At 67.8% G+C, this 54465-nt stretch carries 58 protein-coding genes, 2 tRNA genes and 2 pseudogenes (2 of these 62 running past the window's edge); 36 read left to right on the top strand and 26 right to left on the bottom strand.

Features of this window, described 5'->3' with window-relative positions; all coding sequences use genetic code 11:
* From IGS68_RS21520 to IGS68_RS21480, 9 genes are all read left to right on the top strand, one after another.
* On the top strand, positions 1-369 hold the 3' portion of the coding sequence (locus tag IGS68_RS21520) for a phage connector family protein (RefSeq protein ID WP_201073674.1). The gene continues 204 nt to the left of window position 1, outside the view; only the last 369 of its 573 coding nucleotides appear in the window; its start codon lies beyond the left edge, outside the window; it ends in the stop codon at positions 367-369.
* A complete protein-coding gene (locus tag IGS68_RS21515; protein ID WP_201073672.1) occupies positions 366-2279 on the top strand; it encodes a phage tail protein in 1914 nt (637 codons plus the stop codon). Before IGS68_RS21520 ends, IGS68_RS21515 begins: the two co-directional genes overlap by 4 nt.
* Positions 2279-2887: a hypothetical protein gene (locus IGS68_RS21510; protein ID WP_201073664.1), complete on the top strand. Its 609-nt coding sequence runs from the start codon at positions 2279-2281 to the stop codon at positions 2885-2887. The genes IGS68_RS21515 and IGS68_RS21510 overlap by 1 nt, the downstream gene beginning before the upstream one ends.
* Positions 2888-3015: 128 nt before the next feature.
* Positions 3016-5046, top strand: coding sequence for a glycosyl hydrolase family 28-related protein (locus IGS68_RS21505; protein WP_201073662.1), 2031 nt, complete (start codon positions 3016-3018; stop codon positions 5044-5046).
* A 16-nt stretch (positions 5047-5062) separates the two neighbouring features.
* The gene (locus IGS68_RS21500) at positions 5063-5404 is read left to right on the top strand and encodes a hypothetical protein (protein WP_201073660.1); all 342 of its coding nucleotides are present in this window, start codon (positions 5063-5065) and stop codon (positions 5402-5404) included.
* 6 nt (positions 5405-5410) lie between these two features.
* Positions 5411-6916 (top strand): phage terminase large subunit, encoded by a 1506-nt coding sequence (gene terL, locus IGS68_RS21495; RefSeq protein WP_201073658.1) that lies wholly within the window; start codon positions 5411-5413, stop codon positions 6914-6916.
* 74 nt (positions 6917-6990) lie between these two features.
* Complete coding sequence (locus tag IGS68_RS21490) at positions 6991-7314, top strand: hypothetical protein (protein WP_158046924.1); 324 nt, start codon at positions 6991-6993, stop codon at positions 7312-7314.
* Positions 7311-7811, top strand: a complete 501-nt coding sequence (locus tag IGS68_RS21485; protein WP_201073656.1) for a cell wall hydrolase — start codon at positions 7311-7313, stop codon at positions 7809-7811. The genes IGS68_RS21490 and IGS68_RS21485 overlap by 4 nt, the downstream gene beginning before the upstream one ends.
* The gene (locus IGS68_RS21480; protein WP_201073653.1) at positions 7808-8362 is read left to right on the top strand and encodes a 3TM-type holin; all 555 of its coding nucleotides are present in this window, start codon (positions 7808-7810) and stop codon (positions 8360-8362) included. The genes IGS68_RS21485 and IGS68_RS21480 overlap by 4 nt, the downstream gene beginning before the upstream one ends.
* 70 nt (positions 8363-8432) lie before the next feature.
* Here IGS68_RS21480 and IGS68_RS21475 read toward each other — a convergent pair whose 3' ends face one another.
* On the bottom strand, positions 8433-8651 hold the full coding sequence (locus IGS68_RS21475; RefSeq protein ID WP_201073652.1) for a hypothetical protein: 219 nt from the start codon (positions 8649-8651) through the stop codon (positions 8433-8435).
* 302 nt (positions 8652-8953) lie between these two features.
* Here IGS68_RS21475 and IGS68_RS21470 point away from each other — a divergent pair, with 302 nt between their 5' ends.
* From IGS68_RS21470 to IGS68_RS21460, 3 genes are read left to right on the top strand one after another with little or no spacing between them, the layout of a single operon-like run.
* Positions 8954-9334 carry a DUF952 domain-containing protein gene (locus IGS68_RS21470; protein ID WP_247881013.1) on the top strand — a complete coding sequence of 127 codons (381 nt, stop codon included), beginning with the start codon at positions 8954-8956 and terminating at the stop codon, positions 9332-9334.
* On the top strand, positions 9331-10422 hold the full coding sequence (locus tag IGS68_RS21465; RefSeq protein WP_201073649.1) for a quinone-dependent dihydroorotate dehydrogenase: 1092 nt from the start codon (positions 9331-9333) through the stop codon (positions 10420-10422). The genes IGS68_RS21470 and IGS68_RS21465 overlap by 4 nt, the downstream gene beginning before the upstream one ends.
* 8 nt (positions 10423-10430) lie before the next feature.
* Complete coding sequence (locus IGS68_RS21460) at positions 10431-11324, top strand: TIGR01459 family HAD-type hydrolase (RefSeq protein WP_201073647.1); 894 nt, start codon at positions 10431-10433, stop codon at positions 11322-11324.
* A gap of 85 nt (positions 11325-11409) precedes the next feature.
* On the opposite strand, the gene IGS68_RS21455 is transcribed toward IGS68_RS21460, so the two are convergent.
* Together IGS68_RS21455 and IGS68_RS21450 are read right to left on the bottom strand one after the other, a co-directional pair.
* Positions 11410-11712: a ribbon-helix-helix domain-containing protein gene (locus tag IGS68_RS21455; protein WP_247881012.1), complete on the bottom strand. Its 303-nt coding sequence runs from the start codon at positions 11710-11712 to the stop codon at positions 11410-11412.
* A 235-nt stretch (positions 11713-11947) separates the two neighbouring features.
* On the bottom strand, positions 11948-12451 hold the full coding sequence (locus tag IGS68_RS21450) for a CHAP domain-containing protein (protein ID WP_201073643.1): 504 nt from the start codon (positions 12449-12451) through the stop codon (positions 11948-11950).
* Between the two features lie 403 nt (positions 12452-12854).
* Between IGS68_RS21450 and IGS68_RS21445 the strand changes: the two genes are divergently transcribed.
* The 3 genes from IGS68_RS21445 to IGS68_RS21435 all read left to right on the top strand — a co-directional run bounded on the left by IGS68_RS21445 (position 12855) and on the right by IGS68_RS21435 (position 15700).
* Positions 12855-13268 (top strand): phasin family protein, encoded by a 414-nt coding sequence (locus IGS68_RS21445; RefSeq protein WP_201073641.1) that lies wholly within the window; start codon positions 12855-12857, stop codon positions 13266-13268.
* 194 nt (positions 13269-13462) lie between these two features.
* Positions 13463-14341, top strand: coding sequence for a transglutaminase family protein (locus IGS68_RS21440; RefSeq protein WP_201073639.1), 879 nt, complete (start codon positions 13463-13465; stop codon positions 14339-14341).
* A 111-nt stretch (positions 14342-14452) separates the two neighbouring features.
* A complete protein-coding gene (locus tag IGS68_RS21435) occupies positions 14453-15700 on the top strand; it encodes a sensor histidine kinase (RefSeq protein WP_201073637.1) in 1248 nt (415 codons plus the stop codon).
* On the opposite strand, the gene IGS68_RS21430 is transcribed toward IGS68_RS21435, so the two are convergent.
* The 14 genes from IGS68_RS21430 to rplU form a co-directional block, all read right to left on the bottom strand.
* Positions 15681-16163 (bottom strand): RNA pyrophosphohydrolase, encoded by a 483-nt coding sequence (locus IGS68_RS21430; protein WP_201073634.1) that lies wholly within the window; start codon positions 16161-16163, stop codon positions 15681-15683. The two genes, IGS68_RS21435 and IGS68_RS21430, sit on opposite strands and share 20 nt — an antisense overlap.
* A gap of 24 nt (positions 16164-16187) precedes the next feature.
* The gene (locus tag IGS68_RS21425; protein ID WP_201073632.1) at positions 16188-17474 is read right to left on the bottom strand and encodes a divergent polysaccharide deacetylase family protein; all 1287 of its coding nucleotides are present in this window, start codon (positions 17472-17474) and stop codon (positions 16188-16190) included.
* Positions 17475-17490: 16 nt separating this feature from the next.
* Positions 17491-18879: a S41 family peptidase gene (locus IGS68_RS21420; protein ID WP_201073630.1), complete on the bottom strand. Its 1389-nt coding sequence runs from the start codon at positions 18877-18879 to the stop codon at positions 17491-17493.
* Positions 18880-20199 carry a murein hydrolase activator EnvC family protein gene (locus IGS68_RS21415; RefSeq protein ID WP_247881011.1) on the bottom strand — a complete coding sequence of 440 codons (1320 nt, stop codon included), beginning with the start codon at positions 20197-20199 and terminating at the stop codon, positions 18880-18882. It abuts the gene before it with no gap.
* Between the two features lie 19 nt (positions 20200-20218).
* Complete coding sequence (gene gpmI / locus IGS68_RS21410; protein WP_201073627.1) at positions 20219-21781, bottom strand: 2,3-bisphosphoglycerate-independent phosphoglycerate mutase; 1563 nt, start codon at positions 21779-21781, stop codon at positions 20219-20221.
* Between the two features lie 77 nt (positions 21782-21858).
* Positions 21859-22317, bottom strand: coding sequence for a 23S rRNA (pseudouridine(1915)-N(3))-methyltransferase RlmH (gene rlmH, locus IGS68_RS21405; RefSeq protein ID WP_201073624.1), 459 nt, complete (start codon positions 22315-22317; stop codon positions 21859-21861).
* Between the two features lie 50 nt (positions 22318-22367).
* On the bottom strand, positions 22368-22727 hold the full coding sequence (gene rsfS, locus IGS68_RS21400) for a ribosome silencing factor (protein ID WP_158046908.1): 360 nt from the start codon (positions 22725-22727) through the stop codon (positions 22368-22370).
* 86 nt (positions 22728-22813) lie between these two features.
* Positions 22814-23458 carry a nicotinate-nucleotide adenylyltransferase gene (locus IGS68_RS21395; protein WP_201073615.1) on the bottom strand — a complete coding sequence of 215 codons (645 nt, stop codon included), beginning with the start codon at positions 23456-23458 and terminating at the stop codon, positions 22814-22816.
* Positions 23459-23504: 46 nt separating this feature from the next.
* The gene (locus IGS68_RS21390) at positions 23505-24743 is read right to left on the bottom strand and encodes a glutamate-5-semialdehyde dehydrogenase (RefSeq protein ID WP_201081568.1); all 1239 of its coding nucleotides are present in this window, start codon (positions 24741-24743) and stop codon (positions 23505-23507) included.
* A gap of 82 nt (positions 24744-24825) precedes the next feature.
* A complete protein-coding gene (locus IGS68_RS21385) occupies positions 24826-25476 on the bottom strand; it encodes an HAD family hydrolase (protein ID WP_201073612.1) in 651 nt (216 codons plus the stop codon).
* Positions 25477-25508: 32 nt separating this feature from the next.
* Positions 25509-26702 carry a glutamate 5-kinase gene (gene proB / locus IGS68_RS21380; protein ID WP_201073610.1) on the bottom strand — a complete coding sequence of 398 codons (1194 nt, stop codon included), beginning with the start codon at positions 26700-26702 and terminating at the stop codon, positions 25509-25511.
* A complete protein-coding gene (gene obgE, locus IGS68_RS21375) occupies positions 26692-27837 on the bottom strand; it encodes a GTPase ObgE (protein WP_201073608.1) in 1146 nt (381 codons plus the stop codon). The genes proB and obgE overlap by 11 nt, the downstream gene beginning before the upstream one ends.
* Positions 27838-27992: 155 nt before the next feature.
* Positions 27993-28280 carry a 50S ribosomal protein L27 gene (gene rpmA, locus IGS68_RS21370; RefSeq protein ID WP_201073606.1) on the bottom strand — a complete coding sequence of 96 codons (288 nt, stop codon included), beginning with the start codon at positions 28278-28280 and terminating at the stop codon, positions 27993-27995.
* A 55-nt stretch (positions 28281-28335) separates the two neighbouring features.
* Positions 28336-28647, bottom strand: a complete 312-nt coding sequence (gene rplU, locus IGS68_RS21365; RefSeq protein WP_201073604.1) for a 50S ribosomal protein L21 — start codon at positions 28645-28647, stop codon at positions 28336-28338.
* Positions 28648-28904: 257 nt separating this feature from the next.
* On the opposite strand from rplU, the gene IGS68_RS21360 reads away from it, so the two are divergent.
* On the top strand, positions 28905-29273 hold the full coding sequence (locus tag IGS68_RS21360; RefSeq protein WP_201073602.1) for a hypothetical protein: 369 nt from the start codon (positions 28905-28907) through the stop codon (positions 29271-29273).
* A gap of 103 nt (positions 29274-29376) precedes the next feature.
* A tRNA-Ser gene (locus IGS68_RS21355) sits at positions 29377-29466 on the top strand.
* Position 29467: 1 nt separating this feature from the next.
* Here IGS68_RS21355 and IGS68_RS21350 read toward each other — a convergent pair.
* Positions 29468-29755, bottom strand: a complete 288-nt coding sequence (locus IGS68_RS21350) for a hypothetical protein (protein ID WP_201073600.1) — start codon at positions 29753-29755, stop codon at positions 29468-29470.
* A gap of 436 nt (positions 29756-30191) precedes the next feature.
* Between IGS68_RS21350 and IGS68_RS21345 the strand changes: the two genes are divergently transcribed.
* Entirely contained in the window at positions 30192-31577 is a 1386-nt protein-coding gene (locus tag IGS68_RS21345; protein WP_201073598.1) for a phosphotransferase, read from the top strand.
* Between the two features lie 21 nt (positions 31578-31598).
* Here IGS68_RS21345 and IGS68_RS21340 read toward each other — a convergent pair whose 3' ends face one another.
* Together IGS68_RS21340 and IGS68_RS21335 are read right to left on the bottom strand one after the other, a co-directional pair.
* The gene (locus IGS68_RS21340) at positions 31599-32399 is read right to left on the bottom strand and encodes a DNA-methyltransferase (RefSeq protein WP_247881010.1); all 801 of its coding nucleotides are present in this window, start codon (positions 32397-32399) and stop codon (positions 31599-31601) included.
* Positions 32400-32554: 155 nt separating this feature from the next.
* On the bottom strand, positions 32555-33553 hold the full coding sequence (locus IGS68_RS21335) for an IS1595 family transposase (RefSeq protein WP_201073594.1): 999 nt from the start codon (positions 33551-33553) through the stop codon (positions 32555-32557).
* Between the two features lie 719 nt (positions 33554-34272).
* On the opposite strand from IGS68_RS21335, the gene IGS68_RS21330 reads away from it, so the two are divergent.
* Complete coding sequence (locus IGS68_RS21330; protein WP_201073589.1) at positions 34273-34977, top strand: vWA domain-containing protein; 705 nt, start codon at positions 34273-34275, stop codon at positions 34975-34977.
* The gene (locus tag IGS68_RS21325) at positions 34943-35734 is read left to right on the top strand and encodes a PP2C family serine/threonine-protein phosphatase (protein WP_201073581.1); all 792 of its coding nucleotides are present in this window, start codon (positions 34943-34945) and stop codon (positions 35732-35734) included. The genes IGS68_RS21330 and IGS68_RS21325 overlap by 35 nt, the downstream gene beginning before the upstream one ends.
* Here IGS68_RS21325 and IGS68_RS21320 read toward each other — a convergent pair.
* Positions 35731-35871 (bottom strand): annotated as a pseudogene (locus tag IGS68_RS21320) (IS5/IS1182 family transposase); the annotation flags it as partial. The gene IGS68_RS21325 and the pseudogene IGS68_RS21320 sit on opposite strands and share 4 nt — an antisense overlap.
* Before the next feature lie 260 nt (positions 35872-36131).
* Positions 36132-37234, bottom strand: a pseudogene (locus tag IGS68_RS21315) (IS3 family transposase); the annotation flags it as partial.
* 109 nt (positions 37235-37343) lie between these two features.
* Here IGS68_RS21315 and IGS68_RS21310 point away from each other — a divergent pair.
* Genes IGS68_RS21310 through IGS68_RS21300 form a run of 3 tightly spaced genes read left to right on the top strand, consistent with a single transcriptional unit; the run spans position 37344 to position 39082 of the window.
* The gene (locus tag IGS68_RS21310; RefSeq protein WP_201073579.1) at positions 37344-38081 is read left to right on the top strand and encodes a hypothetical protein; all 738 of its coding nucleotides are present in this window, start codon (positions 37344-37346) and stop codon (positions 38079-38081) included.
* Positions 37991-38665: a hypothetical protein gene (locus tag IGS68_RS21305; RefSeq protein WP_201073577.1), complete on the top strand. Its 675-nt coding sequence runs from the start codon at positions 37991-37993 to the stop codon at positions 38663-38665. The genes IGS68_RS21310 and IGS68_RS21305 overlap by 91 nt, the downstream gene beginning before the upstream one ends.
* Positions 38666-39082, top strand: a complete 417-nt coding sequence (locus IGS68_RS21300; RefSeq protein WP_201073575.1) for a HipA domain-containing protein — start codon at positions 38666-38668, stop codon at positions 39080-39082.
* 186 nt (positions 39083-39268) lie between these two features.
* Here the strand turns inward: IGS68_RS21300 and IGS68_RS21295 are convergent.
* A tRNA-Thr gene (locus IGS68_RS21295) sits at positions 39269-39343 on the bottom strand.
* Between the two features lie 163 nt (positions 39344-39506).
* On the opposite strand from IGS68_RS21295, the gene dapB reads away from it, so the two are divergent.
* From dapB to IGS68_RS21250, 9 genes are all read left to right on the top strand, one after another.
* A complete protein-coding gene (dapB, locus tag IGS68_RS21290) occupies positions 39507-40307 on the top strand; it encodes a 4-hydroxy-tetrahydrodipicolinate reductase (RefSeq protein WP_201081567.1) in 801 nt (266 codons plus the stop codon).
* Positions 40308-40660: 353 nt separating this feature from the next.
* A complete protein-coding gene (locus tag IGS68_RS21285; protein ID WP_201073573.1) occupies positions 40661-41605 on the top strand; it encodes a lytic transglycosylase domain-containing protein in 945 nt (314 codons plus the stop codon).
* A gap of 27 nt (positions 41606-41632) precedes the next feature.
* Entirely contained in the window at positions 41633-41821 is a 189-nt protein-coding gene (locus IGS68_RS21280) for a hypothetical protein (RefSeq protein ID WP_201073572.1), read from the top strand.
* A gap of 211 nt (positions 41822-42032) precedes the next feature.
* On the top strand, positions 42033-43322 hold the full coding sequence (murA, locus tag IGS68_RS21275) for a UDP-N-acetylglucosamine 1-carboxyvinyltransferase (protein WP_201073570.1): 1290 nt from the start codon (positions 42033-42035) through the stop codon (positions 43320-43322).
* 54 nt (positions 43323-43376) lie between these two features.
* The gene (locus tag IGS68_RS21270) at positions 43377-43865 is read left to right on the top strand and encodes a DUF2948 family protein (RefSeq protein ID WP_201073567.1); all 489 of its coding nucleotides are present in this window, start codon (positions 43377-43379) and stop codon (positions 43863-43865) included.
* A gap of 272 nt (positions 43866-44137) precedes the next feature.
* Entirely contained in the window at positions 44138-45211 is a 1074-nt protein-coding gene (gene wecB / locus IGS68_RS21265; RefSeq protein WP_371821843.1) for a non-hydrolyzing UDP-N-acetylglucosamine 2-epimerase, read from the top strand.
* A complete protein-coding gene (wecC, locus tag IGS68_RS21260; RefSeq protein ID WP_201073563.1) occupies positions 45201-46496 on the top strand; it encodes a UDP-N-acetyl-D-mannosamine dehydrogenase in 1296 nt (431 codons plus the stop codon). The genes wecB and wecC overlap by 11 nt, the downstream gene beginning before the upstream one ends.
* A gap of 170 nt (positions 46497-46666) precedes the next feature.
* A complete protein-coding gene (locus IGS68_RS21255) occupies positions 46667-47785 on the top strand; it encodes an NADH:flavin oxidoreductase/NADH oxidase (protein WP_201073561.1) in 1119 nt (372 codons plus the stop codon).
* A gap of 23 nt (positions 47786-47808) precedes the next feature.
* Positions 47809-48828, top strand: coding sequence for an LLM class flavin-dependent oxidoreductase (locus IGS68_RS21250; RefSeq protein WP_412766129.1), 1020 nt, complete (start codon positions 47809-47811; stop codon positions 48826-48828).
* Between the two features lie 477 nt (positions 48829-49305).
* On the opposite strand, the gene IGS68_RS21245 is transcribed toward IGS68_RS21250, so the two are convergent.
* From IGS68_RS21245 to IGS68_RS21235, 3 genes are all read right to left on the bottom strand, one after another.
* The gene (locus tag IGS68_RS21245) at positions 49306-49536 is read right to left on the bottom strand and encodes a FitA-like ribbon-helix-helix domain-containing protein (RefSeq protein WP_201073558.1); all 231 of its coding nucleotides are present in this window, start codon (positions 49534-49536) and stop codon (positions 49306-49308) included.
* 198 nt (positions 49537-49734) lie between these two features.
* The gene (locus tag IGS68_RS21240; protein ID WP_158044092.1) at positions 49735-49953 is read right to left on the bottom strand and encodes a DUF1150 family protein; all 219 of its coding nucleotides are present in this window, start codon (positions 49951-49953) and stop codon (positions 49735-49737) included.
* Between the two features lie 149 nt (positions 49954-50102).
* Complete coding sequence (locus IGS68_RS21235; protein ID WP_201073556.1) at positions 50103-50579, bottom strand: Hsp20 family protein; 477 nt, start codon at positions 50577-50579, stop codon at positions 50103-50105.
* 311 nt (positions 50580-50890) lie between these two features.
* Between IGS68_RS21235 and trpB the strand changes: the two genes are divergently transcribed.
* The 4 genes from trpB to IGS68_RS21215 form a co-directional block, all read left to right on the top strand.
* Positions 50891-52102, top strand: a complete 1212-nt coding sequence (gene trpB / locus IGS68_RS21230) for a tryptophan synthase subunit beta (RefSeq protein WP_201081565.1) — start codon at positions 50891-50893, stop codon at positions 52100-52102.
* The gene (gene trpA, locus IGS68_RS21225) at positions 52099-53022 is read left to right on the top strand and encodes a tryptophan synthase subunit alpha (protein WP_247881009.1); all 924 of its coding nucleotides are present in this window, start codon (positions 52099-52101) and stop codon (positions 53020-53022) included. The genes trpB and trpA overlap by 4 nt, the downstream gene beginning before the upstream one ends.
* A gap of 128 nt (positions 53023-53150) precedes the next feature.
* Complete coding sequence (accD, locus tag IGS68_RS21220) at positions 53151-54212, top strand: acetyl-CoA carboxylase, carboxyltransferase subunit beta (RefSeq protein ID WP_201073554.1); 1062 nt, start codon at positions 53151-53153, stop codon at positions 54210-54212.
* Positions 54151-54465 carry the 5' portion of a bifunctional folylpolyglutamate synthase/dihydrofolate synthase gene (locus IGS68_RS21215; RefSeq protein ID WP_371821840.1) on the top strand. The gene runs 1041 nt beyond the window's last position, so 315 of the gene's 1356 nt are visible here — the first part of the coding sequence; it begins with the start codon at positions 54151-54153; its stop codon lies off the right edge, out of view. Before accD ends, IGS68_RS21215 begins: the two co-directional genes overlap by 62 nt.

Genomic DNA, 54465 nt, shown 5'->3' with positions numbered 1-54465 from the left:
GGCGACCACGGCTTCGCCCATGCCCTGCCGGTCGACTTCCTGCGGGCGCTGTCCGCCGGAGTGCCCGGCCGGGGCCGGGGCATCGGCTACCGGATCGTCGGCACCACGCTCCAGTCCGATGCCGACCAGGTCACCCTGACCTATGTCAGCCGCCCGGCGGAGGCGGCGTTCCCGCCCTTCTTCGACCAGGCGCTGATCGCCCGGCTGGCGGCGGAGTTCTGCCTGCCGCTGACCGAGAACACCAGCCGGGCGGAGGCGCTGGCCCGGCTGGCCGAGGCTGAGTTCCGGCGCGCCCGGCTGATCGACGTGCAGCAGGACAGCCAGCCGGGCTTCGAGGACTTCACCCTGGTCGAGGCGCGCGGCCGATGACCCGGGTCCGGATCCTGAAGACCAACTTCACCGGCGGCGAGATCTCCCGCCTGCTGCTGGGGCGCGGCGACCTCCGGGCCTACGACAACGGGGCGCTGACCCTGCGCAACCTGCTGATCCACCCGACCGGCGGGATCACCCGGCGGCCGGGCATGGCCTTCTCGGCCGCGGCGCGGGGGCCGGGGCGGCTGGTCGCGTTCGAGTTCAGCACCGAGCAGACATACCTGCTGGCCTTCTCGGAATACCGCATCGACGTCCATCACGGCGACGCCGTCGTCGCGACCGTCGATGCGCCCTGGACGGCGCCGCAGCTGGGCCAGATCACCTGGACCCAGAGCGGCGACACCCTGCTGGTCTGCCATCCCGACGTCGCCCCGCGCAAGCTGAAGCGCACGGGGGAGTCCGCCTGGTCGCTGGAGGAGTGGCAATTCCTGGCGGAAGGGAACGCGATCTGCCAGCCCTGGTACCGCTTCGCGCCGGCCGGCGTGACCCTGACGGCGGACGGGACCACCGGGACGGTCGTCCTGACCGCCTCGGCCGCCGTTTTCCAGCCGGGGCACGCCGGCGTCAGGCTGCGGGTGGCGGGCCGCCAGGTCACCGTCCTGGACGTCCTGTCGGGGACGCAGGTGCGGGTCCTGGCGGCCGAGGCGCTGACCGGGACCGCGGCCACGGCGGTCTGGGACGAGCAGGCCTTCTCGCCCTTGCGGGGCTATCCGGTCTCGGCCGCGTTCCACCAGGACCGGCTGGTGATCGGCGGCTCGCGCGAGCTGCCGAACCGGCTGTGGCTGTCCCGCTCCGCCGACATCTGGAACTTCGACCTAGGCACCGGGCAGGATGACGAGGCGATCGAGTTCGGCATCCTGTCCGACCAGATCAACGCGATCCGGGCGGTGTTCTCGGGCCGGCACCTCCAGGTCTTCACCTCGGGGGCGGAATGGATGGTCACGGGAGAGCCGCTGACGCCCCAGGCCATCCAGCTCAATCGCCAGACCCGCATCGGCTCGCCGACCGACCGGTCGGTGGCGCCGCGCGACGTGGACGGGGCGACCCTGTTCGTGTCGCGCAACGGCCGGGAGATCCGGGAGTTCCTGTTCGCCGACAGCGAGCAGGCCTACCAGGCGACCGACCTGGCGCTGCTGGCCCGGCACCTCGTGGTCCGCCCGGTGGACCAGGACTACGACCAGGGCCGCCGGCTGATGCTGATCGTCATGGCCGACGGCACGCTGGGCGCGCTGACCCTGTTCCGCGCCGAGCAGGTCACCGCCTGGACCCGGATCGACACCGGCGGGACGATCCATTCGGTCGCGGTGGTCGGCGACGACGTCCATCTGCTGGTCCAGCGGCCGGAAGGCTTCTCGACCCGCTGGAACATCGAGCGGCTGGACGACGCGCTCCACCTGGATGCCGGCCTGTACGGCGAGAGCGACGAACCGGCCGCCGTGTGGTCGGGGCTCGACCACCTGGAGGGACGGGCCGTCGCGGTGGTGGCCGACGGCGTGCTGCGGCCGGACGCGACGGTGTCCGGCGGCGCCATAACCCTGGATCCGCCGGCCCGCACGGTGGAGGCGGGGCTTCCCTTCACCCATGTGGTCGAGCCGCTGCCGCCCAGTCCGCTGTCCACGGGCGGCGGCCGCGGGCCGGCGCTGCGGCTGATCGAGGTGGTCTTCCAGCTGGAGGACACCGCGGCGCTGCGGGCCGACGTGGGCGCCGGCCTGACCGATTTCCCGCTGCGCCGCCTGGGCGACCGGGCGCTGGGCGACACGGCCCCGCAGCGGGTCAGCGGCGACCGCCGGCTGCGCTCCCTCGGGTGGGCGCGGGACCAGACCAGACCGCTGTGGCGGATCGAGCAGGACGCTCCCCTGCCTTTCACGCTGCTCTCCGTAACCATGGAATTGAAGGTGAACGACTGATGGGTGGCATTGCCAACGTGGCCTTGCAGGCCCTGCCCGTGATCTCCAGCGCGCAGCGGGTGGTCAGCGGCTTCTCCAGCGCGTCGGACGCCCGCAAGGCGGCGGAGGCCGAGGCCCGGCGGAGAGCCGAGGAACTGGAGTTCGAGAAGCAGAAGGAGGCGAACCGCCAGCGGGAGCTGGCCGACCGGAAGCGCCACGCGGACGAGGTGCTGCGCGAGACCCACGCCCTCCAGACCCGGAAGCTCCTCCAGGACCAGGAGGCGGCGGCCGAGGCGCAGCGGGCGGACATCGAGACCCGCCGCGCCCAGATCCAGGCCAGTGCCGCCGCCGACGAGGCCGCCCGCCGCGAGGCCCTCCGCCGGGCGGTCGGGCGCACCCGGACAAGCCTGGGGACGCGGGGCGGCGGCACCTCCGACGGGTCGGGCGAGGCGGTGCTGCTCGGGCTGGTCAGCCGGACCGACGCGGACAGCCGGAGCGCCCAGGCGATCGAGCGGCTGCGCGGGCAGGCGCTGTCCCGGGAGGCCGAAGACACCCGCCGGCGCAACCTGCTGGACCAGTCGCAGCTGGCCGAGCGCCAGCGGCTCGAACTGTTCGGCAACGCCTATTAGAGCCGTACCCGATCAGGTCGATCCGCCCGAGACAGCTGATCCGATGCGTTGCGCCAGGGGCGCAACCTACGATCGTCGGCCCGCATCACCTCCGCCCTGCATCGAGCTGCACGGGGAATGGACATGTCATGACAGGACACATCAAGATCGGCGCGGTCCCCCCGCGCCGGCACTATATCGCCGACGGGACCCAGCGGGCCTTCGCCTATCCGTTCCCGATCTTCGCGTCGGAGGACCTGGAGGTCCATCTCGACGCCGCCCTCCAGACCGGCGGCTTCACGGTGACCGGAAGCGGCGCCACGTCGGGCGGCACCGTCACCTTCGACGCGCCGCCGGCCGAGGGCGTCCAGGTCACGCTGCTGCGCCGGCTGCCCTACGAGCGGGTGACCGACTTCCTGGAGAGCGGCGCGCTGCCGGCCCGGTCGCTCAACGACGAGTTCGACTACCTGACGGCCTGCGTCCAGCAGCTCGCCGACGACGCGCTGCTGACGCTGCGCTATGCCGCGACCGACCTGCCGGCCTCGTCGCTGCTGCCCGGACGGGCGGCGCGGGCGAACCGGCTGCTGGCGTTCGACGGCGGCGGCAACCCGACGGTGACGCCGGCGGTGGACGCCGACGCGCTGAGCAGCTACGTGGCGCCGGGAGCCGGCGCGGTGCGGCGCTCGATCCGCGACAAGCTGGCCGACGTGGCGTCGGTGCGCGACTTCGGCGCCGTGGGCGACGGCATCGCCGACGACACCCTGGCGATCCAGGCCGCGCTGACCGCGGCCACGTCCGTCTTCGTGCCGCCGGGCATCTACCGGGTGACCGGGACGCTGCCGGTGGGATACGGGCAGACGCTGCACGGGTCGGGCGCCGGCTCGATCCTGCGCGCCGGCGGAGAGGGCTTTCCGGTCGTGCTGCTGCCCGACAGCTACGCCGCGCTCCACCATCTGCGGATCGAGCAGGGCAGCGTCGGCATCAAGCTGACGGGGCGCGACGGGCCGTGCGTCCAGAACGCGGTGCATGACGTGACGGTATGGGATACGCAGACCGGCATCGTGCTGGACGGCGGCGACAGCCCGGACCGGCCCTGCTACTGGAACAATTTCGCGCGGGTGCTGGTGGTCCGCCATCTCCTGCACGGCGTCCACCTTGTCCGCACGGGGGAGGGCGACACGCCGAACGCCAACAAGTTCCACTGCGTCCGCGTCTATTCGCTGGCGGTGCCCAGCACCGGGTCGGGCTTCTATGTCCAGCACGGCCGCTACAACAACGCCTTCGTCGATTGCGAGGCGAACCTGTCGACCACGGCCCATTCCTGCTTCCGGATCGGGCCGGACACCGACAAGAACCTGCTGGTCAACCTCTATACCGAGTCGGTCGGCGGCGTCCCCAACGTGTACCTGGAGGCGGGCTCGAAGGAGACCTCGATCACCAACCTGTTCTCGGCGAGCGGCGGGCCGGCGATCTGGGACCAGTCGGGCGGCGAGTTCACGGCCTACAACGCGGGATATCCCGCCAAGAACCGGTTCAAGAAGAGCCAGGTCACCGACCTGACGGTGGAGGCCATGCGGTACGAGACCCGCTTCGTCGACCCGGCCGCGGGCGGGCTGGTGCTGCCCGACATGACGCGCTCGGTCCACCTGGTCAGCGCCTTCAACGGCGCCGTCGAGTTCCGCCTGCCGGCGCCCCTGGATGCCGAGGGACGGTCGCTGACGGTCAAGAAGATGGACGTGAGCGGCAATGCCGTGACGGTCACCGACGCCACCGGATCGGGGCCGGACGGCAGGCCGTTCCCGCTCGGCAGCCGGTACGACTTCGTCACCGTCGTCTCCAACGGAGCGGCCTGGTGGATCACGGCGGCCCACGCGGTGCCGGGCAACGCCGGCTTCTTCGAGGGCGGCAGCCTGTTCGAGCCGGACCTGGCGCGCAGCTTCTACCTGGTCAGCGCCTTTGGCGGTCCGACCGAGGTCCGGCTGCCGGCCCCGTCCTCCACCCTGGCGGTGGGGCGCACCGTGACGATCAAGAAATCCGACGTCGGCGGCCATGCCGTGACGGTCACCCAGGCCGGCGGCGGCGGACCCGACGGCGAGGCCATCGTCCTCGTCGAGAGGGGACATGCGGTGACCGCGATGTCCAACGGCGCCGCCTGGCACATCCTGGCGCGCAACCCATGAAAGGACCTGGAAACCGATGCTCGATGAAGGACAGGATATGCGGACCGCCCTGCTGGCGGTGGTCCTGCCGCCGGCGGTGAAGCGGGCCGTCGCAGCCTACGGGAAGATCTGCGAAGTCCCGCCGCCCGACGATCCGAAGGAGTTCACCGCCCTCCAGGGCGCCTGCAAGGCCGCGGTCGGCCACCTGGCGGCCCTGTTCCAGCTCCACCGGCTGGTCACGGCGACGCTGCCGAAGTCGGGGCCGGACGGCGCCGCCCCGGACGATAGGGCCCCGGGCGATCCGTTCGCCGAGGTCTATGCCCGGGCGGCGCGCACGATCGCCGAGCTGGACGGGACGGACGCCCCGGACGGGGACTGAACGGCGGTGGAGAGGTTCGAGAGTTTCAGGGATTTCCTGATCGTGTGGAACACGTTCCAGGACCTGCCGTCGCCCGACCACCACATGCGCATCGCCGAATGGCTGACCACGGGCTGGTACGGGGGGGACCGCCGGCTCCTGCTGATGGCGTTCCGCAACAGCGGGAAATCCACGGTGGTCGGGCTGTTCGCGGCCTGGCTGCTGAAGACCGATCCTTCCCTGAGGATCATGGTGCTGGCGGCCGACCTGGCGCTGGCCAAGAAGATGGTCCGCACCGTCAAGCGGATCGTCGAGCGCCACCCCCAGACCCAGGGCCTCAAGCCCGACCGGGCCGACCAGTGGGCCAGCGACCAGTTCACCGTCCGGCGGCCGATGGAACTGCGCGATCCCAGCATGCTGGCCCGCGGGATCGGGGCGAACCTGACCGGCAGCCGGGCCGACGTCGTGATCTGCGACGACGTGGAGGTCCCGCGCACCTGCGACACCGCGCCGAAACGGGAGGACCTGCGCGAGCGGCTGAGCGAGATCGACTATATCCTGGTGCCCGGCGGCATGCAGCTCTATGTCGGCACGCCGCACAGCTACTACACCATCTATGCCGACGAGCCGCGCGCCGAGATCGGCGAGGCCGTTCCCTTCCTCGACGGGTTCCAGCGGCTGCTGATCCCGATCCGGGACGCCGAGGGCAGGAGCGCCTGGCCGACGCGCTTCCCGGACGCGGCGATCGAGCGCATCCGCCGGGCGACCGGGCCGAACAAGTTCGAGAGCCAGATGATGCTGAAGCCGGTCAGCATCGCCGACGGGCGGCTCGACCCGGACCGCCTGCTGCCCTACGAGGCCGAGCTGGACTACCGCGAGGCCCGCGGCGTCCCGGTGCTGATGCTGGGCGACCGGCGGATGGTTTCCGCCAGCTGCTGGTGGGACCCGGCCTACGGGGCGCCGGAGGGCGCCGCGCGGGAGGGCAGGGCGGGGGACGGCAGCGTCCTGGCCGCCGTCTTCTCCGACGTCGACGGCGGCTACTGGCTGCATCGGATCCGCTACCTGACGGCCGTGCCGGACGGCGACGACCACGAGGCGGCGCAGCAGTGCCGGCAGGTGGCGGAGTTCCTGCGCGACCTCCACCTGCCGTCGGTCATGCTGGAGACCAACGGCGTGGGCAAGTTCCTGCCCGGCATCCTTCGGCGGGAGCTGGCCCGGTGCGGGGTCGGGGCCTCGGTCGTGGAGAAGACCTCCAGCGTGCCGAAGGACCGCCGCATCCTGGAGGCGTTCGACGCCGTGCTGGCCGCCGGCGCGCTGCATGCCCACCGCAGCGTCTGGGACACGCCCTTCGTGCGGGAAATGCGCGAGTGGCGCCCCGGCGGCCGGCACAAGGGCCATGACGACGGCCTGGACGCCGTCGCCGGCTGCCTGTCGAACGAGCCGGTCCGTTTCGGCTCGGTCGGCAGGCCCGGCCGGAGCGCCGACTGGCGCGGCGGCCCGCCGGGCCGGGCCGTGACCGACTTCAAAGTGTGACCTTCCCGCCAGCGGGAATGACCGGGCCGCCCATTCGGGGCGGCCTTTTTCCGTCCTGATCAGGAGAAAAGCAAATGCCTGAAGCTTCCGGGATCAATCTCTCCTGGTGGATCACCGTCGTCGAGCTGCCGATGCTGGCCGCCTTGTTCTGGCTGATCTGGCATGTCCGCCAGGAGTCGGAGGAGGCGCTCGACCGTGTCCACCGCCTGTCCGAGACGGCGCTGTCCCAGATGCGGGAGAGCCTGTCGGCCTACAAGCTGGAGGTCGCCAAGACCTACGTGTCCGTCGGCTACCTGAAGGACGTCGAGCGCCGGCTGACCGACCATCTGCTGCGCATCGACGCGAAGCTGGACGGGGCCGCCCTGATCCAGGCCGAGCGGTCGGGAGAGCGGCGATGACCCGGCGGAGGCTGGTGCCGGTCCCGGCGCCCGCCGCCGCTTCCGTGCGGCCCGCCGCGGGCGGGCCGGACGACGGCACCGTCGACACCTTCGCCCGCACCCTGTGGGGAGAGGCGCGGACCGAGACGCTGCGGGGCATCGAGGCGGTGGCCGCGGTCGTGATGAACCGGGCGGCCCTGGAGCCCGGCGCCGCCATCTCGGACATCTGCCGGCGGTTTCCCTGCTGGAGCGCCGACAATCCGGCCCGGTTCCGGCTTTCGGCCGTCCAGCCATCCGGTCCGGCGGGGAGCGGCCGGGCGTCGTCGGACGCCCTGCTGTTCGCGACCTGCCTGCGGATCGCCCGGCGGGCGGCGGCCGGCCTGCTGGACGACCCGACCGGGGGCGCCACCCTGTACCACGATGGCGGCGTCCTGCCGGACTGGGCGGCTCGGCTGGCGCCGACCGCGGAGATCGGCGACCGCCTGTTCTACGCGGCCGGCCCCGGGGTGCCGTCATGATCCCGCTGGCGCTGGCCCAGCTCGGGCTTCCGCTGCTCCTGAAGGCGGTCGGGGCCGGGCTGGAGAAGATCGACGGTCCCGTGGCGGCCCAGGCCGCGCAGGCGGTCCGGGCGGTGGACGCCGCGGTGGGCGACGGCAGCATCCCGGCCGCGTCGGTCGCCGAGGCGAACCGCCACGTGGAGCGGATGGCCGAGCTGGAATCGGGCGACCGGCGTGTCGCGCTGACCGAGGTGAACCGGAGCCTGCGGGCGGAAGTCGCGTCGGAGGACGCCTATGTCCGCCGGATGCGACCGACCTTCGGCTACATCATGGCGCTGACCTGGCTCGCCCAGATGCTCGCCATCGCCTGGGTGATCGTGACCGACCCGGGACAGGCGAACATGGTCATCACGGCGATGACCTCGCTCGGCACGATCTGGACCGTCGGCCTCAGCGTCCTGGGCATCTATGTCTACAAGAGGTCCGACGACAAGCGGGTCGCGGCGGGCGACGGGCCGGAGTCCGGGCCGTTCGCTTTCCTGGCGCGCCGGGTCGGAAAGGGGACGTCCTGAAGCGCGGCGGCCGCGGCGGCATCATGCCGCCGCGCCGTCGGGTTCCGGGGCGTCCGGCCCGCGCGGGCCGTCAGCCTTCCTCGTTGATCATCGCCTGGTAGATCTTCCAGGCGGTCTCGACGCTGACATGGCCCGAGCGCGCGCCGGCGGTCAGCATCGCGGTGGTCGGCTTGATCGGGACGCTGACCAGGCCGGTGTCGCCCATGGTCTCGACCACGTTCAGCGCATAGTTCATCGCGTTGCTGGAAGGCCGCTTCTCGTCGATTTGATAATGCAGTCGCGTATCCATGTTTTCCTCCTGGTGGTGGACCTGTAAAGGCAAGATCGGTGCCAATCACCAGGGAGTCCGATCCTTGCCTCGGGTACGAAACAAAAGGCATGGCGGAACATGGGCTTAGCGCACAGGATGAGCTCGGGGGCGGTGGAATCCATCCTTCCGCCATGGTTAGCGACAGATTAGCAACCGGTCCGGCTTTGCAAATTGCCGAAGGGGCCGCGCGTCGCGTCTCGCATTCTGCAAAATGAATGGGGTTATTCCGCGAAAGCCGCCCGGCCTTTGCACCGCGGCGCGTTTGGGCTAGTGTCCCGGCCATGACCAGCGACACCGTCATCTACCACATGTGCCGGGCAGAGGAATGGTCGGCAGCCGAGCGCGCCGGAAGCTATCCCGGCTCGTCCCAGGACGCCGCCGACGGCTTCATCCATTTCTCCACCGCCGCCCAGATCGTCGAGAGCGCCGCGAAGCACCGGAAGGGGCAGGCCGGCCTTGTCCTGCTGACCGTGCGCGCCGACCGGCTGGGACCCGCCCTGAAATGGGAGCCGTCGCGCGGCGGGCAACTCTTCCCCCATCTCTACGGCGCCCTGCCGGTCGGGGCGGTCGTCGCGGTCGACCCCCTGCCGCTGGGTCCCGACGGTCGGCACCGGTTTCCGCAGACCGTCGCCGACGATACCCGGAGTAATGACGGAAATTGATCGACCTCTTTCCCGTAGCGGGGCCGCTGCTCCGCCGGCTCGATCCGGAAACCGCCCACGGCCTCACGGTCTCGGCCCTGAAGACCGGCTTGGTGCCGGCCAGCCGCGCCGCCGCCGATCCGGCCCTGGCCTGCCGCGTGTGGGGGCTGGATTTCGCCAATCCGGTCGGCCTCGCCGCCGGGTTCGACAAGAACGCGGAAGTCCCGGACGCCATGCTGGCCCAGGGTTTCGGCTACGTCGAGGTGGGCAGCGTGACGCCCCGCCCGCAGCCCGGCAACCCGCGTCCGCGCGTGTTCCGCCTGCCGGAGCAGCGGGCGATGATCAACCGCTACGGCTTCAACAATGACGGGCTGGATGTCGTCGCGGCCCGCCTGGAGGGCCGGTCGGGCCGGCCGGGGCTGGTCGGGGCCAATGTCGGCAAGAACAAGGAGACGGCGGACGCCGCGGCCGACTACGCCATCGGCATCCGCCGGCTGGCCCGGCTCGCCGATTACCTGGTGATCAACGTCTCGTCGCCCAACACGCCCGGCCTCCGCATGCTCCAGGGCCGCGGACCTCTGGCCGAACTGCTCGACCGGTCGCTGGCCGCCCGTGCCGAGTCGGCCGCCGCCGGCAAGGTGCCGCCGCTGCTGCTGAAGATCGCGCCGGACCTGACCGACGAGGACAAGGGCGACATCGCGGAGGTGGCGCTGGCCAGCGGCATCGACGGGCTGATCGTCTCCAACACGACGGTTTCCCGCCCACCCGGGCTGCCTCCGGCGATCGCGGCGGAGACCGGCGGGCTGAGCGGGGCTCCCCTGATGGCGGCATCCACCGCCGTGCTGGCCGACATGTACCGCCTGACCGGAGGCAGGCTTCCGCTGGTGGGATGCGGCGGCATCGAATCCGGCCGCGACGCCTATGCCAAGATCCGCGCCGGCGCCTCGCTGGTCCAGCTCTACACCGCCCTGGTCTACCGGGGGCCGCGTCTCGTGGGCGAGATCAACCGCGACCTTGCTGCCCTTTCGCGCGCCGACGGGTTTCCTTCCCTGAAGGACGCCGTCGGGGCCGACCACCGGCGGGCTTCACCCGTTTCTCCCGCAGCTTGAAGGGCGACATGCATTCCGAAGACACTCCCGCGGCGGTCCCGCTCCATTCCGGGATCGCCGCGCTCGCGGACCGCTATGACGGCTACATCCTCGATCTCTGGGGAGTCCTGCACAACGGGGTCGAGGCCTATCCGGGCGTGATCGACTGCCTGGACCGGCTGAGGACCCGGGGCAAGCGGGTCTGCCTGCTGTCCAACGCGCCGCGCCGCTGCGCCGGCGTCGCGGAGAAGCTGGCCGGCATGGGCATCACGCCGGACCATTACGACCACCTGATGACCTCGGGGGAGGCCACGCACGACGCCCTGGCCGATCCGCCGGACGAGTGGCACGCGGCGCTCGGGAGCCGCTGTCTCCATATCGGACCCCCGCGCGACGCCGACGTGTTCGAGGGACTCCCGATCGAGATGGTCGACGATCCGGCGCGGGCGGATTTCGTCGTCAATACCGGCATCGACAGCTTCGACGAGACGATCGCCGACTACGAGGCGATCCTGAAATCCTGCGCCGCGCACGCACTGCCGATGGTTTGCGCCAATCCCGACCTCGTCGTGGTGGTCGGCACCAAGATGGCGATCTGCGCCGGCATGTTGGCCCAGCGCTACGAGGAGCTGGGCGGTTCCGTGCGCTATCACGGGAAGCCGCACGCCCCGGTCTACCGGCGCTGCTTCGATCTGCTCGGCATCCAGGACCGGGCAAGGATCGCGGCGGTCGGCGACAGCTTCCGGACCGACGTGGCGGGGGCCAATGCCGCCGGGATCGACGCCCTTCTGGTGACCAGCGGCATCCACCTGGAGGAACTGGCCACCGCCTGGGGCGAGCACCCCGATCCGGCCAGGCTGGCCGCCGCCGCCGCCGCGAGCGGCCATACTCCCCAGGGCGCCATCCCGCGGTTCCACTGGTGACAGGAGCGCAGGACGTCGATCCGGATGGCAGGCCGGCCCCCGCCCGCGCGGCGGTTGCCGGCCTGCGGGGTATCGATCCCGACGGTCAGTTGCCGTCGCTTGCCGCCGCACGCCGGGCGCCGACGACATCGAGCGCCGCGTTCACCAGGGCGCCGCACCGGAGTTCCTCGTCCGGCGCGGGATCCGCGTTCACGTCGAAGTCCGACTCCTCCGCCATGCCGGAGAAGCGCATGTTCTGGAAGGCCGAGGCATCCCGGAAGTAGCAGATCAGGAAAACCCGGATCGCGGCCGTGAGATTGGTGTCGGCCCGCTTCTCGTCGATCATCGAGATGATCTCGTTGATGGACCGCTCCTCGCGCCGGCAAATATCGGTAAGCGAGGTCCACATCACCTGCTCCATCCGAATGCTGGTCCGGCGTCCTGAGACCGTCACGTTACGGCAGATCAATGCCGTGTCCATATTCGTCGCTTGCATCGACACCACCACCACTCTGTTAGCCACATATGCCTTGGGCGAAAGATGATATGGCTTTGGTACTATGCAGACGATCGTATGACAACGCAGAAAGTTATATGAAGAAGCAAATTACCCAAAAATGACACAGATGGGCTACCCCAAGGGTTCAGGGCTCGATGATCGGACTGGCGAAGGAGGCTGGCGGATTGGGGTGGATGAAGCCGTTTGCGGGGTACGTCTTGCCGAAGCTCCCCGTCGGCCGGTACAGGACCTGGACCGAGGTCCAGTCGTTGCCGGGGGAAACGTCCCGGACCAGATCCCGCGAGATCCGGCCCTTGGCCCCGCCGCGCGGCGCCCAGTTGGCATGTTCGATCACGATCGTGCGCGAATCCAGGACATGCCTGACCAGGGCCACGTGGCCGGACGGCATCGCCGTGGTCCGCTGGAAGACCATCACGGCGTCGCGACGGGGATGCTGCCCCGTTTCGTAGCGTCCCTTGGCGTGGGGCCACCACATCCAGGCATTGCCCGAGAGTTCGATCGCGCCCGCTTGCCGGACGAACTGTACGCAGTTCACGTAGCCGGCCAGGGCGGGTCCGGACAGGGACAGGGCCGTCAGCGTGAAAAGAACCCCTGCAACTCCCGACTTCGCTAACCGGAGAAAAGGCATGGTCCGCTCCCTGGCCTGTTTTCTCCTTCTACAGCGGCAGCCGTTCCGTCAGCAAGCAGAGATGTTGTATCGATAACACACATTGTAAAAATAACCCTCATCCGAAAGGGGTGGAGAACTGATTTCGCCCGGTCGAGGGTACAAACAAGTCGGTCTGTCGGAAGTGAAGCTGAAGTAACAGGCGCGGCCAGCGTGCCGTTCGGGTTGGTTTCGGTTGTCCGGTCGGCTCGGAATACCCGGTTTTCCTACCTTTCACGAGCCTGCCTGCGGCAAATTGTCTGCCTGCGCGGTTTGGTGCTCCCGGAGCGCGATTCCGTGTTGGCAAAGCATCGAAGGGACATTTATAAAGACCGCATCAGTTTGCTGCAGTGCAACAAGAATGAAACTATCGGAGTTCCAACAGATGTCCCAGAACAATTTCGACTTCGGCAAGCTGTTCAATGGCCAGGTTCCGAATCTCGACGTCAAGGCGCTGATCGACGCGCAGAACCGCAATTTCGAAGCCATGGTCAAGGTCGGCAGGATTTTCGCCGATACGGCCCAGACCCTGATCAAGCGCCAGGTCGAGATCGCCGAGGCGAACCTGAAGGACTCCGCGGAGAGCGCCAAGGCCGTCCTGGCGGTCAAGGATCTGCCGGCCACCCTGAACATGCAGGCGGAACTCGCGAAGACCACGGCCGACAAGGTCAGCGCCCAGGTCCGCGAACTGTCGGAGATCGCCGCCAAGGGCGGCCGGGAAGCCTATTCGGTCATCAGCTCCCGCACCCAGGAAAGCGTCGCCGAGCTGAAGGCGCTGACGGTCTCCAAGGCCGCCTGAGATCGCAGGCGCGGCAGCGGGTCCGCCGCCGCGCCGGATCGACGGCAACGGGTCATCCAAGGCCGCGCCGGCACCGGCGCGGCCTTTCCCGATTCCGGCTTGTCCCATCGGCGTCGGGCGGGAGGGAACCTTTGGCCGGTCGTCGCGTTGATGCCGCGCCCGCGCCCCTCCGGGTGTCGGCAAAGGTGACGACGATGACCATCCTGAACGTAAGGCACGTGACCGTGTACCGCTACTCGACGCCGGTGAGCTTCGGGGAGCACCGCCTGATGTTCAGACCGCGCGACAGCCACGACATGCGGCTGCTCGAAACCAGGATGGCGATCAGCCCGCCGCCGACCGACATCCGGTGGATGCACGACGTCTTCGGCAACTCGATCGCCATCGCCTCGTTCGACCAGACGGCGGCCGAACTGCGGTTCGAGAGCTCCATCCGGCTGGATCATTTCGGCCTGTCCGATCCCGACTTCCCGATCGAGGACTACGCGAAGACCTATCCCTTCTCCTACTCGGCCGAAGAGATCCCGGATCTCGGGCGCACGACGGAGCGCCATTTTCCAGATCCCGACCATCTGGTCGACGAGTGGGCCAAGCAGTTCATCCGGACCGACGGCCCGACCGAGACCCAGGAGATGCTGGTCGCGATGACCCGCACCATCAAGGAGAGCTTCACCTACAAGGCGCGGGTCGCCGTCGGGACCCAGAGCCCGGCGGAGACCCTGGGGAGCCGGTCCGGCACCTGCCGCGACTTCGCGCTCCTGATGATGGAGGCGGCGCGCACGCTGGGCTTCGCCGCCCGCTTCGTCTCGGGCTATCTCTACGACCCCGCGGTCGACGGCGATCCCGAAAGCCGGGTCGGCGGCGGCGCGACCCATGCCTGGGTCCAGATCTACCTGCCGGGTGCGGGATGGGTCGAGTTCGACCCGACCAACGGCATCGTCGGCGGCGCCGGCCTCATTCGGGTCGCGGTCACCCGGGACCCGGCGCAGGCGGTTCCCCTCGGCGGCGACTGGTTCGGCGAGGCGGAGGATTTCCTGGGCATGGAGGTCGAGGTGACCGTCACCTCCGAATAGCGGGCCGGCCTCGGAGACTTTGCGGGGAGTGAAACCGGAGCGTCAAAAATCCGTCACGCATGTCCGCTATATTGCGGATAGCCGCTCCCCGGAATTTCGAGGCAGGACGTCATGTCTGCATGTGCGCCCGTGCAGCGCAGCTACCGCTTGCCAGGACCGAACAGGACGACGCCCGGGGAAGGCGGCTTCAGGGTCGGGGACCTGATCATCCCGTTGCCGTCGATCGACCCGCACGTGCATTGCACGCGGGTCTACGACATCTTCGCCGACCATCCGGAATGGCCGGCGCTGGCGGTGGTCAACCGCGGCGCCGTGGTCGGGATGATCGCCCGGCCGGACCTTTACGCGACCTTCGCCAAGCCGCTGCTGCGCGACCTGTACGAGCGCCGGCCGATTTCCCTCCTCATGGACCGCCTGCCGCTGGTCGTCGACGCCGACCTCAGCCTGGACGAGGTCAGCCAGCGCATCGCCCACGCCAAGCCGGAGGCGCTGGTCAGCGGCTTCATCATCACGGAACGGGGCGAGTATCGCGGGATCGCGACGGCGCTGGCGCTGATGGGCAGGTCGGTCGAGCAGGCCCGGGCCAAGAACCGCGAGCTGGAGGAGGCCCGCAGGGCGGCCGAGGCGGCCAACTCCGCCAAGAGCAGCTTCCTGGCCAACATGAGCCACGAGCTGCGCACGCCGCTCAACGCGGTGATCGGGTTCGCCGAGCTGATCGAATCGGAGGTCTTCGGTCCCCTCGGCAACGAGCGTTACGCGGAATACGCGGCGGATATCCGCGTCAGCGGCCACCATCTGCTCGACCTGATCAACGACCTGCTCGACCTGTCCAAGGCCGAGGCGAACCGGCTGGAGCTGAGCGAGGGAAAGATCGACGTGCGGTCGATCGTCGGCTCCAGCGTCAGGATCGTCGCCGAGCTGGCGCAGCGCGGCGGCGTCACCCTCCGGGCGGAGGTCCCGGCACCGCTGCCGCCGCTGTGGGGGGACGAGCGCAAGCTTCGCCAGATGGTCCTGAACCTGGTTTCCAACGCGGTCAAGTTCACGCCGGCCGGCGGCGGCGTGACGGTTTCCGCCGCCCTGACGGAGGAGGGCGGGCTGGCGGTCGCCGTCTCGGATACCGGCATCGGGATGAGTCCCGACGAGCAGGTCAGGGCGATGGAGCCGTTCAGCCAGATCGACAACGCCATGAACCGCCGCCAGAAGGGGACGGGGCTGGGGCTGCCCCTTACCCGGCGGCTGGTCGAGTTGCATGGCGGCAGGCTGCGCATGGACAGCGTTCCCGGCTGCGGCACCACGATCACCCTGTATTTCCCGCCCGAACGCCTGGAATCGCGCGTGGTCAGCCCGGCGGAGGCGTGAGCAGGGTCCGGAACTCCGCCACCACCGCCTCGTAGATCGGCCGCTTGAACGGGACGATCAGGTCGGCGAGCCGGTCCGGCTCTATCCATTGCCAGGCGTCGAACTCCGGGTGGTCGGTGACCAGGTCGATGTCGCCGTCGGTTCCGGTGAAGCGGGCCAGGATCCATTTCTGCTCCTGCCCGCGGTACTTGCCCTTCCAGACCTTGCCGATCAGGTGGGGCGGCAGGTCGTAGCGCAGCCAGCCCTCCGTCTCGGCGACCACCTCGGCCGCCCCGGTGCCGATCTCCTCGACCAGCTCGCGGAGTGCTGCCTCGCGCGGGGTCTCGCCGGCATCGATGCCGCCCTGGGGCATCTGCCAGGCGTCGGGCGTGTCGATCCGCCGGCCGACGAAGACCTTGCCGCCGGGGTTGACCAGCATGATGCCGACGCAGGGCCGGTAGGGCAGTTTGTCCGATTTGCTCATGGGGGCTTCTTCCTGCCGGACGGTTTACCGGTCGGCCTGCTTGTTGACGAGCGCCGTGATGGGGGCCAGCACGATGCCTTTCCCTTCCAGCGTCTTGATCCAGTCGCTGAGCTGGTCCAGCGTCACCGGGTATGGCTGGGCGATCCCGACCGCGGCGCCGTCCAGCCGGGCCGCCTCCTCAAGCAGGCGCATGCGGGCCTCGATCGCGGGTCTCGAAGGCACCTCGTCGATCAGCGTGTCGGCGATGGCGCGGGGCAGGCCGATCCGGGTCGCCTCCCGCGCGGCGATGCTGCGGGCGCCCGGCCGGGCGTCCAGGAACATCAGTCCGCGCCGGTTCACCTCGGCCAGCATCGGGCGGACACTGTCGGGGGCCCCGGTGAAGCGGTTACCCGACAGGGACAGGACTCCGACATACCCGGAGACCCGCCCGAGCGATCCCAGCAGCCTCTGCTGGTTGCGGTCGCCGTCGAGGGAGACCAGCAGCGCGCCGGGGCCCGGATCGTTGCGCGGGAAGTCGGCCGGCTCGGCCGGCAGGTCGAGCATCACCTCGTGCCCCAGCCGGCGCGCCTGGTCCACCCAGGTGCCGAGCTGGCCGGCGCCGCTCGCGAAGGCCAGGGTGACGGCCCCCGGCAACCCCTCGATCGCCCGGAGCGTCGCGCCGGACGAGATCCCCAGGGGGCCGACCACCAGGGCTATGCGCGGGCGCTTGTCGTCGTGGAAGAAGGGGCGGGCATAGGTCTGCCACGGCGTCCTGCCGTCGGATGCGATCCGGGGCAGCGGGCCGCGCGGGGAGTCCTCGATCAGGCCGGCCGCCGGGGCCGGCACCATCGGGACCGGATCGTAGGGCGAGTTGACGGCGGCCGGCGCCGCCTTGGCCGGCTCGGCCTGGATCACGCCGCCGCTGTCCGGGGCCAGGACGGGGACGACGATCCGGGGGACCGCAGCCGCCAGTTCGCGTTCAGTCTCCTCGGCCCCGCCGACCAGCCAGGCCGCCGTCCATCCTACCAGCAGGACGGGAAGCAGGACCGCGAGCGCCCCCGCGGCCCGCCGGCCGTTGCGCGACCTGGCCGTCGCCTTCGCCGCCAGGGCCACCGTCCGGATGCGCCGGGTGACCAGGTTGCGCTCGACGCCGGTGTCGATCTCGGTCGACAGCGTCCGCTCGCCGTCGACCACCGGCCCGGCCGCCTTCCGCCGCCGCGGCTTCAGCCTGGCGAAAGCCTGGGCTACGGCGCGGCGGATGGCGGCGATGTCGATGGCGACCTTGACCTTGGGGGCTTTCGCCTTCGGAGCCTGTTTGGCGGCGGTTGCCATCGGGGGTGCGCGGTCCTCAGTTCACGGCGCGGGTGTTGAACAGCGACACGCCGCGGATCAGGTCGAGCGCCCGGGCGAGCTGGTAGTCGAACTGGTCGTTGGCTGCCGCCGCCGCCGCATCGGCGTCCTCGCCCTGGGGCGTACCCTGGGCGCCGGGCCCCGGAGCGGGGGTGGCCGGAGCGGGGTTGGCCGGAGCGGGAGCCTGGGCGGGCGGGGCCGCCTGGGGGGCCGGCTGCCCCTGCTGGCCGCCGTTCACGGTGTCGTTGCGGAGAGCGCCGCGCAGGTCCGCCTCGCGGCGGCGCAGTCCCTGCTGGATCTCCTCGACGCGCGCCGGCTGGACCTCGATGTCCGGGCTGATGCCGAGCGCCTGGATCGAGCGGCCCGACGGCGTGTAGTAGCGCGCGGTGGTCAGGCGCATGGCGCCGTGGCCGGGCAGGGGGATGATGGTCTGGACCGAGCCCTTGCCGAAGGACTGGGTGCCCAGCACGATCGCCCGGCGGTGGTCCTGAAGCGCGCCGGCGACGATCTCCGACGCGGAGGCCGAGCCGCCGTTGATCAGCACCACGATGGGCTTGCCCTTGGCGAGGTCTCCCGCCTTGGAATTGTAGCGCTGGCCGTCCTCCGGCTTTCGGCCCCGGGTCGAGACGATCTCGCCCTTGTCCAGGAAGCTGTCGGACACCGAGATCGCCTGGTCGAGCAGTCCGCCCGGATTGTTCCGCAGGTCGATCACGTAGCCGGTCAGCTTGTTGCCCAGGTCCTTCTCCAGCCGCTCGACCGCCCGCTCCAGGCCCATCTGGGTCTGCTCGTTGAAGGTGGTGATCCGGATATAGCCGACGTCGCCCTCCTCCCGGTAGCGGACGGACTGGATCTTGATGGTGTCGCGGGTGATGCTGACGTCGAACGGCTCGGAGCCCTCGCCCCGCCGGATCGTCACCTTGATGTCGCTGCCCACGGGGCCGCGCATCTTCTCGACCGCGTCGGCCAGGCTCATGCCGGAGATCGCCTCGCCGTCCAGGTGGGTGATCAGGTCGCCGGGCTGGATGCCGGCGCGGAAGGCCGGCGTCTCGTCGATCGGCGAGACGACCTTGATCAGGCCGTTCTCCATCGTGACCTCGATGCCGAGACCGCCGAACTCGCCCCGGGTCTGCACCTGCATGTCCTGGAAGCTCTTGCGGTTCAGGTAGCTGGAATGCGGGTCCAGCGAGGTCAGCATGCCGTTGATGGCCGTTTCGATCAGTTGCTCGTCGGTGACCTGCTCGACATACTCCGACCGGACGCGCTCGAACACGTCGCCGAAGAGGTTGAGCTGCCTGTAGGTTTCCGAGGTGTTGGTCTCGGCGATCGCGCAAGCCGGCGCCAGGAATAGTACGCCCGCCAGGGCGGCAGCACTGATCGTTTTCATCATCTAACCTTGTCCTTTCCCATCGGAAGCGGGGAGGCCGCGCTGCGGGTTGATGGGCTGACCGTTCCGTCGCAGCTCGAAGTAGAGATCGGGATTGCCGTCCGCCGGGCTACCCATCACGCCCAGGGGTTCGCCCGCCAGGACGCGCTGGCCGACTTTGGTGTCGATACGGCCCAGTCCTGCGATAAGACTATGATATCCATTCGGATGTTCAACGATCAAGATGAGGCCGTAGCCGCGGAACGGCCCGGCGAACATGATCGACCCGGACGAGGGGGCCACCACCTGGGCGCCCGGCCGGGCCGAGACCGTCAGCCCGCGGCTGGTCACGCCGAACTTGTCCGCCTCGCCGTAGCGGGTGGTCACCTGGCCGGCGACCGGCAGGCGCGATGCCCCCTCTCCCGGCCCGCCGTCCGGGCGATCAGGCGCGGTGGGCGGCGTGATGGAGGCGGCGATCTCGCGCTCCCGCTCCGCGGCGGCGGCGGCCGCGCGGGCGGCCTGCTCGCGCTCCGCCTTCTCCCGTTCGGCCTTGGCCCGGGCGAGCGCCTCGGCCTTGCGGCGCTGCTCCTCGCGCCGGCGCTGCTCCGCCTCGCGTTCCAGCCGCTCGATCAGGCCGCGCAGGTCCTGCGCCTCGTTGCCGAGCCGGGCCATCCGGTCCGAGACCTGGCGGCGTTCCTCCTCGGTCTGTTGCTGAAGCTCCTGCCGGCGCTCGACCAGCCTGGCGATCTCGTCCTGGCGGGCCGCCAGCGCGGTGCGGGCGCCCTGCGCCTGGGCGCGCCGGCCCGACAGGTCGGCGCGCAGGTCGGCCAGCCGCTGGAGGGACACGGCCAGCGCCTCCGCGCGCTCCCGCAGGATCGGCACGGCCGAGCGCAGCAGCAGAGCGCTGCGCAGGGTGTCGACCGGCGATTCCGGGCGGGCGATCATGGCTTCGGGCGGGATCCGGGACAGCCGCTGCAATCCGCCGAGCAGTTCGGCGATGCTGGCCCTGTCGGCGTCGAGCTTGCCGGCCTGGGCCGACTCCTCCGCCTCCAGGGCGCGGAGCGTCTCCTCCAGCCCGGTCAGCTCGGTTTCGAGTTTCGCGGCCTCGTCGGCGGTCTGGACCAGGCGGGTGCGGAGCCCTTCCAGTTCCCGCTCCAGCGCCTCGCCCGAGCGGGCGAGCGCCGCGTCCCGCTGCCGGCCCGCCTCGATCTGGCGCTCGATTTCGGTCAGGGCGCGCTGGGACGCGCGGGGGTCGGCCTGCGCCCAGGCCGGTTTTCCGGCAGGCCCGCCCCCGGAGAAACCGCCGAAGCCGCCCGCGGCGCCGAGGAGGGCAGCCGCCGCCAATGCCGCCCTCCGCATCCTGCTACTCCGCCGCGCCGCTTGAGGCGCGGCGAATCAGCGACCGGCCGGTCATCTCCGCCGGCTGCGGCAGCTTCATCAGGTCGAGCATGGTCGGCGCGATGTCGGCCAGCTTACCGTCGCCCAGGCCCACCGCGTCGGCCGGCCCGTTGACCAGCATCAGCGGCACCAGGTTGAGCGTGTGGGCGGTGTGCGGGCCGCCGGTGACCGGGTCGCGCATCATCTCGCAGTTGCCGTGATCGGCGGTGACCAGCAGGGTCCCGCCCTGCGCGGTGACGGCGTCGACCAGGCGGCCCAGGCAGGCGTCCACCGCCTCGACCGCCTTGACCGCGGCTTCCAGGATGCCGGAATGGCCGACCATGTCGGGGTTGGCGAAGTTGATCACCAGCATGTCGAACCTGCCGGAACCGACCGCCTCGACCGCCTTGTCCGCCAGTTCGGGCGCCGACATCTCGGGCTGGAGGTCGTATGTCGCGACCTTGGGGGAGGGCACCATGATGCGCTCCTCGCCCGGATAGACCCTCTCCTCCCCGCCGTTGAAGAAGAAGGTCACGTGCGGGTACTTCTCGGTCTCGGCCATGCGGAGCTGGGTCAGGCCGGCGTCGGACACGACCTTGCCCAGCACGTTGGTCAGTTCCTTCGGCGGGAAGATCGCGCTCAGCTGCTCGTTCAGCTCGGCCGAATACTCGACCATGCCGGCGGCGGCGGCGAACCGGATCGGGTTGCGCCGGTCGAAGCCCTTGAAGGCGGGATCGAGCAGGGCGGTCAGGATCTCCCGCGCGCGGTCGGCGCGGAAATTGACCATCAGGACGCCGTCGCCGTCCTTCATGCCGGTATAGCCGTCGATCACCGTGGGCAGGACGAACTCGTCGCCGGTGTCCGCCGCGTAGGCGGCGTCGATGGCGGCCAGCGGGTCCGGCGCCTCCAGGCCCTGGGCGGCGACCATCGCGTTGTAGGCCCGCTCCACCCGTTCCCAGCGCTTGTCCCGGTCCATGGCGTAGTAGCGGCCGTCGATGGTGCCGAAGCGGATGCCGGGCACGCCCTCGATCGACTTCAGGAACTCGCCGACCTGCTCGCGGGCGCTGCGCGGCGGCACGTCGCGGCCGTCCAGGAAGCCGTGGATCACGACCGGCACGCCGGCGGCGCTGAGCGCCTTGCACAGGGCGGTGAAATGGGACTGGTGGCTGTGGACGCCGCCGGGGGACAGCAGGCCCATCAGGTGGCAGGAGCCGCCGGAGGCCTTCAGCGCGTCGATCAGGCCGTTCAGCGCGGGGTTATGCTCCAGCTCGCCCTCGGCGATCGCCTTGTCGATCATCGGCAGGTCCTGGAACACGACCCGGCCGGCGCCGAGATTCATGTGGCCGACCTCGGAGTTGCCGATCTGGCCCCTGGGAAGGCCGACATCCTCCTCCGACGCATGGAGGAACGCGCGGGGACAGGACTGCCAAAGCCGGTCGAACACGGGGGTATGGGCCTGCGCCACGGCGTTGTCCGCCGGATCCTCGCGATAGCCCCAGCCATCGAGAACGCAAAGGACGACGGGGCGGGGGCGTTTGATATCGGTCATGGCGGACATAGCACTATCCCAGTTTGGTAAAGGATCCGTTTCGGCAGCCGTGGAACAGGCCGGACCCAACGGACAGTTTATGCACGATGATAAGGGTGTCCCGCCAGAATCTGTTGCGCCCTGTAAAGCTGCTCCGCCAGCATGGCGCGCACCATCAGGTGGGGCCAGGTCATGGGACCCAGCGCCAGCATCAGGTCCGCCCGCTTCGCCACCGCCTCGCCATGACCGTCCGCCCCGCCGATCAGGAAGGCGACGTCGCCGACGCCCGTGTCCCGCCAGCCGCCCAGCTTCTCGGCGAAGCGCTCGCTCGACAGGGCGGCGCCGCGCTCATCAAGCGCCACGATCGTGGCAGCATTGGGGACGGCCGACAGCAGCAGGTCGGCTTCCAGGCGCTTCAGCTCGTCGGGCGGCACGCGCTTCTTCGACTCGACCTCCTTGAGGACGAGCGGCCAGGTCATCCGCCGGGCGTACTCCTCGTACAGGTCGCGCGCCGCCCCGGCCCGCGCCCGCCCGACGGCGGCGAGCCAGATCTTCATGGGCCTACCTTCTCAGTGCCGTACCGGACCGATCCGTCCAAGCCTGCCGGTCAGGCGTACAGCATGTCCTGCCGAGCCGCCGGCGGCTCGATGCCCCACATCTTCTCGATGTTGTAGAAGCTGCGGACCTCGGGCCGGAACAGGTGGACGATGACGTCGCCGGCATCGATCAGGACCCAGTCCGCCTGCGGCAGGCCCTCGATCTCGACGGCGGCGGCCCCGGCGACCTTCAGCTTCTCGCGCAGATGCTCGGCCATGGCGCCGACCTGCCGCGTCGAGCGGCCCGATGCCACGACCATGTAGTCCGCGATGGTGGTTTTGCCGGCGAGGTCGATCACGACGATGTCCTCGGCCTTGTCGTCGTCCAGGGACTTGACGACCAGCTCGCTGAGCTGCCTGGGCAGGTCCATATGGGAGGGTTCCATAGGGGGGAGCTGTTGGGAGTTCGACCCGTTTTCAGGGGTCTGTTGCATGAACGTAGCTATGGCTTTCACCTCTATTGAACGGGTTGACCGCCGGAAGCGACCGCCGCGGCCTGCGCGCGGCGCTTCCGGATTTCCGTCGCCGATGCCGGATGCAACGGGTTCTGGAAAAACACCCAGGCCGGCGGCCGCATGTCCGCGAGCCCCCGGGCCCGGGCCTGGCCGACCCGGCGACACCTGTAGCGTTGCGCGGCCTGGCCGTGCAACGCACTTAAAGAATATGGAGGGCGACTGAAGACTGCAACGGGTGTCCCGTTAAAGATTCGCGTCCAGTTCTGCCAGCGGGGGATCTGGGTCAGGTTGTCGGCGCCCATCAGCCAGACGAAGCGGGTCCGCGGGAAGTACCGGTGCAGTCCGGCCAGTGTCTCCGCCGTGAAGCGGGTTTCCAGCGCGCACTCCACGTCGGTGACGACGATCCGCGGGTGCCGGGCGACCAGCCGGCCGCCGGCCAGTCGCTCTTCCAGCGACGCCATGTCGCGGGTCGATTTCAGCGGGTTCTGCGGGCTGACCAGCCACCAGACATAGTCCAGGTCGAGCAGCTTGAGCGCCAGCAGGCTGATGTGGCGATGCCCCTCGTGGGCCGGGTTGAACGACCCGCCGAGCAGCCCGACCCGGCGGCCGGCCCAGGTCCGGCCGCCGTAGAGTGTCACCCTCGTCACGCCGGGTCCCGGCTCCCCTCGGCCGCAGTACCGGTCATGCTCCCGATCATGGGCGGACCTGCCCGGTGCCGCGGACCTGGTACTTGTAGCTGGTCAGCTGTTCGGCGCCGACCGGGCCGCGGGCGTGGAGCTTGCCGGTGGAGATGCCGATCTCCGCCCCCATGCCGAACTCGCCGCCGTCGGCGAACTGGGTCGAGGCGTTCAGCAGCACGATGGCGCTGTCCACCTGGCTGAGGAACTTCTCGGCCGCCGCCGCGTCCTCGGTTACGATGCTGTCGGTATGGTGGGAGCCGTGGCGGTTGACATGCTCGATCGCGGCGTCGACGCCGTCCACCACCCGGACCGAGATGATCGCGTCCAGATATTCCGTGTCCCAGTCGGCGGCCGTCGCCGGGACCGCGCGGCCGTCGATCCTCCGGGTCGCCTCGTCGCCGCGCACCTCGCATCCGGCGGCGATCAGGGCGTCCAGGACGGCGGGCAGGACGGTTTCGGAAACGGAACGGTCCACCAGAAGCGTCTCGGCCGCCCCGCAGACGGAAGTGCGGCGCATCTTGGCGTTCAGCACGATGTCGCGCGCCTTCGCCGGATCGGCGGCGGCATCCACATAGACGTGGCAGATGCCGTCCAGATGCTTGATCACGGGGATCCGGCTTTCCGCCGCGACCCGCTGGATCAGCGACTTGCCGCCGCGCGGGATGATCACGTCGATGTCGTCCACCATGGTCAGCATTATGCCGACGGCGGCGCGGTCGGTGGTCGGCACCAGCTGGATCGCGTCCTCGGGCAGGCCGGCGACGCGCAGGCCGTCGCGCATGCAGGCGATGATGGCCCGCGAGGATTCGAAGCTGTCGGAGCCGCCGCGCAGGATGCAGGCGTTGCCCGACTTCAGGCACAGCCCGCCGGCGTCGGCGGTGACGTTGGGGCGGCTCTCGTAGACGATGCCGATGACGCCCAGCGGCACCCGGACGCGGGCGATCCTCAGACCGTTCGGCCGGTCCCACTCCGCCATGACGGTGCCGATCGGATCGGGCAAGGCGGCCACGTCCTCCAGGCCCTTGGCGATGCCCTCCACCCTTGCCCCGTCCAGCTTCAGCCGGTCGATCAGGGAGGCGGCCATGTCGCGCGCCCCGGCGTCGGCGACGTCGCGGGCGTTGGCCTCCAGGATCGCGGCGGACCGTTCCCGGATCGCGGCGGCGGCCGCGCGCAGCGCCGCGTCCTTCCGCTCGGTCGGGGCCAGGGCAAGCACCGCCGCCGCGGCGCGCGCGGCGCGGCCCAACTGCTGCATCTCCCCCTGCAAGGGGTCAACGGTGTGCTTGACGGCGGTCACGGCGGCTTACTCCCGGTCTCGGTTCGTTGGGGGCGGGACTTTAGGTGATTTTCCGGTCCCGGAGAAGGGCTGTCCAGTCGATCTCGTCCAGTCGCCCGACGATCCGGTCGACCGCGTCGAATTCCAGCGTCCGGTGCTGCGGCCAGGCGATGGTGACCATGCCGGCCGCCTTGGCGGCGCGGGCGCCGATCGGGCTGTCCTCCACCGCGACGCAGGCGTCCGGCGGCACGCCCAGACGCTCGGCGGCGCGCAGGTACGGCTCCGGGTCGGGCTTGCCCCGGGTCACGTCGTCGCGCGACAGGGCGAAGCCCAGCGCCTCGGGCATGGCGATGACGGCCATGTTCGCCTCGACGACGCGCCGGGCGCTGTTCGACACGCAGGCCTGGGCGATGCCCGAGCCCGCCAGGTCGGCGACCTTCTCCAGCGCGCCGGGGCGCGGCGGCACGTCGGCCACGTGGGTGACGTAATGGTCGGAGCAGGCGGCGGCGAATTCCGGCAGGTCAAGCGGCAGCGGCTGGACGGCGTTCAGCAGGGCGTAGACCTCCGCCATGGAGCGGCCCAGCAGGCGGTCGTAGTCGGCTTTCGCCAGGGTCTGGCCGTGGCTCTCGCAGACCGCCACGAACGACTTGAAGTGATGGGGCTCGCTGTCCAGCAACGTGCCGTCGATGTCCCAGAGGACGGCTCTTATCATCGGAAGTTCCGGATTGTGCGCGGGAAGGCGTGTCAGGAAAGCACCAGGTCGTCGCGGTGGATCATTTCCGTGCGGCCCTGGTAGCCCAGGATCTCGGCGGTGTCCTGGCTGTGGTGGCCCATGATCAGGCGGGCGTCGTCGGCCGCGTAGGCGGTCAGCCCGCGCGCCAGCTCGCGCCCGTCCGCGGCCCGGACCACCACCGCGTCGCCGCGCTGGAAATCGCCGTCGACCGAGACGACCCCGGCCGGCAGCAGGCTGCTGCCGCGGGCGAGCGCGGCGGCGGCGCCGGCATCCACCACCAGCGTGCCGCGGGCGTTGAGGTGGCCGGCGATCCAGCGCTTGCGGGCGGTCCTGGGTTCGGCCCCGGGCAGGAACCAAGTGCAGGGGGCGCCGCCCCCGGCGGCCGGCGCGTCCAGGGCCGACAGCGCGTTCATCCGCTTGCCCTTGGCGATCACCATGCGGCAGCCCGCCGCCAGCGCGATCCGGGCGGCGGCGATCTTGGTGACCATGCCGCCGGAGCTGTAGCCGGGCGGCGGCTCGCCGGCCATGCCCTCGATCTCGGGCGTCAGCTCCCGGACCTCGGGGATCAGGGTGGCCGTGGGGTCGCGGCGCGGGTCGGCGGTGTAGAGCCCGTCGATGTCGGACAGCAGCACCAGCGTGTCGGCGCTGACCATCTGGGCGACGCGGGCGGCCAGCCGGTCGTTGTCGCCGAACCGGATCTCCGACGTGGCGACCGTGTCGTTCTCGTTGATCACCGGCACCGCGCCCAGCTTCAGCAGGGTGTCGATGGTGTTGCGGGCATTGAGGTGGCGGCGCCGCTCCTCGGTGTCGTCCAGGGTCAGCAGGATCTGCGCGACGGTGACCTCGTGGCGGGCCAGCGTCTCCTGGTAGGCATGAGCCAGCCGGATCTGCCCGGTCGCCGCGGCGGCCTGCTTCTCCTCCAGCCGCAGGGGCCGGCCGATCAGGCCCAGATGCTCGCGCCCGACGGCGATGGCGCCGGACGAGACGATGATGACCTCCTGGCCGCGCGCCCGGCAGGCGGCGACGTCGTCGGCCATGGCGTCCAGCCAGTCGCGCCGGACCTTGCCGGTGGTCTCGTCCACCAGCAGGGCGGACCCGATCTTGACGATCAGCCGCCGCGCGTCGCGCAGGGTGGGGACGCTGCCGGTGGAGCTCTCTTCTGCGGCGGCGGTGGTGGCGTCGGCGGCGGCCAGGTCAGTCGGCATGATCGTCTTCGTCGTCCAGGTCGTGGTCGTCTTCCCCGCGGGCCTCGCCGCCCAGTTCCCGGCCGGGCTCAGCCAGGGTGCGCTCGCCGTGGTGGAGCGGAACCGGATGGCGGCGGCCGGGGGCTGCCTCCTCGGCCTCCTCCTCGCGCGCGTCCTTGATCCGGCGGAGCAGTTCGAACAGGACGGGCTGCACGCCGATGCCGGTGGCGCCGGACAGCACCATCACCGGGGCTCCGGCGGCCTCCTCGAGGATCGCCTTCTTCTCCGCGATCTCCTCGTCGTCGAGGCTGTCGCACTTGTTGAGGCCGACGATCTCCTGCTTCTCGGCGAGGCCGTGGCCATAGGCCTCCAGCTCGCCGCGGATCACCGCGTAGGCCTCGGCCACGTCCTCCTGGGTGCCGTCGATCAGGTGGAGCAGCACGCGGGTGCGCTCCACATGGCCGAGGAAGCGGTCGCCCAGGCCGGAGCCCTCGTGGGCGCCCTCGATCAGGCCGGGGATATCGGCCAGCACGAACTCCTCCTCGCCGACATAGACGACGCCGAGGTTGGGCTGGAGCGTGGTGAAGGGATAGTCGGCGATCTTGGGCCTGGCGCGCGACGAGGCGGCCAGGAAGGTCGATTTGCCGGCGTTGGGCAGGCCCACGAGGCCGGCGTCGGCGATCAGCTTCAGCCGCAGCCAGACCCAGCGCTCCTCGCCCGGCCAGCCGGGGTGGCTCTGGCGCGGCGCGCGGTTGGTCGAGGACTTGTAGTGGGCGTTGCCGAACCCGCCGTCGCCGCCGCGCAGCAGCACGACCCGCTGCCCGACCTCGACCATGTCTGCCAGGACGGTCTCCTGGTCGTCGTCGAGCACCTGGGTCCCGACGGGGACGCGCAGCACGATGTCCTCGCCCTTGGCGCCGGACCGGTCGCGGCCCATGCCGTGGCCGCCGCGCGGCGCCTTGAAATGCTGCTGGTAGCGGTAGTCGATCAGGGTGTTGAGGCCTTCGACCGCCTCGATGACCACGTCGCCGCCCTTGCCGCCGTCGCCGCCGTCCGGCCCGCCGAACTCGATGAACTTCTCGCGCCGGAAGGCGACGATGCCGGGCCCGCCGTCACCGCTCTTCAGGTATACCTTGGCTTGGTCGAGGAATTTCATGGCTCGGATGTCAACAAATGTCAGCAGGAAAGATTGTCTGCGGGAGGTAGGGAGCGGAGGGCGGCGAGGGTAGGGGAGCCCAAACGAAAATCGGGGGGACGGCTGAACCGACCCCCCGATTATCCATTTCCTGACCTCAGGATGCTGGGGCGCCGTTATTCGGCGGCCGCCGGCACTTCCTCGGCTTTCGCGTTCTCATTCACCGAGACGAAGGTCCGGCCGGCGATCGACTTGCGGAAGCTGACCTGCCCCTCGACCAGGGCGAACAGGGTATGGTCCTTGCCGACGCCCACGTTGGCGCCGGGGTGGAACTGGGTGCCGCGCTGGCGCACGATGATGTTGCCGGCGAGAACGCTTTCCCCGCCGTACTTCTTGACGCCGAGACGACGGCCGGCGCTGTCGCGACCGTTGCGGGAGCTACCGCCTGCCTTTTTATGTGCCATTGCTCTGAACTCCTATGGGCCAGGATCGTACCGATCGGGGGTGTCGAGCGCGAGGTTACGCGCTGATCCCGGTGATGCGCAGCACGGTCAGGTCCTGACGGTGCCCGTTCTTGCGCCGGTAGTTCTGGCGACGCTTCTTCTTGAAGACGATGATCTTCGGACCACGATCCTGGGCGATGACTTCGGCGGTGACCGCAGCCCCTGCGACCAGGGGGGTGCCGACCGTCGTGTTGCCGGCATCGCTGACCATCAGGACTTCGTCGAAGTTGATGGAAGCGCCAGCCTCGCCGGCCAGTTTCTCGACCTTGATCACGTCGCCGTTGGCGACTTTGTACTGCTTGCCGCCGGTGCGGATCACTGCGAACATGTTTGCCACTGCCGTATCTGAATACAAACTACGGGCACGACAAACCTCGTCCGAGATTTGAGCCCGCTGGTAAGGAGCGGCGAATATACTCATCGGCGGCGGAGAGTCAACAGGGGGATTGCGGATTCCGCGGGGGCGGCGCCGGCGGAAGCGGCGTCGGATGGTCCGGTCCCCGGGATCGGATCGGGAGTCCGGAACCCATCCGCTGACAGGCGCATATCGAGCCGTGTCCCGAGGTTTATGGAAGAGATGCCGGGATGTCCGTTCCGCCATCCGGAAGATCGGGGTATGATGCTTTCGCCGCCGTCGAGGAGGCTGACCGGTTCGGCATCGAATTGGACCCCCAGGCCGGACCCCAGGGAATGAACCAGATGTCTGAAGATCGTGCAGCCGGGGATCTATCCGTGCTGTTGGGTACCATCAGGCCGTCCGATCTCCGCATGAAAAGCCCGGCGAAGGAATTCGATGACGATGCCGCCATCAAGTTCATCGAGGACAACTGGGACGCCTTGGTGAAGGACGGTGTCGAACGCATGAGGCGCCTGTCGCGCCGGGACGGGCTGTCGGAAGATCATGAGGGAAGAGCAACCGACGAACCCGTGTCGCGACACGATGGTCCAGGCTGAACTTATCACGATCCGGACTTGAAAGATGGCCTTGCGGACGGCGGCTCCATACGCTAGTTTCCGCGCCGCTTCGCCGCCGAACGGTGGGTGAGGCTGCTGCGTCGGACGGGTGGTCGAGTGGTTGAAGGCACCGCACTCGAAATGCGGCGTACCTGCAAGGGTACCGTGGGTTCGAATCCCACCCCGTCCGCCACTTAAGCAGGCTTGCGCACGAACGCTCTCCTTTCCGCGTTGTCGCGCACGAACCCGTAAGTTATCGTAGATGTTGCTCCTCTGGCGGCGGGTGGGGAGTCCCCCCGGCACGCCATCGCGAGGTGATGCGCTTGATGGCTGCCCTGGGCAATGAAGCCGAGTGCGCGGATTTTCGCGGCCTGCCCGAGATCGACGGCGGTCGCGGTCAGGACCACGCCGGTTTCCGACGGGTCCGCGCGGACTGTCCAGCCATCCATGCCGTCGATCTCGCGGCCGTGGGCGGGGACCATCCGGCGGATCGCTTCCAGGATGCGTTCCTCGCCGGAAACCTCGTAGCAGCTTCGCCCTCGCGTTCAAGATGACCTCGTTCATGTCGGCCAGATGCCAGCGCAAGGCCTCGCCGTCCACCTTGTACCAGTCGGTCCGCGGATCGGCACTGAGGATCCGGGCGATCTCTTGGATCGCGCCGAAAGCATCCTGCCCCAGCATTGCCAAGCTCCCTTGAACTTACATTCATGTCCATTCTCATATTTTCGTTCGATAACGAAATTTCTTGCGTGAACTGTTTATATACTTGATTATTGTTGCCATGAATGCCAGAAAGAATGGTGCGGCGGTGTATTGATTTTCAGAAGTTGGAGCCTTTATTTCGTTAGCACACTAATAAATTTTTGGACAGACTCTGCATGTGAGGTGGTGCAACATGAGTTTTCCGGTGGTCCCGTCATGAGTCTCGATCTGGCTTGGTTCACTCCGAAGCACCGCATTCTGATCGACACCTGCACGCTCATGGACCAGACCGGTAGGGCGTGGGTCGAAGTAGTTCTCTGGCCCGAGCTCAAGCGATCCGGCCGACGGCTTGTCGTTCCGGAGAGGGTCTATGCCGAACTCGTCAAGCTCTCCTCCTTATCCTCTGATCCTGCTCGGGCCGCATCGGCGAAGCGGGGTAGGAGGCTAGTGGACGAGATGCGCGCCAGCGGTTGCGCGGATGTCTTCGGTGATGCTGGTGATCCCTTCGCCGATGCTGTGATCGCCAGCGTTGTCACTCGGTACCGCACCAAGTTTGATATGCTGGTCATCACCCAGGATAGCGGTCTTGCGCAACTCCTGACGCAGGTTCGCGATTCGGATGCGATTGCGTCGCGTTACGACCTGACGGTTGCCCGCATCAGCAGCGCTGGCATTGAAGCGTGGATTGCGCCCCGGGGCACGCGGGCGAAGACCACTGCTTCGGGGCGGCGCCCAGGCGCTGCACCCACCGGGATAGGTCCAAGTCCGAGTACCGCACCGCAGGCCAAAGCGGGATTTCCGCCTCCGAGCGGAAAAGTCGCCGCATCCAAAGGAACGGTGACTGTCTCCTCCATCCCCAGAGTCGGTGACCAAGTGCGGACCGAAGCCGGTGACCCGGTCACTTTGGGCAAGGAACTTGCCAGCGGTGGCGAAGGAATAGTCTACCTAGCGGGCCTGGGTAAGGTCGCAAAGATATACAAGGCCAATAGGTTGAGCGTGCTGAATTTTGCTAAGATAAAGCTGATGACTTGCAATAGTGTTGGTATCAAAGGAGTCTGCTGGCCCGAGTCTTTGCTCTACAATGTTAAGCAGGAGCCAGTCGGTTATTTAATGCCACAGGCGGAGGGCTTTCCTCTTGACACGTCGGTTTTCAAGAAACCGCTGCTGCTGAAAAAGCTTCCAAATTGGAAGCGGATCGATTTGGTACGGCTTGCCGTCAGGGTTGCGGAGATTGTCGACGGTCTGCACCGCCAGAACGTAATCTTGGGAGACATAAATCCTAATAACATCCTGGTGACCCCAGATGGGCGGGTGACCTTCGTAGATCTCGACTCTGCTCAGGTGGCGGACTACCCGTGCCCGGTCGGCATGGTGAATTTCACGCGCCCCCAGCACCACGGGAAGGACTTCAGTTCCTACCTGCGCGACTTCGATGACGACCGGTTCGCGCTGGCCGTGATGCTCTTCATGATTCTCGTTCCCGGTAAACCGCCCTATTCCCATACTGGCGGCGGAGAGCCTGGGGAGAATATCCGCAAGAAGAATTTCGGGCCTATAACCCAGAATCAGCATAGATACGGCAAAGTCGCATGGCCGCAGTGAGCGGCCATGCGACTCGTTATGTCAATCGGCGACGGACGACATCAACCGACGACTGATGTCCTCGACGTACTCGGCTTCACGCTCGATCAGAATGACGTTCATGCCCGCTTCCACCGCAGCCTCTCCGGTGGTGCCGCTGCCTGCGAAGGGGTCGAGAACCGTCCCGCCCACGGGTGTCACCAATTTGACCAAATACTGCATCAGGGCGACCGGCTTGACCGTGGGGTGCTCCGATCCGGCCCGATCCTGCTTCGATGCCTTGGCGTTGTAAAAGAAGCGGGCGGGCGTGCCGCTTTGGTCGCCGAAGACAGAGAACGCCCCCAGGACTTCATCACTGCCATCATGGATAACGTTGGCAGGCCAGCGACCGGAAGCATGACCACCGTGCACTCCGGCATGATTACCTGTACGCCAGTTTTTGTGATTTCCAGTACCCGCATTACAGAAGCGTGTCGTGTTGTCCTCTGTCGGCACACGGCATTCATCTATGTTTATCGCTCCAGTTCCATGTGTCGCCACATTTTTGGCGACCGTCCCGCCAAAGGGTTTGCGGGCCAGGACGCAGGGTTCCCACGCGGGTTTCAAGGCCGTTCCCCAACCCGCCCATTCGTCCTTTAAGTTGTGTGACTTGGGAAACCCGCTTCCATACAGCCAGCCGATCTGATCTCGAATATCGAAACCAGCATCTTCGACGTTAACGACCAGCCGGTGGTAAGTGCGGGTGCCGGAGAACGACAGCAGGTGTCCGCCCGGCTTCAGTACCCGCAGACATTCCTGCCAGATCGCCACCGAGGGGACATCGTAGTCCCATTTCTTCCCCATGAAGGACAAGCCATAGGGCGGATCAGTAACAATGCTGTCTATGGAATTATCGGGAATAGTCTTTATGACTTACAGGCAATCACCGTGATGGATATCTATTGTCATGGCTCGTCTCTATTGTTGACGAGCTATTTAGTCCGGTGTTATTTTCTTGATCAGATGATGGCAACGCCACCAGTCTTGCGGTCACGTCGCACGTTGCATCCCACGGCATGGCCGAAGATGACGCGGAGTTTGTCCAGCAGGGGCATCCTCTCCCTGGTGACCTTGCGGACCCGCTCGCCCTTGCGGGTGACCTGCTTCTCCACGGTGACCCGAAGGTTCCACCGGGTCATCACGTCGTTGACGTACCGCTGCATGTGCTGCTTCGACACGAAGAAATGCACATCACGCATGTGTTCAATCCACGAATTGAAGCACTCGGCGGTGTTGTTATGCACGTCGTCGCGGGCGAACTCCGATGCACCGTGGCAGACCGACGAGTGGGCGGCGAAGGACTTGCCGATCTTCGCGTAGACCTGATCCTCGTCCGACATCAGGTGGGCCGAGGCGTCGATCTGAGCGGCGACGATGGCCTGGATGGTGTCATGGGTATCGTCGGGCACCACGGTTGCCCGTGCCTCGCCGTCCCGCTCCACCGCGATGAAGACCGGCTGCTTCTTCGTACCCTTGCCCCGCTTGTGCTTCACCGGTTTCCCATCCTGGTCCTTGGTCTTACGGGGCTTGCCGCCGACGTACTTGCCGTCGAGTTCCACGACATTGGAGAGTTTCTCTCGCACACTGAGCCAGAAACCCTGGAGTTGGCGGAACGCCGTGAGGATCTTCCACACGGATTTCTGGCTGACGCCGGTCCATTCGGCGATCCGGGTGGACGCCATACCGAAGCTCGAATTGGCGTCGTAGTAGATGATCTCGAAGTACTTGACCAGCGGAAGCTTCCGGCTGTGAAGCCAAGTCTGGCTCGTCGCGGTGAACTGACCTCGGCATCCCCGGCAATGATAGAGCCGCCGCTCGGCGGCCTTCCCTTTCATCGCTATGGTATCGACGCAGCCGCACTCCGGGCAGAACCTGCCCTTCGGCCAGACGGTTTCTTCGAGGAATGCCAAGCATGCCTCATCATCCGGGAATACCATTTGGAAGTCGGTCAGTTTCATTGTCGCCCCTTATGCTGGCGACACTATGGCACGGCTGGAACAGCCGTCAAATCTCAGGGCTGAACCCCTACCCATGCTGATTCTGGGTTATAGGCCCGAAGAATTTTCCTTATCCCGTTGGCGACAAAAATGCCAATGGTATGCCGGATGGCCCTTGGCGCTTCATCTGGAGTCACCTGTCCCGCCGCGTGAAAGTGGCGTTCTCTGAGGCATTCACCGAGGATAAACTTCGCTCGCCGTCGGAGTGGATTGAGGTCCTGCGCATGTACGAGCATTCGATCGAGAACGGCTTCATGGACCTCGAGCAGGGCAATGACATTTTCCCGGATCGCGGCAAGCGGCTCTCGGCCGAGGTTCAAGACCGATTCAACATCCGGCAGGAGGAGATGGTCGGGTTCATTTGCCAGTCCTGCGGTAAGGCCTTCGAGATCCGCCGTTCAGTGCTGGAGCGGTACGCCAATCCGCCAAAACGCTGCCCGGATTGCCGAAAGGCTGCCAAGCTACAGGAGCAGTTGGGCGTCAGCGATTTAGGGCCAAGTCCCTCGTCAACAACGAGGTACGCTGGCAATAGGAACTCCGGGCTTGCGCACCCCGTGCCACTGACAAAGTCCTCGCCACCACGATATTCGAGCAGACCGACCGTCACTCAGCCTTACAGCAGCTCGAGAGCCGACGGTATTCTGCTCACTCTGCTCCGCAAAATCTTAGGATAAACATCCATGGCAAGCACCGATCTTGTTCTGAGCCATCACGAGCTAATCGAGAACCCGACGGCCCGCGTTCCCATCTGCTTGGTCCTGGACGCCAGCCCGTCTATGGAAGAAACGCACTACGGTGACAGGCAGACTCCAATCGAGGCACTGAACATCGGCGTACAGGCATTCTACGAAGATATCTCGAAGGACGAAATGGCCCGATATGCGGCCGACATCGCGATCGTCACGTTTTCAGACGTATCGCGGATAGATACTGATTTCGGGTCGGTGGAACGTGGTGCACCGATGGTGTCTATCCACGGCGGCGGCGGCACGTCAATTGGCAGCGGAGTCGAACTGGCGCTCGACATCTTGGAGCGCCGGAAGAAGCAATACAAGGAAACGGGCGTAGACTACTATCAACCCTGGCTCGTCCTGATGACCGACGGTGCCCCTACGGACCAAACGCACCACGGGGCTGGCAGGAAGGTTTCAGATATGGTGAGGCAAAAGAAGCTCATCATTTTTCCGATCGGAGTTGGATCAAAGGCGGACATGCAGACGCTGGAACTCTTCAGTCCGACCCGGCCGCCCTTACGGTTGCAAGGCCTGTGTTTCGCGGAGTTCTTCAAATGGCTCTCGAGTAGTGTGGCGGCCACCTCCAGGTCTACCCCTGGCGAGGCGGTGAAGCTCGATGTGGAAGGCATCAAGGGTTGGGCTGAGCTCTGATATGCCTCGTTTAATTATCCGCAGCGCCTTTGCTTCCGTAACCGGGCGCCAACACGAGGCGTCCGGTACTCCTTGTCAGGACGCCGCTCTCCTACATCGGCTAGGTCGGTCCGGAGTCATTGCGGCCGTCGCCGACGGTGCCGGAAGTGCCAGACATGCCGAGATCGGCGCAAGTGTCGCTGTTTCTGCCGCAACTCATGTTTTGGCGACTTTGAAGTCGAACGTCTTCGCGCTCGATGAACCAAAAGCCGTTTTGAACCAGATTCAAGAAGCACTGACGGCTAAGGCCTGTGAGATCGGCTGTGAGGTCCGCGACTTGGCTTGCACGCTAATGGCGGTTCTCGTGATGAAGTGCGAGGACGATTTCGGATGGGCTGCTTTCCATATCGGCGATGGTGTGATCGCAGCAGAGATGGACGGACAGTTGCAGGTTCTGAGTCGTCCTGAAAACGGTGAGTTCGGGAATTCCACGTACTTCCTCACCGACGCTGGAGCCTCGACGCGATTTCGTGCCTATAAGGGGCAGAGCAAAGCGGTGGCCTTCGCCTTGATGACCGATGGCGCGGCCGAGAGCCTCTATCATCGCGCTAGCGGTCGGCTGGCGCCCGCAGTCGGCACCTTGGTCGGCTGGTCGAGGTCCCTGCACCCCCAGACATATAAAAGCGCGCTCAATAAGAACATGCGGAACGTTATAAGCATAAAGACAGGGGATGATGCAACCCTGGCGATCGTCAGTCTCGGCATTAAGGGTGCCTAACATAACCATCGTTCGACGAAGCGGAAGGTGATGAGGGCTGCGGCGAGGTGATTGAAGGCGGCAAAGATATCCATCCGGCGTTCGTAGCGGACGGAGATCCGCCGGAATCGGGCGAACCATGCCAAGGTGAGGTGGACCCTGCTGGTGAGACAATCGAGGTGGCGGGTTAAGCGAGAGTCCCGCGGGATCATTGCGCCGTGTTGATGCCGGGCATCGGTGTCGGCGCGAGTTGCAGGGTAGCTGCTATACTTCCAATTTCCAGATCCTTGTTGCTGATGCCGGTGGGCATGGGGGCGAAGGTGAGCATCTCCTGGTTTGTCGAGCCTGCTCGGCAAACCAGGGGAGCGGAACCGTTCGGCGCAGCCGATCGTCCCGATGTCCACGGGCATTGCATTTCGTAGATCTGCCGGGGTGTCCGGTAGCCATGCGCCTGATGCAGGCGCTCCTCGTTGTAAAAGTTCAGCCAGGCGCCAATGCCCACCCTGGCATCGGCGACCGAGGCGTAGGCGTGCAAGTACACGTCCTCATATTTCAAGCTTCTCCAAAGGCGCTCGATGAAGATGTTGTCCATGCACCGGCCCTTGCCGTCCATGCTGATCTTGATGGCGTGGGCCTTCAGCGCGCCGGTGAAGTCGGTACTGGTGAATTGACTGCCCTGATCGGTATTGAAGATTTCCGGTCGTCCGAACCGCCGCAGCGCTTCTTCCAGGGCATCGACGCAGAAGTCGGCATGCAGCGTGTTCGAAATCCTCCAGGCCAACACGGCCCGCGAGTGCCAGTCCATGATCGCCACCAGGTAGATGAAGCCCTTGGCCATCGGGATGTAGGTCACGTCGCTGCACCACACCTGGTTGGCCCGGTCGATGATCAGGCCGCCGAGCAGGTAGGGATACTTGGCGTGCTGGGACGCCGCCTTGCTGGTGTTGGGGCGCTGGTAGATGGCGACCAGTCCCATGAACCGCATCAGGCGCTGAACCCGCTTGCGGTTGATGGGGAAGCCCTGGGTGGCCAGCCACGCCGCCATGCGACGCGAGCCGTAGAAGGGCCGCGCCAGGTACTGGCGGTCGATCAGCTCCATCAGCCGGAAATCGTCGGCGCTGACCGGAGCCGGGCGGCGATAAACCGACGCCCGGCTGACGTCCAGCAACTGACATTGGCGGCGCACAGTCAAGGTGGGATGCGCGCGGTCGATCATCGCGCGACGCTCGGCCCGGTCTACTTGCCGAGCCTCCTGGCCAAAAAATCGTTCTCGACCTTCAGTTGGCCGATCTGGCGGTAGAGTTCGCCGACCTGGGTTTCGCTGATCTCATCGTCGCGGTCGCTGCCGCTCTCGAACACGCCGGCCGCGCCGTCGAGCAGCGCCTTCTTCCAGGCATGGATCTGGCTGGGATGGACACCATACTCGCCGGCCAGTTCGCCGACCGTCCGGTCACCCTTGATCGCCGCCAAGGCTACCTTCGCCTTGAACGTCGCGCTGTGTTTCTGCCGAGACTGCTTCACTGACTGCTCCTGTTTCTAAGCCGCATATGGGAGCAGGACTCTCACATACCCACCTGTCTCATTTCCGGGATCCAGCTCACTTTGGGTGGTGGACGGACAGCAGCGGTTGATGTCCCTGACGCGGGTGCTGCTGGCACCGGAGCCGGACCGAGACGAATTCGCCCTGTATTTCGACCTCGACAAGGCGGAGTTCAAAGCTCCACCCAAGGATCGTGCCGTCGATCCCTCCCGTTACCTGCCGATGACCGAGGTGCTGGAGTCGGAACGGCTGATGCGGTGGGTCTTCAAGCATGCGGCCGATCGGCCCGAGCGGCGGGAGCGGGCGTTTACCGTGGGCAAGCGCATTCGCGAATATGAAATCCCGGCCTATCTGGTCCGCACTCAGCGGGAGCATATCCTGCGCGAGATCTTCGGACGCACCAACTCCAGTGGCCACCCGCTCGGGCAAGAACAGGTATTCGATGCTTTGAACGGAGCGCGCGGCCAAGGCCGGCCCGCTTCCCTGCGCCAGATCGTTGCCGAATTGGCATTCATGGGCTTCGGCTCCATCGAGGAAAAGCTGCTGTATCGGCTGTTGCGGGCACTGCAAGGCAGGGATTTTACCGAGCGCAAGGGCGAGGGGCCGCTCCGCCTGGACGATGCTGACGCGGAACGCGCCTATCGTAAGACGGCGGAAGCTGCCCGGCGGGTTATCCAGTTTCTGAAGGACGATGTCGGATTCCGCGCTACGATCTTTTGCCCTACAAGCAACCCTTCGTGTCGCTGGGCAAATTTTTCCATCTCTATCCCGATCCCGGAGCCCGTTCCCGGCAACTGTTGGAGCGCTGGGTGTGGCGCGGGGCTCTGACCGGCGCCCATCGCGGCGATACCGTCTCCACACGAGCCACCTTGGATCGCATCGTCGAAGGAAGCGAAGAGGTTTCCGTGCAGAGGCTGCTGGAGATGGTCGTGAGCCGCCCCGGGGCCTTGCCGAAGATCGATGAGGGCTTCAATTTTCGTTTCGCCACCAGCAAGCTGCTGGCTCTGGCCATGCTCGACCTGAGACCTCGGAACCTGGACAGCGGTGAACTCATCGAGATCGACCAAGCCGCCGAGGGGGAGGAGCAGGAATTTCGAATGCCTTTCATCATCGACAGGCATGACACACCGAACGATGCCCTGCGATCCACCGCCAACCGTCTGATCCATCCCCGCCGCCCGGGGCTCCGCCGGCGATTGGTCGGGGTGCGGGACCCGGAGCTGCTGGCTTCCCACGGCATTCCCGAAGCTGCCGCACAGGCTTTGTACACCGGAGACATCGACGGCTTCCTGAGACTGAGGGCCCACTTCCTGCGGCATCATTGCGAGCGCTTCTTCGCCCGGCATGCGCGCTGGGACGAGAGTGACCGGCCCTCCATCGCGGCGCTTGTGGTCGAAGACGAGGACGTGTGAATGGCCAGGGTTCTCAGCGTTCTGCTCGACGACCTGCCCGTCGGCCGGCTCACGCTCGGCGCCACCGACGGCAGCGATATGCACCATAAGAACTGGAGTCTGATCTATCCAGATGGCCTCAATGCAGCGCTTTCTCCCGCCTATGATCTGGTCTCCACCATCCAGTATCACCCGGATGACACGCTGGCGCTGAATCTCGGGGGATCGAAACGATGGGAGGACGTGACCGGGGAATCATTCCGGCGCATGGCTCGGAAAGCCGGCATCGAGGAAGGCCTCATGGCCGGTTGGGTGGACCAAGCCCGGACCGCTATCCTGGATGCTTGGCAGAAAAGCAGGACCGATTTCGGATACAACGCGCAGGCGCGGGAAAACATCGAGCGCCATTTGGCGCGAGTGCCCCTGTTGGGCCGGTGATCCTGCCGGCATGGTCATGTCCTGCGAGGCGACTGCGGCAATCGGGTTTACGGCGTCGCTCGACCCACGACGCAAGTCATGACTGAACGCCGCGCTCCAAGAGGCGAGGCACAGGAAAGCTGCGATGGGGGAGTCAAGAGGAAGCTCCGCAAGCCTTGGCCAGATCCAACCTGCTGCGATCCAGGATGGTGCTGCTGGACAGGATTGAACTGTCGACCTCTCCCTTACCAAGGGAGTGCTCTACCACTGAGCTACAGCAGCGCCGTCTGCGGTGGCGGGGTATATGCCATAGCGATCCGGCCTCCGCAAGGCCAAAGCTTCGCTTTCCATGATTTAAAATCAGCCTCCTTCACGGGCTGTCCGCAACGCCGGATCGTGCTAAAGCTCCGCCCACACAGGGAAATCCAGCAGGGAGTGCAGGGTGATGAAGATCGGTGTGGTTGGCTGTTCCGGGCGCATGGGCCAGATGCTGGTGCGCCGGATCCTGGCGACGGACGGATGCAGCCTTGCCGGCGGGACCGACCGGCCGGGAAGCGATGCGATCGGTAAGGACATCGGAACGCTGGCGGGACTCGATCCCATCGGCATGCCGGCGACCGACGATCCCGTCCAGCTCTTCGCCGATGCCGACGCGGTGATCGACTTCACCAGCCCGGAGGCGACCGAGCGGCACGCCGCCCTGGCGGCCCAGGCCAAGACGGTCCATGTCGTCGGCACCACCGGCCTCAATCCCGCCCAGACCGAGGCGCTGCGCAAGGCCGCGCAGCACACCAGGATCGTCCATGCGCCCAACATGAGCCTGGGCGTCAACCTGCTGATGGTGCTGGTCGAGCAGGTGGCGCGGACGCTGGGGCCGGACTTCGACATCGAGATCCTGGAGATGCACCACCGCCACAAGGTGGATGCGCCGTCGGGCACTTCGCTGGGCCTGGGACGGGCCGCCGCGGCGGGGCGGGGCGTCGACCTGGACGCGGTCTCGGCGCGCGTGCGCGACGGCCACACCGGCGAGCGGCGCCGCGGCGACATCGGCTTCGCCGTGATGCGCGGGGGCGACGTGGTCGGCGACCACAGCGTCGTCTTCGCGGGGGAGGGGGAGCGGATCGAGCTCGGCCACCGGGCCAACGACCGCCGGATCTACGCGGTCGGGGCCGTCCGCGCGGCGCTCTGGGCCCATGGCCAGCCGCCCGGCCTCTATTCCATGCGAGACGTCCTCGGGCTCGGCTGAAGTATTAACGCGGGCACCCGGGAACAGTGCTCCCGGCGGCGGCGAAAGGCTCCGGTCAGCTTGCGAATCGGAAAGTCGAAACGCCGCCGTCCCTGCGATCTTCTATTTTTGTTCTCTGCGGCATTTTGGACCGGACCATCGAATGACCAGTCCCGCAGCCCGGAATCTGTCTGAAGAAAGGCATAGCTGCGGCAATTTCGGGGTGTTTGTCGCTTGACAGTGTTGCTGCTGTATCAGTAAGCCAGGGGTGACAAGCTTCAAACGAAACCTTAAGAAAGAGGCGCAACCCCATGACTGACAAGCGTAACCAGGGACGCCGGCAGGTCTGCTCGAATTTTGGGGTTAAGGCGTCCATGGTACTCCTTTTGGGAGGGCTTGTCTCGGGTTGCGCGAGCACCGGCCAGACCGGGGTTTCCGGGCCGGCGGCGCTGGAGCCGATCCAGGTCGCGGCGCTCGCCCCGGCGCCGGTCCTGCCGCCCGATCCCAAGGATCCCTGGCGCGACCTGATCGCCGAGGCGGCCGAGCGGTTCGACGTTCCGGAACAGTGGATCAGGGCGGTCATGCACCGCGAGAGCGGCGGGCGCGCCACCGTCAACGGCCGGCCCATCACCAGTCCGGCCGGCGCCATCGGCCTGATGCAGGTCATGCCGGCGACCTATGCGGAGCTGAGCGAGCGCCATGGCCTGGGCCCGTCCCCGACCGATCCGCGCGACAACATCATGGCCGGCACCGCCTATATCCGCGAGATGTACGATCAGTTCGGCAGCCCCGGCTTCCTGGCCGCCTACAATTGCGGACCCGCCTGCTACACCGCGGTCCAGGCCGGCCGCCAGCGGCTGCCGCGCGAGACGCGCCAATACATGGCGGCCCTGGCCCCGGTGGTCGGTCGGACCGCGCCGCGCGGCACCGACGGCGTGCCGGCGGTCCTGGTCGCCGCCGCCGACCGTCCGAAGCCCGTTCCCTCGGCCAAGCCGGCGCAGCCGGTGCGCGAGGCCGTCCAGGTCGCGGCCGCTCCGGAGCCGGTGCGCGTCGAGACCGTCCGCGCGGCGGTCGCGCAAGCCCCGGTTATCCAGGCCCCCGTCATCCAGGCTCCCGTCATCCAGCCCGCCGGCTACGACGTCGCCGGCATCGACGAGGAGGACGACGACGCTCCGCGGCTCTCCGCGCGTCCGTCGCGCCGGGAGAGCGAGGCCAGGGTGGTGATGCGCTTCACCCCCATGGGCGGCGTGGATGCCTGCGGCAGCCTGCGCGGCGTTTCCGACGCCTGCGCGCCGCTCGACGACGCTGGCCGTTCCTGATCCTTCCGTCCTATGATCGCGGCCGAGATGACCGATGATCAGCCCCCCTCGACGCGTCCCGGCGCGTCCCAACCAACCCGGCAGGAGCGGCAGGCCGCCGCCCTCCGGGAGAACCTGCGCAAGCGCAAGGAGCAGGCGCGCGAGCGGCGCCAGTCCGGCGTTCCGGCCGCTCCGGTCCCGGCCCCTCCGGAGCGGGAAGGGGACGGCGACCCTTGAGCTTCGCCCCGGCGTCGGGTAGAAGCGCGGGCATGCCCAGCCTTTCGGAGCCAGCCTTTCGCGAGACCGTCGCCGATGTCGGTCACGACCGATATCCGGATCCGGGAGGCGACGCGGCAGCGTGGCATATGGGCCGTCGCTGTGATCAACGGTCCATTAACTATAGCCGTCCTAGATAGTCGCCGCCCCCACCAAGGTGAATTGAATACCCATGGACAAGATCCGGATTCGCGGCGGCCGGCCGTTGCGCGGCAGCCTGGCGGTCGGCGGCGCGAAGAACGCGGCGCTGCCCCTGATGACGGCCAGCCTTCTGACCGACGAGACCCTCACGCTCGCCCAGCTTCCCCACCTGGCCGATATCACCACCCTGGCGAACCTGCTGGCCCAGCACGGCGTCGTCTTCGGCATGGACGGCTCCGCTCCCCAGGACGGCGCCGCCGGCCGCGTGATCGAGCTGACCACGCGGGAGATCACCAGCACCACGGCCCCCTATGACCTGGTCCGCAAGATGCGCGCCAGCGTGCTGGTGCTGGGGCCGCTGGTCGCCCGCTGCGGCGTCGCCAAGGTGTCGCTGCCCGGCGGCTGCGCGATCGGTGCCCGGCCGGTCGACCTGCATATCAAGGGCCTCGTCGAGATGGGCGCCCAGATCGAGCTGGAGGGCGGCTACATCCTGGCCTCCGCCCCCAACGGCCTGCACGGCGCCCGGATCGTCTTCCCCACGGTATCGGTCGGGGCGACCGAGAACCTTCTGATGGCCGCCTCGCTCGCCAAGGGCGAGACCGTGCTGGTCAACGCCGCCCGCGAGCCGGAGGTGACCGACCTCGCCCGCTGCCTGATCGCCATGGGCGCCGAGATCGAGGGGCTGGGCACCGACACGCTGCGCATCCAGGGCAAGGACCGGCTGCACGGCGCCTACCACACCATCGTCCCCGACCGGATCGAGACCGGCACCTACGCCATGGCCGCCGCGATCACCGGCGGCGACCTGGAGCTGATCAACGGCCGGCTGGAGCATCTCCAGTCCGTGACCAAGGTGCTGGGCGGCGCCGGCATCTCCTTCACCGAGACGGAGCGCGGCTTCCGCGTGGCGCGGGCCAACGGCGTCATGACCGGCGTCGACGTCATGACCGAGCCGTTTCCCGGCTTCCCGACCGACCTCCAGGCCCAGATGATGGCCCTGATGTGCGTCGCCGACGGCGCCGCCATGATCACCGAGACGATCTTCGAGAACCGCTTCATGCACGCGCCGGAGCTGGCGCGCATGGGCGCCAAGATCACCGTCCACGGCGCCTCCGCCCTGATCCGCGGCGTGCCGCGGCTGACCGGCGCGCCGGTCATGGCGACCGACCTGCGCGCGTCCGTCTCGCTGGTCCTGGCCGGCCTCGCCGCCGACGGCGAGACCGAGGTCAACCGGGTCTACCACCTGGACCGCGGCTATGAACGGCTGGAGGAGAAGCTGTCGGCCTGCGGCGCTGATATCGAGAGGGTGAAGGCGGGCTGATCCCTGCCTATATGCGGGGGGACTCAGTACCCCCCTGCAGACGAGACCACACCCATGACTGCCCCGATGAAGCTTCGAGCGGAGGATCAGGAAGACCTCCAGGTCATTTCCGGAATACTCCAGGACGCCATCGTGCCGATCGGCGAAATGTGCTTCCTTCCGGAAGAGAGCCGCTTCGTCATGGTCGCCAACCGCTTCAAGTGGGAGAGCGCGGTCGAGGCCCCTGCGTCCGGCCAGGCCGACATCCCGGTGGACGCCAGCTATGACGGCGACGACGGCGACGACATCACGGTCCCGTTCGAGCGGACCAACTGCGGCATCTGTTTCGACGGCGTGACCGCGGTGAAGACCAAGGGCATCGACCTGCACGAGCGCCGCCAGATGCTGGCCCTGCTGGCGCTGGAAGGCATGGACAGCGGCGTCGCCCTGCATTTCTCCGGCGGCGCCTGCATTAAGCTGGAAGCCGCCGGCTGGGTCTGCCGGCTCCAGGATATCGGCGAGCCCTGGCCGACGACCCGCCGTCCCGCTCACCCGGTGGACTGAATAGTCCTGATATCCGGACTTTCTCCGGGCAAGTGAAATAAGTAAAATGCAGAGCAAATATTTTCAATTCCTGAGCCCGGTGCGGTGGTAACCCGTTCTCGTCTGGGTTCCTTCGGGAAACGACCTTAGGCGGCATTGACCGCGACGACCGCCGTCGAGCAATTTTCCTGACTGAAGCTACAGGCCGGGGCACTGCTCCGGCCGCCCGCCAGCGGTCAGGACGGATGCGGAAAATACTCTCGGTCATCGGCACGCGCCCTGAAGCGATCAAGATGGCCCCGGTCATCAGCGCGCTCGACGGGGCTCCCGATGTCCACAGCCTGGTCTGCGTCACCGGGCAGCACCGGAGCATGCTCGACCAGGTGCTGGCCCTGTTCCGGATCGTGCCGGACCACGACCTCGACATCATGAAGCCCGGCCAGACCCTGGCCGACATCACCACGGCGGTGCTGACCGGCCTGTCCCGCCTGCTGGAGGAGGTCAGGCCCGACCGGGTGCTGGTCCACGGCGACACCACCACCGCGATGGCCGCGACGCTGGCCGCCTTCTACGCCCGCATCCCCGTGGCCCATGTGGAGGCGGGGCTTCGCACCGGCGATCTCCGACAGCCCTGGCCGGAGGAGATGAACCGCAAGGTCATCGACAGCATGGCCGACCTGCTGTTCGCGCCCACGGCCAGCTCCCGCGACAACCTGCTGCGCGAGGGGCTGGGGAACCGCCGCATCCTGGTCACCGGAAACACGGTGATCGACGCGCTGCTTCACACCGTCGGGCGCCTGCGCGGCGATGCCGATCTCACGCGCGAGATGGACGCGCGCTTTCCCTTCCTGTCCGGGGGCAAGCGGGTGATCCTGGTCACCGCGCACCGGCGCGAGAGCTTCGGCGGCGGCTTCGAGCGGATCTGCCACGCCCTGGCACGGCTTGCCGACCGGGGCGACACGGATGTGGTCTATCCGGTCCATCTCAACCCCAACGTCCGCGAGCCGGTGATGCGGCTGCTGGGCGACCGTCCGGGGGTCCACCTGATCGAGCCCCAGGACTACCTTCCCTTCGTCCACCTGATGGAACGCTCGACGCTGATCGTGACCGACAGCGGCGGCCTCCAGGAGGAGGCGCCCTCCCTGGGCAAGCCGGTGCTGGTGATGCGCGACGTGACCGAGCGGCCGGAAGCGGTCGAGGCCGGCACGGTCCGGCTGGTCGGAACCGACATCGACCGTATCGTCGGCGCCGCCTCACGCCTGCTCGACGACGAGCGGGCCTATGCCGAGGCCCGGCGGGCCCACAATCCCTACGGCGACGGCCTTGCCGCCGAGCGCATCCTCAAGGAGCTGACCCGTGCAGCATAAGTTCTCCCGCGTTGCGATCATCGGCCTCGGCTATATCGGCTTGCCCACCGCCGCCACGCTCGCCAGCCGCGGGGTCGAGGTGATCGGCGTCGACGTCAATGAGCACGCCGTCTCCATGATCACCCAGGGCAAGGTGCATTTCAGCGAACCCGACCTGGACATGCTGGTCCGCGCCGCCGTCATGACCGGCAAGCTGCGCGCCGTCGTGACGCCGGAGCCGGCGGAGGCCTTCATCATCGCGGTGCCGACGCCTTTGGCCGACGACAAGCGCCCCGACCTTGGCTACATCGACGCGGCGGCCCGGTCGATCGCCCCGGTGCTGGAAGCCGGCAACCTGATCGTGCTGGAATCCACCTCGCCGGTCGGCACCTCGGCGCGCCTGTCGCGCCAGCTCGCCGAGCTGCGGCCGGACCTGACCTTCCCCCACGCGGCGGGCGAACGCTCCGACATCCGCATCGCCTATTGCCCGGAGCGCATCCTGCCCGGCCGCATGGTGCTGGAACTGGTCGAGAACGACCGCATCATCGGCGGCCTGACCCCCGCCTGCGCCGCCCGAGCCGACCAGCTCTACCGGATCTTCGTCAAGGGCGCCTGCCTGCTGACCGACGCCAACACCGCCGAGCTGGTCAAGCTGACCGAGAACGCCTACCGCGACGTCAACATCGCCTTCGCCAACGAGCTGTCGATGATCTGCGACGGCATGGGCCTGGACGTCTGGCGGGTGATCGAGCTGTCCAACCGCCACCCCCGCGTCAAGATCCTCCAGCCCGGCCCGGGCGTCGGCGGCCACTGCATCGCGGTGGATCCCTGGTTCATCGTGGACGGCATGCCCGAGGCGTCGCGGCTGATCCGCACCGCCCGCGAGGTCAACGATTCCAAGCCGCTCCACGTCATCGAGCGCATCCGGCGCCACGCCCAGCGCTTCAAGGACCCGGTGATCGCCTGCCTGGGCCTGACCTACAAGCCCAACGTGGACGACCTGCGCGAGAGCCCGGCGCTGGAGATCACCGCCCATATCGCGCGGGAGCGCCTGGGCAAGGTGCTCGCGGTCGAACCGCACATCGCGCGCCTGCCCCGCGAACTGGCCGAGTTCGACAACCTGCGCTTCTGCGACATGTCCGACGCCCTGGCCGAGGCCGACATCGCCGTCCTGCTGGTGGATCATGCGGAGTTCCGGGCGATCGAGGCCAAGGAACTGCTCAACAAGATCGTCATCGACACCCGCGGCTTCTGGCGCGACCGCCTCTACGTTCCCGACCGCTACGGCCGCGCCGCCGCGGAGTAGGAAGATGCCCGGGAGGGTGCGCGTCCCGCGCACCATGGGCGGCGGGACGCCGCCCCTCCGGTTTCCCGGCTCCGGCCGGGCAGCCATGCGCGTCCTAACCTTCTCCCCGGCGGCCATCGTAGCCATGTGAAACCCTTGGCGCATAACCGTCCCCGGGAGAAACACCTGTCATGACCAGCAGCCTGTTCACGCCGATCGACCTTGCCGGAGTCAGTTTCGCCAACCGCATCGTCGTATCGCCGATGTGCCAGTACAGCGCCGAGGACGGCAACGCCAACGACTGGCACATCATGCATCTCGGCATGCTGGCGAATTCCGGCGCCTCCCTGGTGATCCTGGAAGCGACCGCGGTCGAGCCGGCCGGCCGCATAACCCCCGGCGACCTCGGCCTCTACAACGACGAGAACGAAGCTGCCCTGTCCCGCGTCATGGCGGCCGTCCGGCGCTACGGCACCGCCAAGCTGGGCATCCAGGTCAGCCATGCCGGCCGCAAGGCGTCGGCCCAGCGCCCCTGGGAAGGCGGCCGGTCGCTGCCGGCGGGGCAGGGCGAGTGGCAGACGATCGCCCCGTCGGCGATCCCGTTCGCCGAGGGCTGGCCCGCGCCGCGCGCCTTCGAGGCGGAAGACTTCAAGCGGGTCCGCGACGGCTTCGTGGCGACCGCCGAGCGGGCCGCCCGGCTGGGCTTCGACCTGATGGAACTGCACGGCGCCCACGGCTACCTGCTGCACTCCTTCCTGTCGCCCCTCGCCAACACGCGCGAGGACTCCTACGGCGGCGACTTCGGCGGCCGCACCCGTTTCCCGCTGGAAGTCTTCGATGCCGTGCGCGAGGTCTGGCCGTCCGACCGGCCGCTGGGCATCCGGATCAGCGCGTCGGACTGGGTGGACGGCGGCTGGACCATCGAGGAATCCATCGCCTTCGCCAAGCTGCTGAAGGCCCGCGGCTGCGACTTCATCGATTGCTCCAGCGGCGGCGTCACCCTGGGTATCAAGATCCCGACCTCGCCGGGATACCAAGTGCCCTTCGCGGCCCGCGTCCGCCGCGAGGCGGAGATCCCGACCATGGCCGTCGGCTTGATCGTCGAGCCGAAGCAGGCGGAGCGGATCGTCGCCGGCGGCGAGGCCGACATGGTGGCGCTCGCCCGCACCGTCCTCGACGAGCCGCACTGGGGCTGGCGCGCCGCCCGCGAGCTGGGCGGGCAGGTGGCCTTCCCGCCGCAATACGCCCGCGCCGCGCCCGACCTCTGGCCCGGCCATTCCTTCCGTGAAGACTCCTCGGTCATGGACTGACTCCCTCGACCGGGAACGATTGGATGACGATCATGAACAAGCTGTCCGAAACCCCCGTTTCGGTCCTGGACCTGTCGCCGCTGGTGGAAGGGGCGACCCCGGCCGACTCCTACCGCTGCACGCTCGACCTGGCGCGGCACGCCGACCGTTGGGGCTATAACCGCTACTGGCTGGCCGAGCACCACAACATCCCCGGCGTCGCCAGCTCGGCGACCGCCGTGCTGATCGGCCACGTCGCCGGCGGGACGGAGCGCATCCGCGTCGGCTCCGGCGGGATCATGCTGCCCAACCACGCACCCCTGGTGGTGGCAGAGCAGTTCGGCACGCTCGAGTCCCTCTATCCCGGCCGGATCGACCTGGGCCTCGGCCGCGCCCCCGGCACCGACCAGGTGACCGCCCACGCGCTGCGCCGGGACCTCAACCAGACCGGCGACGAGTTCCCGCAGCTCCTGGCCGAGCTCCGGGCCTATTTCCGTCCGGCGGTTCCCGGCCAGCGGGTCCGGGCGATCCCGGGGGAGGGGATGGACATCCCGATCTGGCTGCTCGGCTCCGGCGGCTTCAGCGCCCAGCTCGCCGGTCAGCTGGGGCTGCCCTTCTCCTTCGCGCGCCAGTTCTCGCCGGCCAACACCCTGCCGGCCCTCGACCTGTACCGGCGCGCCTTCCGCCCGTCTGAGGTCCTGTCCCAGCCCTATGCCATGGTCGGCATCAACGTGGTGGCCGCGGCAACCGACGAGGAGGCCAGGCGCCTCTTCACCTCCCACCAGCAGAGCTTCCTGAACCTGGTCCGCGGCCATCCCATGCGGATCGCCCCGCCGGTGGAGGACATGGACCAGCTGTGGTCCGAGCGCGAGCGCGCCGCCGTGGAAAGCCAGCTCCGGGGCTCCATCGTCGGATCCCCGGAAACCGTCCGCTCCGGCCTGGAAGCCCTGCTGGAGGACACCGCCGCCGACGAGATCATGGTCAGCGGCATGGTCTTCGACCACGCCGCCCGCTTGCGGTCCTACGAAATCGTGGCGGATGCCTTTGGCAATCTCCGCTCCTGACCAAGGCTGACGGCGGGGCCGCCATAGCAATTACGAAAAGCCCCGACCTCCCCTCCATGTCGGGCCCATGGCCCGATAACCGGTCACCCGGGGCGTGGCTGTCGGCTGCCGCTTCGCCATGAAGAAACTGAACGTTCGGAAAGTTTCATTCGCGGCGGATCGGCGCCCCGCGCCGGTGACAACTCTAGCCGACTTACTGGCCCGGTTCCCGGGCCAGGGCTGCTGCCCGCGGTGCCAGACGCTTCGTCGGCACGATGTCCTGGAACAGATCCGGCAACAGCCGGGGAAGGGCGTCATATTGCTCCCGCACCATGAAGCCGCGAGAGAAGGCCTTCCAAGCGGCGTTCAGGACCTCCGGAACGACAAGGTCCGGAGCCAGGCGCGCAGTGCCGCCGGCGATCAGGTCGGCCGCATCGCTTTACCCTTCCTCCTCGACAAACCACTTGAGCGCGACGCTCGCATCGACGATGACCGCGCTCACCGTTCATCCCGTCCTTCGCGCACCAGATCCTCGGCCAACGGCCTGGATCCGGCCGGCGTAAGGGTGCGCAGGTGTGCAAGCTCCGAGAGGACGCGGTCGGGCCTGTAGGCAGCTTCCGCCAGGATGGAGCGCAACTCCTGCTCCAGCGATGTGCCCTTGGTCACCGCCATCCGCTTGAGTCGCTCGACGACCTCGTCCTCGATGTTCCTGATGATGACCTGTGCCATAACCCACCACGAAGAGGTTGATAGCATGCATGCTATCACGGCATCGGCCATTATCGATCATGATGGACGCGAAAGACGGCACTGCGCGCTGGATGACGGCGGAAGCAATCTTCCCGTGACGATGCCTCCGCCGGCCCGGACGCCGGCGGTGCGCGCCGCATGACGGGGACCGGCGCGGCGCCGGCGTGCGCCAGCGCGTCAGTGGACGCTGACGGGCTCCAACTCGTGCTGGCGCACGGCCGCGAAGGCGGCTTCGCGCTCGGGCATCACGGTCAGGGGCGTTCCGTCGGCGGCGTGGATCGCGTAGCCGGTGGAGCCGTCGACGTCGACCACCTTGATATAGGCGAGGTCGTTGACGCCGAATGCCACGAAGTCCTGGCTGGAGATCTGGCGCAAAGAGTTCGGGCTGATATTCATGATCTCAGGTCTTTCTGTAACGAACTGCAACGAAACTGTCCGGCGGGCGCAGCCCGCATTCCCGACTGGAGAAAGCGCGGCCCGCGATCATCTCACAACGGGTCGGGCCCGTGTTCTACCAAGGACAACATGCCGCGGGGCGATTTGTGCTAACGCCCCGTCTCGGGCGTCACGTCGATCGTGCGGGCGGTGGCGCCGTCGTCCGGCCCGCCGGCCGGCTGCTGGATCGCGATGGTCCGCACCTTGGGTTCCGGGATCGGGCGCTTCAGGTCGATGTGCAGCAGCCCGTTGTCCAAGGTGGCGCCGACCACGTCGATCCCCTCCGCCAGGACGAAGCTGCGCTGGAACTGGCGCGCCGCGATGCCGCGGTGAAGATAAATGCGTGACTTGTCGTCGGTCTGGCGGCCCCGGATCACGAGCTGGTTGTCCTCGGTCTGGACGGTCAGGTCGTCCATGGTGAAGCCTGCCACCGCCAGCGTGATGCGCAGGCCGTCCTCGCCGATCTGCTCGATGTTGTAGGGCGGATACCCCTCCGCCGAATTCTTCGAGATCCGGTCGAGCGTCCGCTCGAACTGGTCGAAACCCAGCAGCAGCGGGCTGTTGAACAGGGACAATCGTGTCGTCACGCGGCATCCTCCTCCAGTGAGCGAGTAGCTATGCGGGCCCGGAACCGGCACCCCGGCGGCAGCCCCGGCCGGCGCTGCCTAGATCCCTAGATGGGGAACGGGCCGCCGCCGGGCAAGGCTGCCCTGCGTCGCGCCCTTCTCATGCGTATCTTCCTTTAAAAACAAATGACGCGCGGCTATGGTGGCCGCTCCCGGAAGGCACGAGAGTTATAGCAGTGACATCTCCGACCACCAACAAGCCGACTTCCACCATGTCCGCCGCCCCGGCCGCGTCCGGCGACGGGCAGCCCGGCGACCAGCTGGGTAGCGTGATGCAGCGGCTGAATACCTACCGTTCGGGTCCGGACGAGCACGGGCACTTCGGCATCTATGGCGGACGCTTCGTCGCCGAGACGCTGATGCCCCTGATCCTGGAGGTCGAGCAGGCCTACAACGCCGCCAAGGTCGATCCCGCCTTCAAGGCGGAGCTGCGCCATTACCTGACGCACTATGTCGGCCGGCCCAGCCCGCTGTACCATGCCGAGCGGCTGACCGCCCGGTTCGGCGGCGCCAAGGTCTATTTCAAGCGGGACGAGCTGAACCACACCGGCGCCCACAAGATCAACAACTGCATGGGCCAGATCCTGCTGGCCAGGCGGATGGGCAAGCGCCGCATCATCGCGGAGACCGGGGCCGGCCAGCACGGCGTCGCCACCGCCACGGTCTGCGCCCTGTTCGACCTGCCCTGCACGATCTACATGGGCGAGACCGACATCGAGCGGCAGAAGCCCAACGTCTTCCGGATGAAGCTGCTGGGGGCGGAGGTCAAGCCGGTCAGCTCCGGCTCGCGCACCCTCAAGGACGCCATGAACGAGGCGCTCCGCGACTGGGTGACCAACGTCGAGGACACCTTCTACATCATCGGCACGGTCGCCGGCCCGCACCCCTATCCGGCCATGGTGCGCGACTTCCAGTCCGTCATCGGGGAGGAAGTGCGGGAGCAGATGATGGCCGCCGAGGGACGGCTGCCCGACAGCCTCGTCGCCTGCATCGGCGGCGGCTCCAACGCCATGGGCCTGTTCTACCCGTTCCTGGACGAGCCGACCGTCCGCATGGTCGCGGTCGAGGCCGCCGGCCACGGCATTGAGACCGGCGCCCACGCCGCCTCGCTGACCGGCGGGCGCCCCGGCGTGCTGCACGGCAACCGCACATACCTGCTCCAGAACGAGGACGGCCAGATCACCGAGGGACACTCGATCTCGGCGGGCCTCGACTATCCCGGCATCGGGCCGGAGCACTCCTGGCTGCACGACGTCGGCCGGGTCGAGTATATCTCCGCCACCGACAACGAGGCGCTGGACGCCTTCCAGATGTGCTCGCGCCTGGAAGGCATCATCCCGGCGCTGGAGCCGTCCCACGCGCTGGCCGCCGTCACCAAGCTGGCGCCGACCCTGCCCAAGGATCACCTTCTGGTGATGAACCTGTGCGGCCGGGGCGACAAGGACATCTTCACCGTGGCGGACGCCCTGGGGGTCAAGATATGAGCGCTGCCATCGACCATGGCGACACCGCGGCGGCCATGGCCGCCCAATCCGGCCAAGATCGTTCCGGCCAGGCTCCGTCCAGCCGTGCCGCCGACAGCGGGCGGCTCGCCGCCCGGTTCGAGACCCTGAAGCGCGAGGGGCGCGGCGGGCTGGTGACCTTCGTCAGCGCCGGCGATCCCGACTACGCCACCAGCCTCAGGCTGGTCCAGGGCCTGCCGGGGGCCGGCGCCGACGTGATCGAACTGGGCATGCCCTTCACCGATCCCATGGCCGACGGCCCGTCGATCCAGGCCTCGTCCCTGCGGGCGCTCAAGGCCGGCATGACCCTGCGCGGCACGCTGCGGCTGGTGGAGGAATTCCGCCTGACCGACGCGGAGACGCCGATCATCCTGATGGGCTATTACAATCCCATCTATGCCTACGGCGTCGAGCGCTTCCTGACCGACGCCCGGGCCGCCGGCGTGGACGGCCTGATCGTGGTGGACCTGCCGCCGGAGGAGGACGTAGAGCTGTGTCTGCCGGCGCTGGCCGCCGGCGTCAACTTCATCCGGCTGGCGACGCCCACGACCGACGACCGGCGCCTGCCGGCCGTCCTGGCCAATACCAGCGGCTTCATCTACTACGTCTCGATCGCCGGCATCACCGGCGCCGGCGCCGCCACCGACGAGGCGATCTCCGCCGCCGTCGAACGGCTGCGCCGCCATACCGACCTGCCGGTCGCCGTGGGCTTCGGCATCACCACGCCGGCGGCCGCCGCCTCCGTCGCCCGGCTCGCCGACGCGGCCGTGGTCGGGTCGGCCATCGTCAACCGTATCGCCGCCAACCTGGACGAGAACGGCTCGCCCGCTCCCGGACTGGTCGACGACGTGCTGGCCTTCGTGCGAACCCTGTCCGACGGCGTCCGCGCCGCGCGCGGCTGACCTCGGGGCATCCGCCTCCAGGTACGCTTTCCAGGCAAGCTTCCCAGGGAACGGCCCACAAGCATCCAGCCTCCCGAGCAAACCGCCTCCAAGCATTCAGCCTCCACGAACGGCGAAGACCCCGAACCATGAACTGGCTTACCAATTTCGTCCGCCCCAAGATCCGCGCGCTCTACACCAGGAAGGAAGTGCCGGACAATCTCTGGCACAAGTGCGCCAACTGCGAGGCGATGATCTTCCACCGCGACCTGGAAGAGAACCTCCACGTCTGCCAGCATTGCGGCTTCCACATGCGCCTGGATGCCGACAAGCGCCTGAAGATGCTGTTCGACGACGACGACTACCATGTCATCGAGCTGCCCAAGGTGCCGGTCGATCCGCTGCGCTTCCGCGACCAGAAGCGCTACACCGACCGCTTGAAGGAAGCCCAGGCCAAGTCCGGCAAGAACGACGCGATCCAGGTCGCGCACGGCAGGATGGGCGGCATCCCGACCGTCATCGCAGCCTTCGACTTCGGCTTCATGGGCGGCTCCATGGGGATCGCGGTGGGCGAGGGGCTGCTGGCCGCGGCACGGCTCGCCGTCCTCCAGGAGGCGCCGCTGGTCGTGGTGCCGTCCTCCGGCGGCGCCCGCATGCAGGAAGGCATCCTGTCGCTGATGCAGATGCCGCGCAGCACCATCGCGGTGCAGATGGTGAAGGAGGCGGGGCTTCCCTACATCGTCGTCCTGACCGACCCGACCACCGGCGGCGTCACGGCCTCCTTCGCGATGCTGGGCGACCTGCACATCGCCGAGAAGGGCGCGCAGATCGGCTTCGCCGGCGCCCGCGTGATCGAGGACACCATCCGCGAGACCCTGCCGGAAGGCTTCCAGCGGTCCGAATACCTGATGGAGCACGGCATGGTGGACATGGTCGTCCACCGCAAGGACCTCAGGGCCACGCTGGTCCGGGTGCTCGACCTGCTCGGCCGCCCCGGTCCCTCCGCCGAGATCGTCCCCCTGCCGAAGCCGGAGGCCGAGGCCCCCGCCATGACGGCGAAGGCCGCCCCGACGGAGGCCGAGCCGTTGGAAGCGGTCGAGCTTGAACCGGCGTCCCCGGCGCCGGCGCAACCCCAGAGCGGTGAGACAGTTGAGCCAGCCCCCAACGGCGCCGCAGCCGCCGTCACTCCCGGCGATCGTCCCGAGCGGTGAGCGTGCCGACCCGGTCCTGGACCGGCTGAAGCACCTTCACCCCAAGGTCATCGACCTGTCGCTCGGCCGGACCTTCCGGATGCTGGAGGCCGTCGGCAGCCCGCACCTGCGGCTGCCGCCGGTGGTCCATGTGGCGGGGACCAACGGCAAGGGATCGACCATCGCCTTCCTGCGCGCCTTCCTGGAGGCGGCGGGCCGGCGGGTCCACGTCTATACCTCGCCCCATCTCGTGCGCTTCCACGAACGCATCCGG

Origin of the sequence: Skermanella sp. TT6 (assembly GCF_016653635.2) — a bacterium.
Lineage (GTDB): Bacteria > Pseudomonadota > Alphaproteobacteria > Azospirillales > Azospirillaceae > Skermanella > Skermanella cutis.
Note: the sequence above shows the minus strand (reverse complement) of the source record. Positions and strands in the feature narration are given on the sequence as shown.

Coding starts and splice junctions, on each gene's coding strand:
- IGS68_RS21240 (WP_158044092.1), bottom strand. CDS start 49,953: ATGAATATCAGCCCGAACTCTTTGCGCCAGATCTCCAGCCAGGACTTC.
- rlmH (WP_201073624.1), bottom strand. CDS start 22,317: ATGAAGATCTGGCTCGCCGCCGTCGGGCGGGCGCGGGCCGGGGCGGCG.
- IGS68_RS21425 (WP_201073632.1), bottom strand. CDS start 17,474: ATGGCAACCGCCGCCAAACAGGCTCCGAAGGCGAAAGCCCCCAAGGTC.
- rplU (WP_201073604.1), bottom strand. CDS start 28,647: ATGTTCGCAGTGATCCGCACCGGCGGCAAGCAGTACAAAGTCGCCAAC.
- accD (WP_201073554.1), top strand. CDS start 53,151: ATGAACTGGCTTACCAATTTCGTCCGCCCCAAGATCCGCGCGCTCTAC.
- IGS68_RS21490 (WP_158046924.1), top strand. CDS start 6,991: ATGCCTGAAGCTTCCGGGATCAATCTCTCCTGGTGGATCACCGTCGTC.
- IGS68_RS21510 (WP_201073664.1), top strand. CDS start 2,279: ATGGGTGGCATTGCCAACGTGGCCTTGCAGGCCCTGCCCGTGATCTCC.
- IGS68_RS21280 (WP_201073572.1), top strand. CDS start 41,633: ATGACCGATGATCAGCCCCCCTCGACGCGTCCCGGCGCGTCCCAACCA.
- IGS68_RS21475 (WP_201073652.1), bottom strand. CDS start 8,651: ATGGATACGCGACTGCATTATCAAATCGACGAGAAGCGGCCTTCCAGC.
- IGS68_RS21480 (WP_201073653.1), top strand. CDS start 7,808: ATGATCCCGCTGGCGCTGGCCCAGCTCGGGCTTCCGCTGCTCCTGAAG.
- obgE (WP_201073608.1), bottom strand. CDS start 27,837: ATGAAATTCCTCGACCAAGCCAAGGTATACCTGAAGAGCGGTGACGGC.
- IGS68_RS21340 (WP_247881010.1), bottom strand. CDS start 32,399: ATGGGGAAGAAATGGGACTACGATGTCCCCTCGGTGGCGATCTGGCAG.
- IGS68_RS21350 (WP_201073600.1), bottom strand. CDS start 29,755: ATGGTCCCCGCCCACGGCCGCGAGATCGACGGCATGGATGGCTGGACA.
- IGS68_RS21430 (WP_201073634.1), bottom strand. CDS start 16,163: ATGAGCAAATCGGACAAACTGCCCTACCGGCCCTGCGTCGGCATCATG.
- IGS68_RS21445 (WP_201073641.1), top strand. CDS start 12,855: ATGTCCCAGAACAATTTCGACTTCGGCAAGCTGTTCAATGGCCAGGTT.
- IGS68_RS21515 (WP_201073672.1), top strand. CDS start 366: ATGACCCGGGTCCGGATCCTGAAGACCAACTTCACCGGCGGCGAGATC.
- proB (WP_201073610.1), bottom strand. CDS start 26,702: ATGCCGACTGACCTGGCCGCCGCCGACGCCACCACCGCCGCCGCAGAA.
- IGS68_RS21440 (WP_201073639.1), top strand. CDS start 13,463: ATGACCATCCTGAACGTAAGGCACGTGACCGTGTACCGCTACTCGACG.
- IGS68_RS21245 (WP_201073558.1), bottom strand. CDS start 49,536: ATGGCACAGGTCATCATCAGGAACATCGAGGACGAGGTCGTCGAGCGA.
- IGS68_RS21470 (WP_247881013.1), top strand. CDS start 8,954: ATGACCAGCGACACCGTCATCTACCACATGTGCCGGGCAGAGGAATGG.
- rsfS (WP_158046908.1), bottom strand. CDS start 22,727: ATGGACCTGCCCAGGCAGCTCAGCGAGCTGGTCGTCAAGTCCCTGGAC.
- IGS68_RS21500 (WP_201073660.1), top strand. CDS start 5,063: ATGCTCGATGAAGGACAGGATATGCGGACCGCCCTGCTGGCGGTGGTC.
- IGS68_RS21505 (WP_201073662.1), top strand. CDS start 3,016: ATGACAGGACACATCAAGATCGGCGCGGTCCCCCCGCGCCGGCACTAT.
- gpmI (WP_201073627.1), bottom strand. CDS start 21,781: ATGACCGATATCAAACGCCCCCGCCCCGTCGTCCTTTGCGTTCTCGAT.
- IGS68_RS21310 (WP_201073579.1), top strand. CDS start 37,344: ATGTCCCTGACGCGGGTGCTGCTGGCACCGGAGCCGGACCGAGACGAA.
- IGS68_RS21285 (WP_201073573.1), top strand. CDS start 40,661: ATGGTACTCCTTTTGGGAGGGCTTGTCTCGGGTTGCGCGAGCACCGGC.
- dapB (WP_201081567.1), top strand. CDS start 39,507: ATGAAGATCGGTGTGGTTGGCTGTTCCGGGCGCATGGGCCAGATGCTG.
- IGS68_RS21455 (WP_247881012.1), bottom strand. CDS start 11,712: ATGTGGACCTCGCTTACCGATATTTGCCGGCGCGAGGAGCGGTCCATC.
- IGS68_RS21250 (WP_412766129.1), top strand. CDS start 47,809: ATGACGATCATGAACAAGCTGTCCGAAACCCCCGTTTCGGTCCTGGAC.
- IGS68_RS21270 (WP_201073567.1), top strand. CDS start 43,377: ATGACTGCCCCGATGAAGCTTCGAGCGGAGGATCAGGAAGACCTCCAG.
- IGS68_RS21330 (WP_201073589.1), top strand. CDS start 34,273: ATGGCAAGCACCGATCTTGTTCTGAGCCATCACGAGCTAATCGAGAAC.
- IGS68_RS21300 (WP_201073575.1), top strand. CDS start 38,666: ATGGCCAGGGTTCTCAGCGTTCTGCTCGACGACCTGCCCGTCGGCCGG.
- IGS68_RS21460 (WP_201073647.1), top strand. CDS start 10,431: ATGCATTCCGAAGACACTCCCGCGGCGGTCCCGCTCCATTCCGGGATC.
- trpB (WP_201081565.1), top strand. CDS start 50,891: ATGCAGCGGCTGAATACCTACCGTTCGGGTCCGGACGAGCACGGGCAC.
- IGS68_RS21435 (WP_201073637.1), top strand. CDS start 14,453: ATGTCTGCATGTGCGCCCGTGCAGCGCAGCTACCGCTTGCCAGGACCG.
- IGS68_RS21335 (WP_201073594.1), bottom strand. CDS start 33,553: ATGAAACTGACCGACTTCCAAATGGTATTCCCGGATGATGAGGCATGC.
- IGS68_RS21325 (WP_201073581.1), top strand. CDS start 34,943: ATGTGGAAGGCATCAAGGGTTGGGCTGAGCTCTGATATGCCTCGTTTA.
- IGS68_RS21255 (WP_201073561.1), top strand. CDS start 46,667: ATGACCAGCAGCCTGTTCACGCCGATCGACCTTGCCGGAGTCAGTTTC.
- IGS68_RS21345 (WP_201073598.1), top strand. CDS start 30,192: ATGAGTCTCGATCTGGCTTGGTTCACTCCGAAGCACCGCATTCTGATC.
- IGS68_RS21390 (WP_201081568.1), bottom strand. CDS start 24,743: ATGCAGCAGTTGGGCCGCGCCGCGCGCGCCGCGGCGGCGGTGCTTGCC.
- murA (WP_201073570.1), top strand. CDS start 42,033: ATGGACAAGATCCGGATTCGCGGCGGCCGGCCGTTGCGCGGCAGCCTG.
- IGS68_RS21385 (WP_201073612.1), bottom strand. CDS start 25,476: ATGATAAGAGCCGTCCTCTGGGACATCGACGGCACGTTGCTGGACAGC.
- IGS68_RS21450 (WP_201073643.1), bottom strand. CDS start 12,451: ATGCCTTTTCTCCGGTTAGCGAAGTCGGGAGTTGCAGGGGTTCTTTTC.
- trpA (WP_247881009.1), top strand. CDS start 52,099: ATGAGCGCTGCCATCGACCATGGCGACACCGCGGCGGCCATGGCCGCC.
- IGS68_RS21360 (WP_201073602.1), top strand. CDS start 28,905: ATGTCCGTTCCGCCATCCGGAAGATCGGGGTATGATGCTTTCGCCGCC.
- IGS68_RS21485 (WP_201073656.1), top strand. CDS start 7,311: ATGACCCGGCGGAGGCTGGTGCCGGTCCCGGCGCCCGCCGCCGCTTCC.
- rpmA (WP_201073606.1), bottom strand. CDS start 28,280: ATGGCACATAAAAAGGCAGGCGGTAGCTCCCGCAACGGTCGCGACAGC.
- IGS68_RS21420 (WP_201073630.1), bottom strand. CDS start 18,879: ATGATGAAAACGATCAGTGCTGCCGCCCTGGCGGGCGTACTATTCCTG.
- wecB (WP_371821843.1), top strand. CDS start 44,138: ATGGCCCCGGTCATCAGCGCGCTCGACGGGGCTCCCGATGTCCACAGC.